Genomic DNA, 56331 nt, shown 5'->3' on the forward strand with positions numbered 1-56331 from the left:
GGACCTTCGACCGGGTCACCTCGACGCCGCAGCGCTCGCAGATGATGCCCTTGAAGCGCACGCGCTTGTACTTGCCGCAGTAGCACTCCCAGTCCCGGGTGGGACCGAAGATCTTCTCGCAGAAGAGTCCGTCACGCTCGGGCTTGAGCGTGCGGTAGTTGATCGTCTCCGGCTTCTTGACCTCGCCGTGGCTCCACGTGCGGATGTCGTCCGCGGTGGCCAGGCCGATCTGGAGCTGATCGAAGAAGTTCACGTCGAGCACGATGGCTGTTGTCCTTCGTTAGTTACTGAGTCTGAAGCTGGAGGACTGGGTGGCGGCGGCGGGCCAGAGGCCCGCCGCCGGTCACTCAGACTTCTTCGACGCTGCTGGGCTCGCGGCGAGACAGGTCGATGCCGAGCTCCTCGGCCGCCCGGAAGACGTCTTCCTCGGCGTCCTTCATCTCGATGGCCGTGCCGTCCTGCGACAGCACCTCCACGTTGAGGCAGAGCGACTGCATCTCCTTGACGAGCACCTTGAACGACTCGGGGATGCCGGAGTCGGGGATGTTCTCGCCCTTGACGATGGCCTCGTAGACCTTCACGCGACCAGGCACGTCGTCCGACTTGATCGTGAGCAGCTCCTGGAGGGCGTAGGCGGCGCCGTACGCCTCCATCGCCCAGACCTCCATCTCGCCGAACCGCTGGCCGCCGAACTGGGCCTTACCGCCCAGGGGCTGCTGCGTGATCATGGAGTAGGGGCCGGTCGAGCGTGCGTGGATCTTGTCGTCGACGAGGTGGTGCAGCTTGAGGATGTACATGTAGCCGACCGAGACCGGGTCCGGGAACGGCTCGCCGGAGCGACCGTCGAACAGGCTGGCCTTGCCGTTCTCGCCGACGACGCGGACGCCGTCGCGGTTGGGCAGGGTCGCCCCGAGGAGACCGGTGATCTCGTCCTCCTTGGCGCCGTCGAAGACCGGCGTGGCCACCTTGGTGTTGGGCTCGGCCTTCTGGGCGTGGATGTCGATCAGGCGCTGCTTCCAGCTGTCGTCGCCGGTCGGACCCTTGCCCTCGTGGAGGTCGAGGTCCCAGCCCTGCTTGGCCAGCCAGCCCAGGTGCAGCTCGAGGATCTGGCCGATGTTCATCCGTCGCGGGACACCCAGCGGGTTGAGGATCACGTCCACCGGGGTGCCGTCCTCCATGAACGGCATGTCCTCGATCGGCAGGATCTTCGCGATGACGCCCTTGTTGCCGTGACGGCCGGCCAGCTTGTCGCCGACCGAGATCTTCCGCTTCTGGGCGACGTAGACGCGCACCAGCTGGTTGACGCCCGGGGGCAGCTCGTCGCCGTCCTCACGGTCGAAGACGCGGACGCCGATGACCGTGCCGGACTCGCCGTGCGGCACCTTCATCGAGGTGTCGCGCACCTCGCGCGCCTTCTCGCCGAAGATCGCGCGCAGCAGCCGCTCCTCCGGGGTGAGCTCGGTCTCGCCCTTGGGCGTGACCTTGCCGACCAGGATGTCGCCCGTGGTGACCTCGGCGCCGATGCGGATGATGCCGCGCTCGTCGAGGTCGGCCAGCATCTCCTCGGAGACGTTGGGGATGTCGCGGGTGATCTCCTCGGGCCCGAGCTTGGTGTCGCGGGCGTCGACCTCGTGCTCCTCGATGTGTATCGAGGTGAGGATGTCCTCCTGCACCAGACGCTGGCTGAGGATGATCGCGTCCTCGTAGTTGTGGCCCTGCCACGGCATGAACGCCACCAGCAGGTTGGTGCCGAGCGCCATCTCCGCCTGGTCGGTGCACGGGCCGTCCGCGATCGGCGAGCCGACCTCGAGCTTGTCGCCCTCGCTCACCAGCGGCCGCTGGTTGATGCAGGTGCCCTGGTTGGAGCGGCGGAACTTGGCCAGCTTGTAGGTCGTGTAGGTGCCGTCGTCGTTCATCGTCTCGATGACCTCGGCCGACACCTCCTTGACCACACCGGCCTTCTCGGCGACCACGACGTCACCGGCGTCGACGGCGGCGCGGTACTCGATGCCGGTGCCGACCAGGGGCGAGTCGCTGACGATCAGCGGCACGGCCTGGCGCTGCATGTTGGCACCCATGAGCGCGCGGTTGGCGTCGTCGTGCTCGAGGAACGGGATCAGGGCCGTCGCGACCGACACCATCTGGCGCGGGGAGACGTCCATGAAGTCCACGTCCTCGGCCAGCACCTCGGAGACCTCACCGTGGCGCTGGCGGACCAGCACCCGCTCCTCGACGAACTTGTTGGCGCTGTCGAGGGGCGCGTTGGCCTGGGCGATGACGTAGCGGTCCTCGTCGTCGGCCGTGAGGTACTCGACCTTGTCGGTGACCTTGCCCTTGATCACCTTGCGGTAGGGCGTCTCGACGAAGCCGAACGGGTTGATCCGTCCGTAGCTCGCCAGCGAGCCGATCAGACCGATGTTGGGACCCTCGGGGGTCTCGATCGGGCACATGCGGCCGTAGTGCGAGTGGTGGACGTCGCGGACCTCCATGCCGGCGCGGTCGCGGGACAGACCACCGGGGCCCAGCGCCGAGAGGCGGCGCTTGTGGGTCAGGCCCGAGATCGGGTTGGTCTGGTCCATGAACTGCGAGAGCTGGGAGGTGCCGAAGAACTCCTTCAGCGCCGCCACGACGGGCCGGATGTTGATCAGGGACTGCGGCGTGATGGCCTCGACGTCCTGGGTCGTCATCCGCTCGCGCACGACACGCTCCATGCGGGCCAGGCCCGTGCGGAGCTGGTTCTGGATCAGCTCGCCGACGGTGCGCATCCGGCGGTTGCCGAAGTGGTCGATGTCGTCGGCGGTCGCCTCGATGGTCCCCTGCGCGGTGTCGATCGTCGTCTGCTCGGCGTGCAGGGCCACGATGTACTTGATCGCGGCGACGATGTCGTCGACGGTCAGCACCTGCTGGTCGAAGGCCTCGACGAGGCCGAGCTTCTTGTTGATCTTGTAGCGGCCGACCTTGGCGAGGTCGTAGCGCTTGGGGTTGAAGTAGTAGTTGTTCAGCAGCGTCTGCGCGGCCTCGCGGGTGGGCGGTTCGCCCGGGCGGAGCTTGCGGTAGATGTCGAGCAGCGCGTCGTCCTGGGCCTGGGTGTGGTCCTTCTCCAGGGTGAGCATCATCGACTCGTACTGGCCGAACTCCTCGCGGATCTGCTCGTTGGTCCAGCCGAGGGCCTTGAGCAGCACCGTGACGTTCTGCTTGCGCTTGCGGTCGAGGCGGACGCCGACCATGTCGCGCTTGTCGATCTCGAACTCCAGCCACGCGCCGCGGCTGGGGATCAGCTTGGCGGTGAAGATGTCCTTGTCCGAGGTCTTGTCGGCGGTGCGCTCGAAGTAGACGCCCGGCGAGCGGACCAGCTGGGAGACCACGACCCGCTCGGTGCCGTTGATGATGAACGTGCCCTTGGGCGTCATCAGCGGGAAGTCGCCCATGAAGACCGTCTGGCCCTTGATCTCACCGGTCTCGTTGTTGGTGAACTCGGCGGAGACGTAGAGCGGGGCGGAGTAGGTGAAGTCCTTCTCCTTGCACTCCTCCACGGTGTACTTCGGGTCGTAGAAGACGGGGTTCTCGAACGAGAGCGACATGGTCTCGGAGAAGTCCTCGATCGGGGAGATCTCCTCGAAGATCTCCTGCAGACCGGACTTCTCGGAGACGTCCTCGCCTGCGTCCTTCCGACGGGCAACGGTGGCGTCCCAGTCGGCGTTGCCGACCAGCCAGTCGAAGCTGTCGGTCTGGAGAGAGAGGAGCTTCGGGAGCTCGAGAGGCTCCGAGATCTTTGCGAACGAGATGCGGCGGTTGAACTTGTCAGCAGAGCTGCGCGCGGCCAAGAGGTGTCCTTCGACGTGTACGCGAGGGCGGGATCAACCCCCTACACCACCGATCGGCCACCGGGCAGGCCAAAGGGCATTTGAGAAAGAGGGCGAAAGCACAGGGTAACTCACATCTGCGCGCGCCACAACCCGGGCGTCAATCGACGTTCCCGAAACTATGAACGCATCGCCGCCCGGAGTCAAGCACCACGTTCACAGCGGTTGACCGGGGCGTCGGTTCAGCCCGCCGCGGGTGACGTCTTCAGGCCGTCGACGAGCCAGCTGTCGCCGACCCGCTCCATGGTCACGGTGACCTGGTCGCGGTAGACGACCGGCTCCTCCTGCTTCTTGTTCGTCGTCGGGCGGTTGACGAAGACCAGCACCTCGACGCGGTCCGGGTCGTCAGGACCCGCACGCACGACGCCCGAGGAGATCACCTCCGCGGACACCTTCGTGCCGACGCGGGGCGCGTTCTGCTTGATGACCTCGTACAGCTCGTCGTAGTCCTCGCGGTAGGAGGCGGTCAGGTACGCCGCGCCCGCTGCCTGGTCCTGGTCGAGGGTCGCGGCGTCGTACGACAGGACCGGGACGATCGCGCGCTCGGCGGCGGCCTGGGCCTCGCGGGTCGAGGCGGCCACCGACGCGTCCGAGGGCACCCCCCACCAGAGCCACGCGGACGCCGAGACCGCCGCGGCCGTCAGCAGGGCCAGGACGACGAGCACCCAACCGGCGACCGGAGGCCTCGCGACGTCGCTGGAGCTCCTCCTCGACCACCGGCGACGTTGCGCCGACTCCGTCGGTGGTCGAGGAGGTAGCGCGGCGACCGTCTCGAGACCCTGGGCCGAGTCAGGCTCGTCGACCGGCTCGCGGTCGGCCAGCTCGGCGTCGTACGCCTGCCGGCGCTCGTCGTCGAGCAGCGTCTCCGCCGCGGCGTTGAAGGCCCGGAACCGGCGGTCGCCCGGCTCGAGGCCGTCGATGGCCGCCCGCCAGGCGGCACGGATGTCGGCGGACGAGGCGTCCGGCTCGACGTCGAGGAGGTCGTAGAGGCTCGGCGCCTTCGTCGCGGTGCTCACGGGGCCACCCCTTCCTCCGGAGCGGCCGTGTCGGTGCCCGTGACCGGCGTGAAGTCGTCGACCAGCCACTCACCGTCGATCTTGACCAGCGACACCTCGATGCGGAACGGCACCGGCTCTCCCGTCGTCGGCCGGCCGTCCACCTCGTAGCTGTCGGTGAAGGTGCCGGCCACGAGGGCCGTGGCCGAGTCGGGATCGAGGTCGGAGACGCCGGTGGCGAACACCTCGGCCTCGCGCGACGCCCGACCCTGCGCCACCAGCCTCTCGGCGACGCCTGCCTCCTGGTCGAAGGAGGCCTTGAACTTCGGCGTGATCACCTCGCTGACGCGGGTGCGGTACTCCGGCATCGCGTCGTCCTGGTCGAGCAGGTCGGGCCCGTACGTGCCCATCCGCAGCAGGAACTGGCGCGACTGCGCCATCACCGTCTCCCGCTCGCGCTGGAGGTCGTCGGCCTCCCCGCGGCGACCCGCGGCGAGCCAGATGGCGACCCCGAGCGCCACGACCAGCACCAGCGCCAGCACGAGGGCCAGGCCCCACCGGAAGCTGGACGACGCACGCCCCTCACGTGAAGGCGTCGCTTCGTCCGGCCCCGAGTCCGGTGAGGCGTCAGGGCCACTCCGGGGGCTCTGCTGCTCAGGCTCTCGTACGTCGGTCGCGGTCATCTCTTCCTCCCACTCCTGCTGCGGCTCAGCCTGGCGATGCCTGCCCGCAGCGCGGTTCCCTCCCGAGGTTCCGAGTGGTCCAACGAGCGTCCGCCCAGGAGGTCACGCCCTCAGTGGAGCGGCTGGAGGAAGAGCCAGCGCCAGGAGTCGGCGCCGTAGGTCCGCGGGGCAGAGGTGGTGTCGGGTCCGGCAGCCCCCGGCGGCATGTCGTCGCCCCAGGTGAGCTCGCCGGTCTCGGGGTCGTACGCCGCCACGACGGGCGCGGTCGACTCGCCGTACCCGACCGGGGCGCGCGGCGGGGCGTGCTGGGCGCCGCGGGCATTGGACTGCGAGGCGGGCTCGGTGCAGCGGGCGTCCATGTTCATCGGCCGGTTGCTGCCGTCGTTGGGGGACCGGGTGTCGGTGCCCTCGTAGCCGGCCTTGCACACGTGCGGCTCGTTGGTGAGCACCATGCCGAAGTGGGCGTCGTACAGCCCAGTGGCGGGCGTCTTGGAGGCGACGGTGACACCGCCCTCGACCACGTAGGGGTAGATCGCGAGGATCTGCTCGACTCCGGCGAGGTTCTCCACCACCACCTCACCGGTGGTGACGAGGTTGTTGAGCAGCTCGGACAGCTCGACCTCGTTCTCCTCGAGGAAGGTGCGCAGCTCGGTGGCGGTGACGCTGCCGTTGTCGATGACGGTGCGCAGGTCCCGGTCGGCCAGCACGAGCGTCCCGCTGAACTTCTTGAACTCGCGGGCGAAGGTGCGCAGCGAGCTCCCTGAGGCGAGCTGGCCGCGCAGCACCGTGTTGCCGTCCTTGATCAGGTCGGTGGTCATCTCGAAGTTCGCGTCGGCGGTCTCGATGAACGCGTTGCTGGTGTCGATGATCCGGCCGAGGTCGCGGCCCGTCCCCTGGAAGGCGCTGCCGAACTCGGACACGACCGTGCGCAGGTCGTCCTCACCGACCGACTCGACGGTGTTGGACAGGTTGGTGAGCAGGGTCGTGGTGCTCAGCGGGATCCGGGTGTCGTCCTGGTCGACCTCCGCGCCGTCGCGCAAGAAGGGTCCCCCGTCTTCCTGGGGCTGGAGCTCGACGTACTGCTCACCCACCGCCGAGCGGTTGCCGACCACCGCGAGCGTGTCGGCCGGGATGTCGTCGTAGTCCTTGTCGACGGACAGGTGCAGGTCGACGCCGGCGTCGGTGAGCACGAGCTCCTCGACCTGCCCCACCCTGACCCCGCGGTACGACACCTCGGCGCCGGCGAAGGATCCGCCGGAGTCCGGGAAGTGCGCGACCACGGTGTAGGTGTCGTCCACGAAGAACCGGTCGAGACGGGCGTACTTCGCACCGACGTAGGAGACCCCGATGATCGTGATGAGCACGAAGGCGATCAGCTGGAGCTTGGTACGACGGGTGATCACCGGCCATCCCTCCCCTCGTCCGATCCCTCGTCCGATCCCTTGTCCGATCCCTCGTCCGATCCAGCGTCCGACCCCGCCGTCACCAGGCCGGGCACCATCAGTGACACCAGGTCCGGGTCGAAGCGGTCCATCAGGTCTCCCCAGGTCGGACCGCGCGGCCCGTAGGTGTCGAGGGAGCCGACCGGCGCCCGGCCCACGCCCGGGATGGTCGGCACCGAGATCGAGGGCAACGGCATCGTCGGCACGGTCAGGGTCGGATCGGTCGGGTCCGGGAGCTCGGGGACCTGGTTGAGCTGCTGGCAGACCGTGGCGTTCTGGTTCTCGGGCTTCTTGCAGGCCTCTTGGAGGGCGAGGATCCCTTGCAGGGTCGAGAGCAGCTTGAGGCAGGCCTCGCTGTTGAGGTCGCCGCTGGCCAGGCAGGCCAGCACGTCGTCGACGATCTTGGTCGGGTCGAGCTCGGTCGGGAGCAGGGTCGGCGTGGGCAGGGACGGCAGCGGAACCGTCGGCAGCGCGGTCGGCAGGGACGGCAGCGGTGGCAGGGTCGGCAGCGACGGGAGCGACGGCAGCAGGTCGCTGAGATCGAGCTCGAGCTGGATCGAGAGGTTGGTGTAGTCGCCCATGTGCAGGTTGCGGGCGACCTGCGGGTCCCGGCCGACGACCTCGTCGACGAACGGGTAGGTCAGGAACACGTGGAACGCGTTGGCGAAGTCGTCGCCCGCGGCTGCGAGCTGGGTCAGCACCGGGTCCAGCTGCTGGAGGCTGTCGATGGTCGCGGTCTTGGACGCGCGGATCACCCGCACGCCCACGCCGCTCAGGTCGTCGAGCGCCTTGAGCATCCGCACCAGGTCGCCCCGCTGCTTGTCGAGGGAGTCGAGGGCGCTGGGCAGCTCGTCGAGGGCGGCGTCGATGGTGTCGAGATGCTTGCCTGTCTCGATCGACAGCCGGTTCAGCGCCTCGATCGCGTCGACGATGTCGGCCTTGTTCTCGTCCAGCTGCTGCATCAGCACGCGCACCTGGGTGAGCACCGACTTCGCGGAGCCCTCGCGGCCCTCGAGTGCGTTGTTGATCTCGCTGGAGATGGTCTTGAGCTGGCCGACCCCGCCACCGTTGAGCAGCAGGCTCAGGGCCCCGAGGACCTCCTCGACCTCAGGGTTGCGGCCTGACCGCTCGAGGGGGATCACGTCGCCGTCCTCGAGCCGACCGGCACCCGCGCCGGGCTCCGGCGGCCCCAGTGACACGAACTTCTCGCCGAGCAGGCTGGTCTGGCGCAGCTCGGCGAGCGTGTTGTCCGGCAGGCCCACGTCGTTGCGCAGCTCCAAGGTGACCTCGGCGACAGCACCGTCCAGGCGCACGTCGGTCACCTTGCCGACGCTCACGTCGTTGACCTTCACCGTCGACTGCGGCACCAGGTCGAGCACGTCCCGGAACTTCACGGTCACGGTGATCGGCTGGTCACCGGTGTCGGTGCCGCCGGGAAGCGGCAGCTGGTAGACGTCGAAGTCGCACGCCGTCAGCAACGGCAGCAGCAGCACCGACGCGAGCGAGACCAGGAGCAGTCGCAACCGACTCATCGCGTCCCCTCCCCTGCGGGGGACGCGACGAGCCCACCCAGCGTCGGGTCGTAGCGATCTCCGCTGCGCTCACCGCCGCCGAAACCCGGCGTGAACGGCACGCCGCGCGGCGCGCCCGGCAGCGGCAGCTTGCCCGGGAGCAGCTTCTTGATCAGGTCGCAGGCGTTGCCCGGGTCGTCGGCCTGCTCGACGATGCTGCAGAGCAGCAGCGCCGGGTCGTTCTCGATCTGCCCGACCAGCTCGCCGAGGTTCGCGCGGGTGTCGAGCGTGCCGGCCTGGGGGTTGTAGGTCAGCGCCAGGTTGTTCAGCGCGAGCGGACCGACCCGGAGGATCTCGTCGAGCGAGTCGCGCTGCTTGACGAGCACCTTGGACACCCTGTTCAGGCCCTTGATGTTGCGGCCCAGGATGTCGCGGTTCTCCTTGACGAAACCGGACACCTGCGACAACGCCGTGCCGAGGTTGTCCAGCGCGGCCGCCAGCTCCTGACGCTCACCGCTCAGCACCCCCGAGATGTCCGCGAGCGAGCGGTTGAACTGACGGACCGTCGTGTCGTTGTCGGCCAGCGTCTCGAGGAAGGACTGCAGCTTGGCCGCCGTGCCGAAGAGCTCCTCGCGGTTGTTCGACAGCGTCTGGCTGAACCGGCCGAAGTCCGCGATGGTCTGGTGGAACGCGGCACCCTGGCCATCGAAGTTGTCCGCGGTCACCTCGAGCAGGTCGGAGAGCGCGCCCTGCTTGTTGGCGCCGGTCGGGCCGAGCGCGACGTTGAGGTCGTTGAGGCTCGAGTAGACCTGGTCGAGCTCCAGCGGCACGGACGTCCGGTCGACGCCGAGCTCGGCGCCGTCGGCGAGCACCGCCCCCTTCGTCGACGGGTCGTACGCCGGGGTGAGCTGGACGAACCGGTCGCCGACGATCGACGGCGCGATGATCACGGCCGAGGCGTCCTCGGGGATGCGCACGTCGGCGTCGTACGACATGGTCACCTCGACGTCGGTGCCCGACGGCACGACCTGGTCCACGGTCCCGACCGCGACGCCCAGCACGCGCACGTCGCTGCCCTCGAAGATCGAGATGGCGCGCGGGAAGTGCGCCACGACCGTCTTGCGCTCGCCGTCGCCGAAGAAGGGCTTGAAGGTCACCAGGGCGGCGACCAGCAGCCCGACCAGGAGGGCGGGGACGAAGATCTTCCGGAGGTCCATCAGCCCACCAGCTCCGGGACCGGCGGCATGTTCTGGATGTACGTGTCGAACCACGGGCCGGTGCCGAGGGTGTTGGCGAAGACGCGGTAGAACGGCGCCATCAGGCGCAGGCTGTTGTCGAGGTTGTCCTCGTTCTTGTTGAGGACGGCCACGACGTTCTCGAGGTGGGTGAGCGCGGGCTTGAGGTCGTCCCGGCTCTGCTTGACCAGCCGGGTGAGCTCCTTGGAGAGCTGGGAGGTCGACACTAGGAGCTGGTGCACCTGCTCGCGCCGGGCGACGACGGCACGGAAGACCACGTCGGAGTCCTCCATCAGCTTGATGATGTCCTCGTCCCGCTCGTCGAGGACCGAGCTGACCTTGCCGAGGTTGCGCAGCAGCGAGTTGATCTGGTCGTCACGGGCGGCGACGTTGGCGGACAGCCGGGACACCCCGTCGAGGGCCTCGCGGAACTCCTCGGGCGTGTTGCGGGTCAGGTCGGCGAGCACCGTCAGCGACTCGGCGAGCTGGTCGGTGTCGATGCGGTCGGAGGTCTCGGCGAGGCCCTGGAAGGCCTCCACGACGTCGTACGGCGAGCTGGTGCGGTCGACGGGGATCTCGCTCTTCTCAGAGAGCTGACCACTGCCGGCGGGCTCGAGAGCGAGGAACATGGCGCCCAGGAGTGTCTTCACCTTGATGGCCGCGCGCGTCTCGGTGCCGAAGTGCGACTCGGTGTCGACCCGGAACCCCACGCGTACCTGGTTGCCGGCGAGCTCGATCGACTCGACCTTGCCGACGCGCACGCCGGCGATGCGCACCTCGTCGTTGACCTTGAGGCCGCCGGCCTCGCTGAACGCGGCGTAGTAGGTGTCGCCGCCGCCGATCAACGGCAGGTCCTGGGCTCGGAACGCCATCAGCACGATGGCGGCGATCGCGGTCAGGCTGATCGCGCCGATGATGACGGGGTTGCGTTCGCGGAAGGGAATCATGACAGCGAACACCTCTCCGAGCCGGTCTCGTAGGTGACCGGGAGGGTGAGGCCCTTGGGCAGGATGACGCGGCCCTGGAACTCGCAGAGGTAGAAGTTGAACCACGAGCCGTAGATCGCGGTGCGGCCCACCTTCTCGAGCTTGATGGGCAGCACCTGGAGGGCGCGGTCGAGCTCGGCCTTGTTGCGGTCGAGGTTGCCCGCCACGTCGCGCAGTCCCTTGATGTCGCGCACGAAGGGCTTGCGGATCCCCGACACGAGCTGAGCGGTCTCGACCGAGAGCGCGGAGACCTCGTCGAGCGACGACAAGATGGCACGGCGGTCCTTCTTCAGCCCGCCCATGAGGTCGCGGAAGCTGATGATCAGCCGGCCCAGCTGCTCGTCTCGGTCACCGACGTGGACGAGCACCTCGTTGAGGTTGTCGATCAGGTCGCCGATCACCTGGTCCCGCGCGGCGAGGGTCTGGGTCACCGACGCCGTGTGGCCGAGCAGGCCCTCGAGAGTTCCGCCCTCCCCCTGGAAGACCTGGACGATCTCGAAGGACAGCTTGTTGACGTCGTCGGGCGACAGGGCCTGGAAGAGCGGCTTGAAGCCGTTGAACAGGACCGTCAGGTCGAGGGCGCCCTGGGTCTGGTCGAGCGGGATGGTGGCGCCGTCGGGGAGACGACGACCGTCGCCGATCCCCTCGCTCAGCGAGATGTAGCGCTGTCCGACGAGGTTGCGATAGCGGATCAGGGCGTTGGTGGCGCCGCTGATCGACGCCGTGTCGTCGACGGAGAAGGAGACCAGTGCCCGGGTGCGCTCGGTGATCTCTACGCCGGTGACCGTGCCGACCTTGACCCCGGCGATGCGCACGTCGTCGCCCTTCACGACACCGGTCGCGTCGGCGAAGACGGCCTTGTAGTCGCGGCTGCTCGAGAAGGTGATGTTGCCGATCGTCACGACCAGCACACCCGTGGCCAGCGTCGTCACGATCATGAAGATCAGGAGGCGTACGCCGTCACCAGCGGTCTTCTTGTCGAGGACCTTCATCGCAGCGACACCTCCGCTCCCCTGGCCATGGGCGCCACGAGCAGCACGCCGAGGTCGTCGACCTGGTCGGGGGTGACACCCAGCGCCGGGCCGAGGAGCGTGCGGAGCATCCCGGCCTCGTCCGGCCCGCCGGCGTACCCAGCGCCGCTGGACCACCCGTCGCCGGCCCGGCCGAAGCCGGGCGCGGTCCGGCTGGTGCCCTTGCCGGTCGGCTCGTCGACACCGTCGTCGAAGTCGGGCTGCGAGCTGACGGGGTTCTCCTGGTCGAACGGCGGGGAGGGCAGGTGCAGGCAGTTGGGCCCGCTGTCCTCGCCGAAGCGTGGGGCATCGGCGGGCGTGTAGCCGCGCGGCTGGTTGGGCAGCAGCTCCAGCACGATGTGCAGCGTGAAGCCGCGGAACGCCTCGGCCTGAGCCTTGCCCGCGTTGACGATCCCGCCAAGCAGGCACGGGTACTCCGGCGCGTACTTCGCGAAGAGCCGCAGCTGCGCGGCGCTGAGGTCGCCCAGGCGGATCAGGTTGTCCTCGTTGTCGTCGAGGAAGGCGCGCGCAGTGTCGGAGAAGGAGGCGACGTCGCGGAAGAGGGCGCGGAGCTTGGCCTCCCGCCCCTCGAGCGTGCCGGTGGTCTTGATGGTGTCGCGCAGGATCTCGGCGACGTCCGGCAGCACGTCGACGTACAGGTCGGAGACACGTGCGGTGAGGCGCAGGTCCTCGACGATGTCGGGGATCTGCGGGTTGATCCGCTTGAGGTAGGCATCGAGCGTCTCGAGGTTCTCGCCGATCTGCTCACCACGCCCCTCCAGCGCGGTCGCCAGCGCGTTGAGCGTGTAGTTGAGGTCGGCGGGACGGACCGCGCGCAGCAGCGGATAGAGGTCCGAGAGCACCTTCTCGACCTCGATGGACACCTCGGTCCGGTCTATGGTCGCCCCGGCCTCGATCGTGCCCTCGGGGCCGCTCTCGGGGATCTCGAGGGAGACGTACTTCTCGCCGAAGAGCGTCTTGGGCACGATCGACCCGGTCACGTTGGCCGGGATCGTGCCGAGCTTGTCGGGATAGATGCCGAGGGTCAGCACCGCACCCTCGGAGTCGGCGTCGAACTCGAGCACCTCACCGACGATCACGCCGCGGGTCTTCACGTCCGCGCGGGCCGGGAGCTGCAGGCCGATCTTGGACGTGCGCAGCGTGAGCTCGTCGTAGTCGGTGAACTTCTTGGTGAAGATCCCGTAGGTGAGGTAGACGCCCAGCAGCAGCATCGCGAGGAACACGATGCCGAGCGTCTTGTGGCTCTTCCCTAGGCGCATGGTCTACCCCGCGAGCCTCACGGTCGTGGTGGTGCCCCAGATGGCCATCGACAGGAAGAGGTCGATGACGTTGATGGCGACGATCGACGTGCGCACCGCGCGACCGACGGCGACACCCACGCCCGCAGGACCGCCGGAGGCGTTGTAGCCGTGGTAGCAGTGGATGAGGATCACGACGACCGCGAAGACCAGCACCTTGCCGAAGCTCCACAGCACGTCGCCCGGTGGCAGGAACTGGCTGAAGTAGTGGTCGTAGGTGCCTGTCGACTGACCGAAGAACTGCGTGACGGTGAGCCGGGTCGCGAAGTACGACGACAGCAGGCCGATCACGTAGAGCGGGACGATCGCGATGAGGCCGGCGATGATGCGCGTGGTGACGAGGAAGGGCAGCGACGGGATCGCCATCACCTCGAGGGCGTCGACCTCTTCGGAGATCCGCATCGCGCCGAGCTGGGCGGTGAACCCGCAGCCCACGGTCGCGGCAAGGGCGATGCCCGCGACCAGCGGGGCAATCTCGCGGGTGTTGAAGTACGCCGACACGAAGCCGGAGAACGCCGCGGTGCCGAGCTGGTTGAGCGCGGCGTACCCCTGGAGGCCGACGTTGGTGCCGGTGAAGAAGGTGAGCGCGGTGATGACGCCGACGGTGCCGCCGATGACGGCCAGAGCTCCGGAGCCGAGGGTCACCTCGGCCAGCAGCCGCAGGATCTCCTTCTTGTAGCGGGTCACCGTGCGCGGGATCCACGCGAGGGCGCGGAGGTAGAACGACAGCTGCTCGCCGAGCTGGTCGAGGGCGCGCAGCGGGCGCTGGTAGACGTCTCTCATGTCAGCCACGACGATCACCCGGTCTTCGGTGGCACGAGCTGGAAGTAGATCGCGCTCATGACGACGTTGACGACGAAGAGGAGCAGGAACGTGATGACGACGGACTCGTTGACGGCATCGCCGACGCCCTTCGGTCCGCCCTTGGCGTTCATGCCCTTGTAGCAGGCGACGATGGCGGCGATCATGCCGAAGACGAGCGCCTTCACCATGCCCTGCCAGAGGTCCGGAAGCTGGGCCAGGGCCGTGAAGCTCGCGAGATAGGCACCTGGTGTGCCGTCCTGGAGCATCACGTTGAAGACGTAGCCGCCGGCCACGCCGACGACGCTGACCAGGCCGTTGAGGAAGACCGCGACCAGCATGCAGGCCAGCACGCGGGGGACGACGAGCCGCTGGATCGGGTCGATGCCGAGCACCATCATCGCGTCGAGCTCCTCGCGGATCTTGCGCGAACCGAGGTCGGCGGCGATCGCCGAGCCGCCGGCGCCGGCGATGAGCAGCGCGGTCGCGATCGGGCCGGCCTCACGGACGATCGCGAGCACGGCGGCGGACCCGGTGAACGACTGGGCGCCGAACTGCTTGATCAGCCCACCGACCTGGAGCGCGATCACCGCACCGAACGGGATGGCCACGAGAGCGGTCGGCACGATCGTGACCGACGCGATGAACCAGGCCTGCTGGATGAACTCACGCAGCTGGAACGGCCGCCGGAACAGCTGGCGGGCGACGTCGAGGCCGAAGGCGAACAGGTTGCCGGCGGTGCCGATCGGCTGCAGCACCCGAGGAGTCGTGGATGCCACCTCAGCTGCCCCCCGTGGCCATCGACATCTGCGGCTCGAACGACCCGGGCGGCGGCGTCACACCGTTCTCCCGGCACCACGCGCCGGGCTCGCGCTGGCTGCGCCGGGGGATGCCGTTGGAAGGGTCGAGCTGGAGCGGGATCGGCGGCAGCGGCGGCAGGTCTTGGTCCTTCTCCGCCGCGAGCTCGTCGGCGTCCTTCTCCTCCGACATCCCGATCGGGCCGACGCGCTGGGCGTTGAGGAACTGTCGTACGACGGGCTCCTCCGAGCTCAGCAGCATCTCGCGCGGCCCGAACATCGCCAGGTGCCGGTGATAGAGCAGCCCGATGTTGTCGGGGACCGTCCGGGCCGTGTTGATGTCGTGCGTGACGATGAGGAAGGTCGCGTCGATCTGCGCGTTGAGGTCGACGATGAGCTGGTTGAGGAACGCGGTGCGCACGGGGTCGAGGCCGGAGTCCGGCTCGTCGAAGAGCACGATCTCCGGGTCCAGCACGAGTGCCCGTGCCAGCCCTGCCCGCTTGCGCATGCCGCCGGAGATCTCGCCCGGGAGCTTGTCCTCGGCGCCGAGCAGACCGACGAGGTCCATCTTCTCCATGACGATCTCGCGGACCTCGGACTCGGACTTCTTCGTGTGCTCGCGCAGCGGGAACGCCACGTTGTCGTAGAGGTTCATCGAGCCGAACATCGCGCCGTCCTGGAAGAGGACACCGAAGAGCTTGCGGATCTCGTAGAGGTCGCGCTCCGAGCAGCTGGCGATGTCGGTGCCCTCGATGATGATCGAGCCGCTGTCGGGCTTGAGCAGGCCGATCAGGGTCTTGAGGAAGACCGACTTGCCGGTTCCCGACGGACCCAGCATCACGCAGATCTCGCCGGCGGGGACGGTCAACGTCACGTCGCCCCAGATGAGCTGCTTTCCGAAGGACTTGGTCAGTCCGTTGACCTGGATCTCCACGCCCACGGCGCGCCACTCCCTCCCTCGACCTACGCAGCCCGCTTCCTGGCCGCGCGCGGTCGGCCCTCCCTGCTCCCCGCGCGCACGGGCACACTCAGGGGTAACAACGGGTCGGCGGCCGGGAGGTTACGCACCAACCGGTGGTTGAGGAGGGAGCCCAACCCCGCTGGTCGAGGAGGAGCCGATGGCCGACGTCACGAAGCAGTGAGGTTGCTCGACCTGGCCGGCTGTCCGACCCGATTTCGTTCCTCAGTCGGCTGGGGCCGTCACATCAGCCCTGGTCTGCTGTGTCCAAGGCGGCGTCGATGATCTCCAGGCCGCGACGGGCGTCGTCGTCGGAGATGGTGAGCGGCGGCACGACGTGGATCCGGTTGTAGTTGGCGAAGGGGATCAGCCCGGCGGCCTTGCACGCGGCCAGGGTCGCGTTCATGGCCGGGCTCGAGCCGCCGTACGCCGCCAGCGGCTCACGGGTCGCCTGGTCCTTGACCAGCTCGATCGCCCAGAAGACGCCGGTGCCCCGGACCTCGCCGACGCTGGAGTGGCCGGCGGCGATCTTCTCCAGCCCGGGGCCGAGGACCTCGCGGCCGAGTCGGGCGGCGTTCTCGACGATGCCCTCCTCCTCCATCGTCTTGATCGTCGCGACGGCCGCGGCGCACGCGAGCGGGTGTCCGGAGTAGGTCAGCCCGCCGGGGTAGACGCGCTCGTCGAAGGTGGCCGCGGTCGGCTCGTTGATGATCACGCCGCCGAGCGGCACGTAGCCGGAGTTGACGCCCTTGGCGAAGGTGATGAGGTCGGGTGTCACGTCGCCGTGCTCGAAGCCGAACCAGCGGCCCGAGCGGCCGAAGCCCGCCATCACCTCGTCGGCGATGTAGACGATGCCGTGCCGGTCGCACAGCTCACGGACTCCCTGGAGGTAGCCCGGGGGCGGGACCATGATGCCGGCGGTGCCGGGGATCGACTCGAGGATGATCGCCGCGATCGACTGCGCGCCCTCGAGGGCGATGACCTGCTCGAGGTGCGCGAGCGCACGCTCGCACTCCTCGGCCTCGGTCGTCGCGTGGAACTGCGAGCGGTAGAGGAACGGGCCGAAGAAGTGCACGGTGCCGGCGCTGCCGTAGTCGTTGGGCCAGCGCCGCGGGTCACCGGTGACGTTGACGGCGAGCGCCGTACCACCGTGGTAGGAGCGGTACGTCGACAGCACCTTGATCCGCCCCGTGTGCAGGCGGGCCATCCGGATCGCGTGCTCGACGGCGTCGGCGCCGCCGTTGGTGAAGAACACCTTCTCCAGGCCGTCGGGCGCGTGGCTGGTGATCAGCCGGGCCGCCTCGGACCGCGCCGCGTTGGCCGTGCCGGGCGCGATCGTGCAGAGCGTGGCCGCCTGATCCTGGATCGCCTTGACGACCTTGGGGTGCTGGTGACCGATGTTGGTGAAGACCAGCTGCGAGGAGAAGTCGAGATAGCTGTTGCCCTCGTCGTCCCACAGGGTCGAGCCCTCGGCCTTGGTGACCACCATCGGCTTCAGCGCTCCCTGGGCCGACCAGGAGTGGAAGACGTGGGCGCGGTCGAGCTCGTAGGTGCGGCTGTCGTCGATCATGCTGCTCAGCTCCGGGTGCTAGTGGTGGTGTCAGTCGTTCTGGGGGAAGCCCAGGTCGATGCCCTGGCTACGGCGTGCGGCGGGGTCGCCCCACCGGGAGGTGACCACCTTCCCACGGGTGAAGAAGTGGACGCCCTCCGTTCCGTGCGCGTGGGTGTCGCCGAAGAGCGAGCGCTTCCAGCCGCCGAAGGAGTAGTAGGCCATCGGCACGGGGATCGGCACGTTGATGCCGACCATCCCGACCTGGACCTCGTTCTCGAACAGCCGCGCGGCGGCACCGTCACCGGTGAAGATCGCGGTGCCGTTGCCGTACTGGTTGGCGTTGATCAGGTCGAGGCCCTCGCGATAGCTGCCGACCCGGACCACCGACAGCACGGGGCCGAAGATCTCCTCGGTGTAGATCGACATGTCGGGCGAGACGTGGTCGAAGAGCGTGGGCCCGACCCAGTAGCCGGCCTCCGCGCCGTTGACCTGCGGGGCGCGGCCGTCCACGACGACCTTGGCGCCGGCTTGCTCGCCCTGGCGGATGTAGTCGAGCACCTTGTCGGCGTGCTCTCGGGTGACGAGGGGGCCCATGTCGGCCTCGGGGCCGTCGCTGCCCCTGGCGCCGTCGCCGACCTTGATGCCTCCGGTGCGGTCGGCGATCCGGGCGACCAGCTCGTCGCCGATCGGGTCCACGGCGACCACCACGCTGATCGCCATGCAGCGCTCGCCGGCGGAGCCGTACCCCGCCGACACCGCGGCGTTCGCCACGGCGTCGAGGTCGGCGTCGGGCAGCACGAGCATGTGGTTCTTGGCGCCACCGAGGGCCTGGACGCGCTTGCCGGCCGCGGTGCCCTGGTCGTAGACGTACTGCGCGATGGGGGTCGAGCCGACGAAGCTGATCGCCGCCACGTCAGGGCTCTGCAGAAGGGCGTCGACGGCGACCTTGTCACCCTGCAGGACGTTGAAGACGCCGTCGGGGAGGCCGGCCTCCTGCCAAAGGCGGGCGATCCAGATGGAGGCGGACGGATCCTTCTCGCTGGGCTTGAGCACGACGGTGTTGCCGCAGGCGATGGCGACGGGGAAGAACCACATCGGCACCATCGCCGGGAAGTTGAACGGGCTGATCACACCGACGACGCCGAGCGGCTGGCGGATCGAGTGCACGTCGACGCCCGTCGACACGCTCTCGGAGTAGCCGCCCTTGAGCAGGTGCGGGATCCCGCAGGCGAACTCCACGACCTCGAGTCCGCGGGCGATCTCGCCGAGCGCGTCGGAGTGCACCTTGCCGTGCTCGCGGGTGATGATCGCGGCGAGCTCGTCCTTCTTGGCCTCGAGCAGCTCGCGGAACCGGAACATGACCTTGGCCCGCGTGGTGATCGAGGAGCGGCCCCACGTCTGCGAGGCTTCCTTGGCCGCCGCGATGACCGCGGCGGCGTCCGCCTGGTCAGCGACCACCATGGTGCCGGTGACCTCTCCAGTGGCAGGATTGGTCACCTCGAGGGTCTTCCCCGACGTTCCTGCCTGCTCTGATCCACCGAACCAGTGGTGGATAACGCTGTTTTTTGCGGATTCCGTCGCCATGGCGCGATTGTGCCAGGCAGATGCCTCGAAATGCCAACGGTCCGATCGGTGGTCGAGCAGGCGACCTCCGGTGGTCGAGCAGCGAGCTCGCGAGCGGATGGTCGAGACCACCCCTACACCCAAATGCCGACAGCGACCACCCCTTGTGGGAGTGGTCGCTGTCGGTGGTTGCTGTTGCTTCGTACGTCACCGGGTCTCGACGCCGGGCCCCTTCGCCCTGCTCGACCTGGTCGAGCTACGCCGGAAGCGGCTTCGCCGCGCCCGGCTGCTCGATCACTTCAGGGTGACGGTGGCGCCGGCGGCCTCGAGGGCCTCCTTGGCCTTCTCCGCAGCCTCCTTGGGCGCGTTCTCGAGCACCGTCTTGGGGGCGGCCTCGACCAGGTCCTTGGCCTCCTTCAGACCGAGGGACGTGAGCGCGCGCACCTCCTTGATGACGTTGATCTTCTTGTCGCCAGCGGCCTCGAGGACGACCTCGAACTCGTCCTGCTCGGCGGCAGCCTCGGCAGCGTCGCCGCCGCCAGCGGCGGGGGCAGCGGCGGCAACGGCGACCGGAGCGGCCGCGGTGACGCCGAAGGTCTCCTCGAACTGCTTCACGAACTCGCTGAGCTCGATCAGCGTCATCTCCTTGAACGCGTCGAGGAGCTCGTCAGTGCTGAGCTTCGCCATGGTGGCGTTTCCTTCCGTCTGTGGCCACGCGGTACGCCGCGGTGCCGATTTGTTCTACAGGTGGTGGTCTGCCCGGTCCGAGTGGACGGATCAGGCGTCGGTGCTCTCGGTCGTCTCGTCGGCAGCAGCCTCGTCGGTGGTCTCCGCGGCGGGGGCGGCGTCCTCGGACGCCTCCTCGGCGGGAGCCTCGTCAGCGGCAGCGGCCTCGACGGCCGGGGGCTCCTCGGCAGCGGCGGGCACACCGGCACCACCTGCGAGGATCGTGGGGTCCTGCTCGGCCTTGGCCTGGAGGGCGCCCGCGAGACGGGCGGCCTGGGCCAGCGGCGCGTTGAGCAGGTAGACGGCCTGGGAGAGCGAGGCGAGCATCGCGCCCGCCAGCTTGCCCAGGAGCACCTCGCGCGACTCGAGGTCGGCCAGCTTGGCGACCTCCTTCGCGTCGAGGACGGCGCCGTCCAGGAACCCGCCCTTGATGACCAGGGTCGGGTTGGCCTTGGCAAAGTCACGCAGACCCTTCGCCGCCTCGACCACGTCGCCATTGATGAAGGCGATGGCGGTCGGGCCGGTGAGCAGGTCGTCGACACCAGAGATCCCGGCCTCGTTGGCCGCGAGCTTGGCGAGCGTGTTCTTGACCACGGCGTAGTTGGCGTTCTCACCGAGGGAGCGCCGCAGGTCCTGCAGCTGCTTCACGGTGAGGCCGCGGTACTCGGTGAGCACGGCACCGGCGGACGCGTTGAACGAGTCAACGATCTCCGCGACGGCGGTGGTCTTCTCAGCCCGCGCCATGGGTCTCCTTCACATTGGTCGAGGAGACCGACGGAGGTGACCCTGGAGAACGACGAACGCCCCGGGCACAGGAGCCCAGGGCGTGGAACCGCAGTGCCGACCCGCTCGCGCGAGTCCTCCTGCAAGTCTTGCTCTGACACCTGCGCGGGCCGTCCGCCTCTCGGCGGGCCTTCGGTCACGACACCCTGCAGACTTCACAAGAGCCATGACGACCGGCGGTCTCTGGTACAGCGTTCAAGATACGGGGATTCACTCGACCGTCCAAATCGAGTAGCGGTGCGGATGCCGATCGTCCCTGCGGCACCATCCGATCGAGTCATTTTTGGACCATTCGCGTCATGGACCCCGCGCAGCCACGTTTCAATCCCATCATGGACCCGAAGTTCACCCCCCTCATGGAGGTCCTCGAGCGGACCGACCAACGTCTCCGCTCCGACTCCCCCGACGCCACCTTCTGGCCGACCGGATTCGGCGTGCTCGACGACGCCATCGGCGGCGGCCTGCGCGCAGGCTCTCTGAGCCTGATCGCCGGGCCCCAGGGGCTCGGCAAGTCCACCTTCGCGCTCCAGGTCGCCCGCAACGCCGTCGTCAGCGGCCGGCCCGCCATCTACTTCTCCTACGAGCTCGAGGCCGAGAACCTCCTCATGAAGCTCGTGGGTCTCGAGGCCGCGGAGATGGACCCTATGGAGTGCCCCTCGATCCAGCAGATCCGCAGTGTCTTCGAGGCCACGGACGGCACCGAGGGCGGACTCGTCGACCGCATGCAGGCGCTGCCGAACGGTGTCCAGGCCCTCCTGCAGGTGCACTCGTACGCCGAGCGCTTCGTCGCCTACCGGTCCACGTCGATGCACACGACCCTCGACGTCATCGCCGACGCGATCAAGGAGCTCATCTCCCGCACCGGCGAGTCCCCTCTCGTGGTGGTCGACTACCTCCAGAAGGTCTGCGAGCCCGAGGGCGCCGACGACAACGAGAAGATCACCCGCATCACCGAGCGCCTCAAGGACCTCTCGATCGAGTTCGCGTGCCCGGTGCTGGCAGTCGCCGCCGCGGACCGCGAGGGCCTCGAGCCCGGTTCGCGGATGCGTGCGCGGCACATGCGCGGCTCCACCGCCCTCGCCTACGAGCCGGACCTCGTCATGATCCTCAACACCAAGACCGACATCGTCGCCAAGCACCACCTGGTGTACGACGGCGAGGCCGCGGCGCGGTTCCGCAACTACGCGGTCCTCACCATCGAGAAGAACCGCTCCGGGTTCGACGGCGGAGAGTTCGAGTTCCGCAAGCGCTTCGAGCAAGGACGCTTCGAGACCAACGGCAAGGTCGTCACCGAGAAGCTGGTGGACGAGCGCGTCTTCACCGAGTAGCCACCGCCGCCGGGTCTTCGCAATCTGTGCCCGCATGTGGCAAATCGGTGTTTGAATCTGCACGTGGACCGCAAGTCGACCCCGCTCATGGAGGTGCTCGAGCGCACTGACAGCCGCCTGCGCTCGGAGGGCAACGACACGCGCCTCTGGCCCACGGGCTTCAAGCTGCTCGACGACACCATCGGCGGCGGCCTCCGCGCCGGCATGCTGGCCCTGCTGGCGGGGCCGCAGGGCCAGGGCAAGACGACCTTCGCGCTGCAGATCGCCCGCAACGCCGTGGTCGCGGGCCGCACCGCCATCTTCTTCTCCTACGAGCTGGAGGCCGAGTCGCTGCTGCAGAAGCTGGTGGCGCTCGAGGCCGGCGAGATCGACCCGCACGAGGCGCCCAACCTGAACGCCATCCGCTCGGTCTTCGAAGGCACCGACGGTGGCCACGGTGGGCTGCTCGACCGGCTCGAGGCCCTTCCCGGAGGCGTCAACGCGCTGCTGCAGGTGCACCGGTACGCCGAGCGGCTGATCACCCACCGGTCCACCACCAGCCACACCGGCATCGCCTCGATGATCGAGCAGATCGAAGACTCCGTGCGAACGCACAAAGAGCCTCCTCTCGTCGTCGTCGACTACCTCCAGAAGGTGCACGACCCGAAGGACGTCTCGGAGGACGAGCAGACCACCCGCATCGCGGAGCAGCTCAAGGACCTCGCCATCGAGTTCGACTGCCCGGTGCTCGCCATCGCTGCCGCCGACCACGAGGGACTGCAGCCGGGCACCCGGCTCCGCGCCCGGCACCTGCGCGGCTCGACCGCCCTGGCCTACGAGCCCGACCTGGTGCTCGTCATCAACACCAAGTCCGACATCGTCGCCCGCCACCACCTGATGTTCGACGGCAACAGCCACGAGCGCTTCCGCAACTACTCGGTGCTCACCGTCGAGAAGAACCGCTCCGGTCATGACGGCGCCGAGCTGGAGTTCCGCAAGCGCTTCGACCAGGGGCGCTTCGAGAGCGAGGGCGCTGCCGTCGCCGAGCGCCTCGTGGACGAGCGCGTCTACGTCGACTGAGACTCCTGACCGGTCTCCTCAGCCGGCCAGCACCCGCACAGGTGCACCGGCGAGCCACGCCTCGACGTCCTCGACCGCCTCGGTGAAGAACGTCGTGTAGTTGCCGTGCGTGACGTAGCCGGTGTGCGGCGTCGCGAGCACGCGCGGGTGCGAGCGCAACGGGTGGCCGGCCGGGAGCGGCTCCTCGTCGAAGACGTCGAGCCCCGCGCCCGCGATCGCGCGCGTGTCGAGGGCCCGCCGCAGCGCCGACGTGTCGACGAGCCCGGCGCGGGAGGTGTTGACGAGGTACGCCGCCGGCTTCATCGCCGCGAGCTCAGCGGCGCCGACGATCGCGCGGGTGGTCTCCGACAGCACCAGGTGGAGGGACACGAAGTCCGCCTCTGAGAAGAGCTCCTGCTTGCCGACCAGCCGTGTACCTCCGGCGGAGGCACGCTCCACGGTCAGGTGCGGGCTCCACGCGACGACGTCCATGCCGAACGCCGTCCCGACCTCGGCGACGGCCGTGCCGATCCTGCCGAGGCCGACCAGCCCGAGCGTCGCGCCGCGGAGGTCGGTCCCGACAGTGCTCTGCCAGGGGCCGCCCGCGCGCAGCTCGGTGGCCTCGGTGACCAAGTGCCGGGCCAGCCCGAGGATCAGCGCCCACGTGTGCTCCGCCGGCGGCCGGAACGAGCTGCCGGTGCCGCACACGGTGATCCCGTGCTCGGCACACGCCTGGAGATCGATGGACGCGTTGCGCATCCCGGTGGTGACGAGCAGGCGCAGGTCGGGCAGCCGCGCCAGCCGGGCCGCGGTGAACGGCGTGCGCTCCCGCATCGCCACCACGACCTCGGCTCCGGCGAGCGCGGCGACGACGTCGTCGTCAGTGGCCAGATGACGGCCGATCGTCTCGACGGTCACGCCTCGCAGCGAGCCCCAGTCGGCGTACGCCAACGCCACGTCCTGGTAGTCGTCGAGCACCACGCACCGCATGCTTCATTGTCCAGGGTGGATGGTTCATCAAGGGATGCAGGTCAACCGACCGGGGCACCCGTTGGTTCATCAACAGCGGCGCCCGGCAAGGCCGGGCGCCGCTGTGATCGGGCAGGAAGGGCGTGGCCTCAGGCCTCGTCCTCCGCCGTGACGTTCTTGATCCGGTTGGGGTCGACCTGGATGCCGGGGCCCATCGTCGTGGAGACGGTGATCTTCTTGACGTAGCGACCCTTGGAGCTCGCCGGCTTGAGCCGCAGCACCTCCTCGAGGGCAGCGGCGTAGTTCTCCGCCAGCTGGGCCTCGTCGAAGGACGCCTTGCCGATGATGAAGTGCAGGTTGGCGTGGCGGTCGACGCGGAACTCGATCTTGCCGCCCTTGATGTCGGTCACGGCCTTGGCCACGTCAGGTGTCACGGTGCCGGTCTTGGGGTTCGGCATCAGGCCGCGGGGGCCGAGCACGCGTCCGAGCCGGCCGACCTTGCCCATCATGTCGGGGGTCGCGACGACGGCGTCGAACTCGAGCCAGCCACCGTTGACCTTGTCGATCAGCTCGTCGCCACCGACGATGTCGGCGCCGGCCTCACGCGCGGCGTCGGCCTTCTCGGCGTTCGCGAAGACGAGGACGCGGGAGGTCTTGCCGGTGCCGTGGGGCAGGTTGACCGTGCCGCGGACCATCTGGTCGGCCTTGCGCGGGTCGACACCCAGGCGCATGACCACGTCGAGGGTCTCGTCGAACTTCTTCTTGCTGGTGGACTTGGCGATCTTGATCGCCGCGAGCGGGGCGTAGAGCTCGTTCTTGTCGAACGCCTCTTCGGCTGCTCGGTAGGTCTTGCTGCGCTGCATGGTGTTCTCGCTTCTCAAGAGTGTGGTCTGCGGACCAGCGCGGTCCTGCCACGGGATGTTGGCGGTGACGCCGGGCGTGCGGCCCGGGTCGTCGACGCGGGATCAGTCGGTGCGGACGCCCATCGAGCGGGCGGTGCCCTCGACGATCTTCATCGCGGCCTCGATGTCGTTGGCGTTGAGGTCGGGGAGCTTCGTCGTCGCGATCTCGCGCACCTGGTCCTTGGTCAGCTTGCCGACCTTCTCCTTGTGCGGGACGCCCGACCCCTTCGACAGCCCGGCGGCCTTCTTGATGAGCTCCGCGGCCGGCGGGGTCTTGGTGATGAAGGTGAACGAGCGGTCCTCGTAGATCGTGATCTCGACGGGGATCACGTTGCCGCGCATGGACTCGGTCTGGGCGTTGTAGGCCTTGCAGAAGTCCATGATGTTGACGCCGTGGGGACCGAGAGCGGTACCGACCGGCGGCGCGGGAGTCGCGGCGCCCGCTTGGAGCTGGACCTTGACCAGCGCGGCGATCTTCTTCTTGGGAGGCATGCTTCTTCTCTTTCTTCTATGTGGTCATGACGGGGGCTACCCCTGCCACTGGTGTTGCGTGAACCATTGTGCGGCGCGCCACCGGCACGCCGCCAATCCTCAGACGCGCTGGATCTGCGAGAACGACAGCTCGACCGGGGTCTCGCGGCCGAAGATCTCGACGAGGGCCTTGACGCGCTGCGACTCGGCGTTGATCTCGGTGATCGTGGCGTGCAGCGTGGCGAAGGGACCGTCCACAACCATGACGGAGTCGGAGACGTCGAAGTCGGCGACCTCCACCGGCTTCTTGGCCGCGGTGCCCGACTGGGAGGTGCCGCCACCGGCGGCGACGGCGGCGGCCTCGGCGGCCGCGACGACCGCGGGGGCCAGCATCTTCTCGACCTCGTCGAGGCTCAGCGGCACCGGCTGGTGGCTGTGCCCGACGAAACCGGTGACCGACGGCGTGTGGCGCACGGCGGACCACGACTCGTCGGTGAGGTCCATGCGGACGAGGACGTAGCCGGGCAGGACGGTCCGCTTGACCATCTTGCGCTGGCCGTTCTTGATCTCCGCGACCTCCTCGGTGGGGACCCGGATCTCGTGGATGTAGTCCTCCATGTTGAGGGAGTGGATCCGGTTCTCGAGGTTGGCCTTCACCCTGTTCTCCATGCCGGAGTAGGTGTGCACCACGAACCAGTCGCCGAACTGGTCGCGCAGCTCGGCGCGGAACGCCTCCAGCGGGTCGACGGCCCCGTCGTCAGCCTCGTCATCGGCCTCGTCGCTGGACTCGGGGGCCTCGAAGGCGACCGTGGTCTCGTCGGTCTCGTCGGTCTCGTCGGTCTCGTCGGCCTCGACCGGCTCGACCTCGTCACTCTCGACCTGGTCGCTCTCGTCCTCGACGGGCTCGATCGCCTCGTCGGTGGGCTCGTCGGTGGGCTCGTCGGTGGGCTCGTCGGTGGGCTCGTCCGACTCCTCCTCGAGGATCGCCTCGGTGGGCTCGTCGGACGCGTGGTCCTCGTGGTCGGTGTTCAGGTGCTGCTCAGTCACTCTGGTCTGCTCCGTAGCTCTGCGGTCTGGGTGGGCCGCGGTCTGGGTGGCCGGTGGATGGCCCGAGGGCGCGGTGCGGCTAGCTGTCCCCGCCGGTGAAGATGGCGAAGACGAGGCGGCCGAACGCGAGGTCGAGCACCGAGACGATCGCCATCATCACGAGCACGAACACCATGACCACGAAGAAGTAGGTGACCAGCTGCTCCTGCGTCGGCCAGACGACCTTGCGGAGCTCGGCGATCACCTGGCGGTAGAACGTCGCCGGACTGGTGCGCTTGGGCTCCCGGTCCTTGGACCCGTCGCGTCGCACCGTGCTGCTCTCCGACACGGTCTCGCCACCTTTCTCTCCTCGAGTCCGACCCCGCTCGTCACGCGGCCGGTCGTGCAGGGCACGAGGGACTTGAACCCCCAACCTTCGGTTTTGGAGACCGATGCTCTGCCAGTTGAGCTAGTGCCCTCCGGGGCCTCCCGCGGGGCCACGCACCGGGTGGAGGGCGCGCGGCAGCCTGTGGAAGAACCACCAAAGGTGGAGTCTAGGCGCTCGCCCCTCAGCCGGGAAATCCGGTCCGGGACGCCGGTCCTACGATGGCTCCCATGTCGTCCTCTCCTCGCGCCCGTCGTGTCTCCCAGCGCATCGGCGCCATCGCCGAGTCCGCGACGCTCAAGGTCGACGCGAAGGCCAAGGCGCTCAAGGCCGAGGGTCGCCCGGTGATCGGCTTCGGCGCCGGCGAGCCCGACTTCCCGACGCCCGACTACGTCGTCGAGGCCGCGGTCGAGGCCTGCCGCGACCCCAAGAACCACCGCTACACCCCGGCCGGTGGCCTGCCCGAGCTCAAGAAGGCCATCGCCGAGAAGACCGCCCGCGACTCCGGCCTGCAGGTCGAGCCGAACCAGGTGCTGGTGACCAACGGCGGCAAGCAGGCGATCTACGCCGCGTTCGCCGCGATGCTCGACCCGGGCGACGAGGTGATCGTCCCGGCGCCGTACTGGACGACCTATCCCGAGGCGATCGCCCTGGCCGGCGGCAGCACCGTGGAGGTGCTCGCCGACGAGACCCAGGACTACAAGGTCACCGTCGAGCAGCTGGAGGCCGCGCGCACGGAGCGCACCAAGGTCCTGCTGTTCGTCTCGCCGTCCAACCCGACGGGTGCGGTCTACACCGCCGACGAGATCCGTGCGATCGGCCGGTGGGTCGAGGACCACGACCTGTGGGTGCTGACCGACGAGATCTACGAGCACCTGGTGTACGACGGGGTGGAGACCGGATCGATGCCGGTGCTCTGTCCCTACCTCGTCGACAACTGCGTCGTCGTCAACGGCGTCGCCAAGACCTACGCGATGACGGGCTGGCGGGTGGGCTGGATGATCGGTCCGGCCGACCTGGTCAAGGCGGCCACCAACCTGCAGTCGCACGCCACGTCCAACGTGTCCAACGTGTCGCAGCGCGCCGCGCTCGCAGCGGTGACCGGTGACCTGTCGGCGGTCGAGGAGATGAAGACCGCGTTCGACCGACGCCGCAAGACGATCGTGTCGATGCTCAACGAGATCGAGGGCGTCGTCTGCCCGATGCCGCATGGCGCGTTCTACGCCTACCCGTCGGTCAAGGGTCTCCTGGGCAAGGAGTACGGCGGCCGCACCATCGAGACCTCCGCCGAGCTCTCGGAGTACATCCTCGACGAGGCCGAGGTCGCGGTGGTCCCCGGAGAGGCCTTCGGGTCTCCCGGCTACCTGCGGCTGTCCTACGCGCTCGGCGACGACGACCTGGTCGAGGGGATCTCGCGGCTGCAGAAGCTGTTTGGGTGAGCGTTCCTCCGCAACCCTACGAGCGCGAAGCGCGAGAGGTGGAGGTGACCCTTGGGCCGAGGTCGCTCGCGACCTTGCCCAAGGCTCACCTCCACCTGCACTTCACCGGGTCCATGCGGCACGGGACCCTCCTCGAGCTCGCCGAGCGGGACGGGATCGCGCTGCCCGACTCACTGGTCGACGAGTGGCCGCCGCAGCTGTCGGCAGCCGACGAGAAGGGCTGGTTTCGTTTCCAGCGCCTGTACGACGTGGCGCGGTCGGTGCTGCGCACCCCCGACGACGTGCGCCGCCTGGTCCGCGAGACCGCCGAGGACGACGTCCGCGACGGCGGCCGCTGGCTGGAGATCCAGGTCGACCCGAGCGGGTACGCCGCCCGCTTCGGCGGCATCACCGAGTTCACCGACCTGGTGCTCGACTGCGTGCGCGACGCCACCGAGCGCACCGGTCTCCAGATCGCGGTGGTGATCGCGGCCAACCGGACCCGCCACCCGCTCGACGCGAGGACGCTGGCCCGCCTCGCCGTCCAGTACGCCGACCGCGGCGTGGTCGGCTTCGGCCTCTCCAACGACGAGCGGCGCGGGCGCACCGAGGACTTCGCGGCGGCGTTCGCGATCGCCGAGCGCGCGGGCCTGCTCCTCGCGCCGCACGGCGGTGAGCTGCGCGGGCCCGAGCACGTCCGGACCTGCCTGGACCATCTCCATGCAGACCGGCTTGGCCACGGCGTCCGCGCGGCGGAGGACCCCGAGCTCCTCGACCGGATCGTCCAGGCCGGCGTCGCCCTCGAGGTGTGCCCGGTGTCCAACGTCGCGCTGGGGGTCTACTCCGACCTCACCTCGGTCCCTCTGCCCCAGCTGCTGTCGGCCGGCGCGACGGTCGCCCTGGGCGCCGACGACCCGTTGCTGTTCGGGTCGCAGCTCGCCTCGCAGTACGCCACGATGCGCGCCGCGCACGAGCTCGGCGACGCGACGCTGGCCGAGCTCGCCCGGATGTCGTTCCGCGCGTCCCGGGCACCCGCCGACCAAGCGGCCGTGTGGCTGGCCGAGATCGACGCCTGGCTGGCGTCGCGAGACGGCCTCGAACCTGTCACGAATTGACCCGATTCCCTGCCTGGGCAACGTGCTCCTGACACGATCCGCCCATGCGTGCACTCGGGGGACGGGTCGGCGGCGTCGCCCTGCTCATGGCCTTGACGTTCATGGCCTTGACGGCCTGCGGGACCAAGACCGGACCGGAGGTGTCCGAGGACCCCGTGCCCTCATCGGCGGCTGTCGAGCCGGCGTTCGAGGACGTCAGCTGGGAGGACTGGACGGCGACCTATCGCGACGTCCGGCCCGCTGCCGACCCCGCTCTCGAGGAGCTCGCCGATCGGGTCAGGGCGCTCAACGAGACCTCGTGGACGGCCGAGCTCGGACCCCGGCCGATCACGCTCGTGTACACGCCCGAGCTGGTGCGGGCGGAGATGGTGAGCAGCGACGTCTACATGGACCCGCGGAGCATCACCGACAGGGAGTCGCCGCTGACGGTGTGCACCGAGACCTGCGTCGAGACGTCCCTGGCCGTCGAGAACCCCGGCGCCGAGGGCGGCTCGATCCCGGAGGAGTTCTCGGCTGTCCTCTACGCGCTCTCGGCCCAGGTCACGGTCGACCAGCTCGTCGACCAGGTCCGTGACTACGGCAAGGCCTTCCTGGCCACCGTCGACTCGCCCATCGGCGCGCTCGACTGCTTCCTCGTGGGGCCCGAGGGAACCACACCGGAGGACATCGAGGGCGAAGACCTGGTGCTCGACCCCGCCTCGGACGGGTTCACCCCGGCGGTGTGTGCCGACGAGCGCGGGCTGCTCTTCAGCCCTCCGGGCGGCAACCTGGCGCCTCGGTACGAGACCTGGACCGCCGGTGTCGAGGGCGTTCTCGAGCCGTCACCGGCCGTAGAGCCGGAAGCCAGCGAGGAGCCCAACGACGAGCCCAGCGACGAGCCCAGCGACGAACCCAGCGACGAACCCAGCGACGAGCCCAGCGACGAGCCCAGCGAGCCGCAGGACATCCCGGAGAACGTGTCGTGGGAGGGCTGGGAGCCGGCGTACCACGACACGCGGATGGCCACTCAGGCCGACGTGACGGAGCTGAGCGCCCGGATCGATGCCCTGAACGCCTCCGAGTGGACCGCGACCCTGCCGGACGGCGCCGAGGTCGCCGTCGGGCCCGGACATGTGCGGGCCACCCTCCTCGAGGGGGCGCACCTGCATCTCGACCCGAGGTCGCTCGGGTCGTTCGTCCTCTGCGTCGGCGACGACGGCTGCGTCGAGGAGCAGCTCGGCGGCCAGGAGCAGCAGGACGACATCCTCACGCCGATGGCGACGTACTTCGCCGAGGCGGTCCGTGCTCAGCGCACGTCGACGCTCAGGGTCACCGACGACACGGCGTACGCCGTCCTGGACTCTCCCGTCGGCGAGCTGGACTGCCTCGTCGGACTGGGCGGCCGGAACTTCCACAACCTGGAAGGCGTCCGCCCCGCGCTGTCCGAGGAAGAACCCACACCAGGCACGCTCACCGAGGACCGGGTCTGCGTCGACGAGCACGGGCTCGTCCTGCTCGGCAGGCTCCCGCAGGCTCCGGTCCTCGACGTGCTCGACTGGCGACCCGGCGTACCTGCCGGTTTCGACGAGCACCCGGCGGCGGAGCAGCCGTGAGGGAAGGCCGGCGACCCGCATCCTGGGAACGCTGGTGATGACGCCGGTTGCGGCGTACCGTGCTGACACCAGAACGCGGCTCGGGCGCGACCGACTCGGTTGATCGTGGAGTGCTGCGATGCAGTGGGACGAGACGCACGACGCGCACGAGGCCGGCGGGCCCTGCGCCGACGCGGCCCGCCGCGCCCGCTCGGTGGCGTGGACCGCCCTCGATCTGCTGCTGCTCGAGGACGACGACCTCTACTCGCTCGAGCGGACCGTCGTCGTCGACGCGGTGCAGCTGGCGACGATCCGCGGCCGGCTCGGCGCGCTCGGCGCGACGTACACCGCTGGCGAGGACAGGCTCGTCTTCACCGACCCGGTCGGCACCACGGTCACCGTGGTCACCCGCGAGGCCGCGTCGCCGGCACGGCTCACCTAGAGCTCGACACCGACCAGGACCGGCTCGTTCACGAGGCGTACGCCCGTGCGCGCCTCGACCCCGTCGCGCACCTCGCGCGCCAGATCCAGCAGGTCTGAGGTCGTCGCGGAGCCCCGGTTGGTCAGCGCGAGCGTGTGCTTGGTCGACAGGCTGACCCGGTCGTTGCCGTAGCCCTTGTGGAAGCCGCTGTGCTCGATCAGCCAGGCGGCACTCGTCTTGACGCGCCCCTGCGCACCCGGCTGCTCCCACCGGGGCGCGCCGTCGGGGAGCGGCTGGTCGGCAGGCAGCACCGGGTTGGTGAAGAACGAGCCGGCGCTCCAGGTGTCGTGGTCCGCCGCGTCCAGGACCATGCCCTTGCCCCGCCGCAGCCCGAGCACGGCCTCACGCACCTCCGCGAGCGGGGCCCGGGTCCCCGGCTCGACGCCGAGGGTGCGGGCCAGCTCGGCGTACGCGACCGGCTCCCCCAGCGAGCCGGGCCGCAGCTGGAAGGTCACGTCGAGGACGACGTGCCGACCGGGGTCCTTCTTGAAGCGGCTGGTGCGGTAGCCGAAGACGCAGTCGACCCCGGCGAAGGTGCGCACCCCCTTGAGGACACGGTCCCAGACGCGCACCCGCGCGATCGTCTGGGCGACCTCCTGACCGTAGGCGCCGACGTTCTGGATCGGGGTCGCCCCCACAGAACCGGGGATGCCCGAGAGAGCCTCGACCCCCACCCAGCCGCTCGCGACGGCTCGCTCCACGAAGGCGTCCCAGTCCTCCCCCGCCGAGACGGTGACGAGCGCGCCGCCGCACATCGGCCCGGCGTCCTCCTCGACGTCCGCGACCACGCCGGAGGTGGCGATCTCCACGACCTTCCCGTCGAAGCCCTCATCGGCGACCACGAGGTTGCTCCCGCCCGCGACCAGCAGCACCGGGTCCTGTTGCTCGTCGGCCTCGCGCACGGCAGCGACGAGCTCGTCCTCGGTTCGCCCGCGCACCCACGAGCGGGCGGGGCCGCCCAGCCGGAGGGTGGTGTGGCTCGCGAGGAGCTCAGGCACGCACGACTGCCTTGGGCATGCCGAGCACCTTCTCGCCTGCGCAGGTGACGGTGAGCTTGACCGTCGTGGTGCCGTCGTCGCCCTGGCTCGCCTCGCCCGCGACCTCCACCTCGACCGGCCAGTCGGCGGGCACGACCACGGGGTTGGTGAACTTGGTGCCGAGGCTGACGACCTCGGCGCCGGGGAACCACGTCGCCACGGCGCGGGCCGCCAGGGCCATCGTGTACATCCCGTGGGCGATCACGCCCGGGAGGCCGACGCTCTTCGCGACGTCCTCGTCCTGGTGGATCGGGTTGTGGTCGCCGCTGGCCTCGGCGTAGCGGACCAGGTCGGCGCGGGTCACCTGGTAGGTCTGCGGCTCGAGCTCGCTCACCGCTCCGCCCCCCGGTGGACGAGAGTGGCGTTGGTCGTGCAGACCAGCGCGCCGTCGGCGTCGGTGACCTCGCTGGTCGTGCCGATGATGTCGGCGCCGCCGATCTGACGCAGCGACGAGACCGTCAGCGACGCGGTGAGCACGTCACCGGGGCGCACCGGGCGCTCGTAGGCGAACCGCTGCTCGCCGTGCACGATCCGGAACAGGTCGATGGCCTCGGCCTCGAGGAAGGCGTTCATCGCGTCGAAGGCGAGCACGATGGGGTACGTCGCCGGGGCGGGATCGCCCGCGGCGTACGTGCCGCCCGTGGCCTCCGCGAAGGCGCGGACGTGCTCCTCGGAGACGGTGAGGCTGGCGGTGGGCGGGAAGCTCCGCCCCACCAGGGACTGGTCGACCGGCATGGCTCCGACCCTAGTGCCGTGCGGGGTGACGCATCGAGGGCGGCCACCCGGATGGGGTGGCCGCCCTCGAAGGCGTCAGATGGACCGGCGTCAGCGGGTCTCGCGGTGCGGCGTGTGGGTGCGGCAGCGCGGGCAGAACTTCTTGAGCTCCATGCGGTCGGGGTCGTTGCGCCGGTTCTTCTTGGTGATGTAGTTGCGCTCCTTGCACTCTGTGCACGCCAGAGTGATCTTGGGGCGAACTTCGCTGCTCTTGCCTGCCACGGGAGTGTCCTTCTGCCTGGTGATGTACGTCGTGTGAAGTACGTCGGTCGAGTAGCGGGGGCGGGACTCGAACCCGCGACACCACGATTATGAGCCGTGTGCTCTAACCACCTGAGCTACCCCGCCAAGGGACGGGGATCCCCACGCCACGCCCTACGAGCGTACGCGGAGGCCCAACCCAGAGCCCCTTTACGGAATCGAACCGTAGACCTTCTCCTTACCATGGAGACGCTCTGCCGACTGAGCTAAAGGGGCCTGTGCGCCCGCCTGGACGGGCACCGACGAAGAACGATACACAGACCTCAGGGACGGGACGAAATCCGCTCAGGCGGCGCCGGAGCAGCCGCGGCGGTGACACCCGACGAGGTGGTCGTCGACCAGTCCGACGGCCTCCATCAGCGCATACATCGTGGTCGGTCCGACGTGCGCGAAACCGCGCTTCTTGAGCGCCTTGGACAGGGCCACCGACTCCGGTGAGACGGTGAGCATCTCGCCGGTGTCACCCGGCGCGGGCTGCTCCGCTGGGACGAAGCCGAGCACGAAGGCCTCCAGGCCTCCCTCCTCCCGCAGCCCCACCGTCGCCCTGGCGTTGGCGATCGTGGCGTCGATCTTGCGGCGGTTGCGCACGATGCGGGCGTCGTCCATCAGTCGCAGCACGTCGCCCTCGTCGTAGGCCGCGACCGTGTCGGCGTCGAAACCCGCGAAGACCTCGCGGAACGCCTCTCGCTTGTTGAGGATCGTCGACCACGACAGCCCGGACTGGAACGCCTCGAGGGTCAGCCGCTCGAGGTAGGCCGCCTCGCCCGAGACTCGCAGCCCCCACTCGGTGTCGTGGTAGCTCCTCATCGCCTCGCCCGCACCCCAAGGGCAGCGCGCCACCCCGTCGTCGCCGATCACCACGCCCGCCATGCCGGTGATCGTGGCAGACGGCTCCGACATGAGGCCCGATGGTCGAGCAGGTCGCGCAGCGACCGTCTCGAAGGGCACGAGACCCCGCACCCGACACCGATCGCCTTGCCGGGTCTCGTGACGACGCTGGCGTGCCTCCTCGACGACCGCCTCGTCAGCCGCGGGAGCGGAGCCGCACGCCGACCGGCATCTCGGGCGCGGGGATCGGCGGCAGGTGGTCGCCGACGACGACGCCGAAACGGCCGGGGGCGACCTGTTGCGAGTCCTTCACGAGCTCACCGCCGCGGACCAGCTGGTCCTGCCACTCCTGGCGGTAGGCGACGACCTCCTCGTGGGTACGGCCGACGAAGTTCCACCACATCACGATCTGCTCGCCGAACGGCGGGCCGCCCAGCAGCACGGCGCGGACGCCGTCCGGGCCGGCGGTGAGGTCGAGGGACGCGCGCCCGGGCGCGGTGTACCCCAGCGCCGCCCACCCGACGTCGACGCCGTCGAGGACCGCGGAGCCACGGTCCACGAGGAGCCCGTGCTCGTACGCCGGGTCGACGTCGAGCCGCACCGACGCCCCCGGCTCGAGCAGGAGCTCGGCACCGAGCAGCGGGGACGCAGTGGCCACCGGTGATGCGGAGCCGAGGAGCGAGCCGAGGAACACCCTGGCTTCCCACCCCCGGCCGCGAACCTCGGACGGCGCGTAGTGCTCGAAGGCGGGATCGTCGTGCCGCGCGCCGTCGGGCAGCGCCACCCACAGCTGCACGCCGTGCAGCTCGGTCGTGGCGGCGGTGGAGACCTCGGAGTGGCTGATGCCTCTCCCCGCGGTCATCAGGTTGAGCTCGCCGGGCCGGACCATCGCGTGGTGGCCGCCGCTGTCGCGGTGCTCGATCTCGCCGGTGAAGAGCCAGCTCACGGTCTGCAGACCGGTGTGCGGGTGCGGGGCGACCGACATGCCTCCGGTGGCTTCGACGAGGTCGGGTCCGTAGTGGTCCGCGAAGCACCACGCGCCGACCAGCGACCGCTCCTTCGACGGCAGGGTGCGGCGCACGGTCATCGCCCTCAGCCCGCCCAGCGGGACCTCCCGGTGCGCGATCACCTGCACCGGCGGATCGGCGGCAGCGGTCTCGTGGCCTGCCTCGCAGACGACCTCCTGCGGGTCCCGTTCGGGGTTCGTCACGGCACCAGTGTGGCTCAGGACAGGTGACGCGGGTGCGTCGCGCGCTTGCCCTCGTCACCCCGCGTCCCGTCGTCGGCCACCCCGCCCGCGTCGGAGGCGTGGAGCACGCCGTTGCGGTGGCTCTCGGCTCGCTCGAGCCGGACGACGATCGCCTTGGAGACCGGCTGGTTGCTGCCCTCGGCGGTGTGCCCGAGCGGGACGAGCGGGTTGGTCTCGGGGTAGTACGCCGCGGCGCACCCGCGCGGGACGTCGTACGCGACCAGCCGGAACATCGGCGCCAGGCGCTCCGACCCGTCCTCCCAGACGCTCACCAGGTCGACCAGGTCCCCGGCCGGGAAGCCCAGGTCGCGCAGGTCGTCCGCATGGGCGAACACCACGCGGCGGCCACCCTCGATGCCGCGATAGCGGTCGCTGAGCCCGTAGATCGTGGTGTTGAACTGGTCGTGGGAGCGCAGCGACTGGAGCAGCAGGTGGCCGGGTGGGACCTCCAGCACCTGGAGCGGGCTCACCGTGATGACCGCCTTGCCCTCGTCGGTGGGGAACTCCCGGTCGTCGCGCGGCGGGTGCGGCAGCACGAAGCCGCCGGGACGGTCGACCTTCTCGTCGTACGCCGCGCAGCCGGGCACCACCCGCGCGATCGACCGGCGGATCGCGGCGTAGTCCGCGCGGAAGTCCGCCCAGGGGACGGGCCCCTCGTTCGGGTGCCCGGCCAGGACGGCCTCGGCGAGGGTGCAGACGATGTCGACCTCCGACCTCAGCTGGGAGGAGGCCGGCTTCAGCGGGCCGTGCGAGGCGTGCACAGCTGACATGGAGTCCTCGACCGTCACGCGCTGGAGCCGGCCGCCCGTCAGGTCGCGCTCGCTGCGGCCGAGCGCCGGCAGGATCAGCGCCTCCCGGCCGTGCACCACGTGGGAGCGGTTCAGCTTGGTCGAGACGTGCACGGTCAGGTCGGCCGACCGCATCGCGTCCTCGGTCACCGACGTGTCCGGCGCCGCCGACACGAAGTTGCCGCCGAGGCCCACGAACACCTTGGCCCTGCGGTCGCGCAGTGCCTTGATCGACGCGACCGTGTCGAAGCCGTGCTCGCGCGGCGGCTCGAAGCCGAACTCGTCGCGCAGGGCGTCCAGGAAGTGCGGGGGGACCCGCTCCCAGATCCCCATCGTGCGGTCCCCCTGGACGTTCGAGTGCCCACGGACCGGGCACAAGCCCGCGCCCGGCTTGCCGATGTTGCCCTGCAGGAAAGCGAGGTTGGCGATCTCCTTGACGGTCGCGACCGCGTGCCGGTGCTGGGTGATCCCCATCGCCCAGCAGAAGACCGTCCTCGAGGACGCCGCCAGCATCCGGGCGGCCTCCTCGACCTCGGCCCGGGACAGTCCGGTGGCCGCGTCGACGGCCGAACGGTCGAGGTCGGCCAGCGACGCGGCGTACGCATCGAACCCGGTGGTGTGCTGCTCGAGGAAGTCGTGGTCGAGGGCGTCCCACTCGACGAGGTGGGCGGCCAGGGACTGCAGCAGCGCCAGGTCGCCACCCCCACGGATCTGCAGGTAGAGGTCGGCCAGACCGGTTCCGGGACCGACCAGCCCGCGCGCCGTCTGCGGGTTGCGGAACCGCATCAGCCCGGCCTCCTTCAGCGGGTTGACCGCGATGATGCGGGCGCCGTTCTGCTTGGCCTTCTCCAGCGCGCTCAGCATCCGGGGATGGTTGGTGCCCGGGTTCTGGCCGAGGATCACGATGAGCTCGGCCTCGTGGACGTCGTCCAGGCTCACCGAGCCCTTGCCGATGCCGATGACCTCTTGGAGCGCGACCGAGGTCGACTCGTGGCACATGTTGGAGCAGTCCGGCAGGTTGTTCGTGCCGTAGGTGCGGGCGAAGAGCTGATAGAGGTACGCCGCCTCGTTCGACACCTTCCCCGACGTGTAGAAGACCGCCTCATCCGGATCGACTGCCTGCAGGTGACGGGCCATCAGCGCGAACGCGTCGTCCCACGAGACGGGCTCGTAGTGCGTGCCGCCGTCGCGGAGGACGTACGGCTCGGTGATGCGGCCCTGCTGGTTGAGCCAGTAGTCGGTGTGCTCCTCGAGCTCGGCGACAGGATGCCGCGCGAGGAATCCGCGGTCCAGGAGGTTCTTGGTGGCCTCGTCGACGACGGCCTTGGCGCCGTTCTCGCAGAACTCCGCGGTGTGCCGGTGGCCCGGCTCGGGATCCGGCCACGCGCAGCCCTGGCAGTCGAAGCCGTCCACCTGGTTGAGCTTGAGCAGCGCGCGACCCGACCGGACCGGGCCAAGCTGCTCGACGGCACGGCGGAGGCTGACCGCGACCGCCTCGGCACCGGCGGCGGACCGCTTCGGCTCACCGACCCGGACGTCCGCCTCGTCGATCTCGTCCAGCCGCGCGCGTCTTCCCATACGACCGGGGTACCCGCACAGCCCCTGTCGTGCCCACGCCCGTCCGTCGGGCCGGTCGAAGCCGCGGTCGACGGTCGTAGCACGACCATCTCGCTGGCCCAACTGGAGCTCCCGACGGCCTCGACCGCCTGCTACCCGCGGGTGTTGTGGGTGATCCCGCAGCCGGCGAAGCCGTAGGCGCCTGGGTCCGGCTCAGGAGTTGGAGAACACCGCGGGGTCGCCACCGTCGTCCTGACCCGTCCCATCGGCAGGCGGGGAGACGGGGCCCCGGCCCGCCCAGCTCCAGGCGTACGCCGGGTCCTCCGCGGCGAGCCCGCCCTCGCCCAGCTCGAGCGGGGCGAAGGTGTCGACCATGACGGCCGACTCCTCGAAGTAGTCGACGCCCAGGGACGCCTCGATCGCGGCCGGCTGCGGACCGTGTGCGTGGCCTCCAGGGTGCAGCGAGATCGAGCCGAGGTTGATGCCCGAGCCCTTGCGCGCCTCGTAGTCGCCGCCGACGTAGAACATGACCTCGTCGCTGTCGACGTTGGAGTGGTAGTAGGGCACCGGGATCGCCAGCGGGTGGTAGTCGACCTTGCGGGGCAGGAAGTTGCACACCACGAAGTTCCAGCCCTCGAAGACCTGGTGGACCGGCGGTGGCTGGTGCACCTTGCCGGTGATCGGCATGTAGTCCTCGACGTTGAAGGTGAAGGGATAGAGGCAGCCGTCCCAGCCGACGACGTCGAAGGGGTGCGTGGCGTACGTGAGACGGCTGCCGACGACGCCCTTGCTGGTGCGGTGCTTGACCAGCACGTCGACGTCGACGCCCTCCACGAGGAGCGGCTCCGTCGGGGAGTAGAGGTCACGCTCGCAGTAGGGCGCGTGCTCGAGGAACTGGCCGAAGCGGCTGAGGTAACGCTTGGGCGGGTGGATGTGGCTGTTGGCCTCGATGGGGTAGAGGCGGCTCGGCTCCGCCGGCACCCAGCGGTGATCGGTGGCGCGAGGGATCACGACGTAGTCGCCGGTGCGGTAGGAGACCGCGCCGAAGACCGACTCGACGGTGCCGGAACCCGACTCGACGTACACGCACTCGTCGCCGATCGCGTTGCGGTAGAGCGCGCTGGGCTCGGTGCCGGTGACGACGTAGGTGATGCGCACGTCGTTGTTGCCGAGGATCAGGCGACGTCCGGTGACCGCGTCCGCTCCCTGGCCGTCGCCCGCTTCCGGGAACAGCGAGTGCAGCTTGAGGTGCCGCGGTTTCAGCGGGTGGTTGGGGGTGCGGGTCTGGTCGTAGACCTCCCACACCTGGGAGTCGACGATCGCCGACGGGACACCGCGGTGGTAGAGCAGCGAGGAGTCGGAGGAGAAGCCCTCCTCCCCCATGAGCTCCTCGCGGTAGAGGTGGCCGTCGGCGTCACGGTGCTGGGTGTGCCGCTTCGGCGGCACGTCGCCGACCCTCTGGTAGTGCGCCATGCTTGCTCCTGACGTCCTGGTGTCCTATAGTCGGACGAAGTGGTCCGATAAGTGCGTCACCGCTACAGTAGCCGCGTGTTGACGTACGCACCACAGGTCTTGGTGCCCACGTGGCTCGGTCTGGTCGACGACGCAGCCATCTTCCCCCCGGGCAACGCTCCCCTGCACGACGCCGCCGCCGCGCACGTCGCGCGCCGCGAGGAGTGGTGGGAGGCGTTCGTCGGGCCCCTGGTCGTCAAGGACACCGACGTCCCCCTGCTCCGCGGCACCCCCGCCCGGCTCACTGTCGTCGTGACGGGCGGCGCCGGCCAGCTGGCCGGGCCCGCCGGCCTGTGCCGCAAGCTCGGGATCGACCTGGCAGGCCTGGAGATCGCGTTGCGCGACCCGGACGACCTGCCCGGCAACGCGCGACGCGTAGTCGCCGCCGTCGACGCGGCTCGGACCGACGGCGCCCTCGACGACGACGTCCCCGTCTTCGTTGAGCTCCCGCAGGGCGACACCACCACGGGCTGGCTCTCCGCCGCCGACGAGGTGGCGGCGGCCGAGCTGCGGCTGAAGTTCCGCACCGGAGGCTTGGAGGCACACCTCTTCCCGACCGCGCGACAGCTCGCAGGCTGGATCGACGCCGCGCTCGATCGCGAGACCTCGTTCAAGTGCACGGCCGGCCTGCACCAGGCGCTCCGGCACCGCGACCCGGAGACCGGCTTCGAGCACCACGGCTTCCTCAACGTCCTGAGTGCGACGGCACACGCCTTCGAGGGCGGCACGACCGAGGAGGTCGTGGCCCTGCTCGACGAGAAGGACGACGGGCGCGTGATCACCACCGCCATCAACACCGACATCGACGCGGCGCGGCGGTGGTTCACGTCCTTCGGCTCCTGCTCGGTCGAGGAGCCGCTCGAGTCGCTGGCCGCCACCGGAATCCTGGAGGACCTGTGACCACACCGTCGAGCCCCCCGTCCAGCTGGGTCGAGGGGGCAGCGGGCTCGGGGTACGACGCCGACCACCTGCCGTACGGCGTCTTCGCCGGGCCCGGTGAGAGCCCGCGAGTCGGCGTCCGCATCGGCAACCACGTGCTCGACCTGACCCCGGTCGCCGCCGCCGACATGCTCGACACCCATCACCTCTTCGACGAGCCGTCGCTCAACGAGCTCCTCGGTGCAGGACGAGCGGTGTGGCAGTCGACGCGGACGTGGATCACCGGGCTGGTCACCGACGAGACCGAGCGCGACCTCGTCGAGCCACACCTCCTGCCGCTGGCCGAGGTGACGATGCTGATGCCCTTCGAGGTGGGCGACTACGTCGACTTCTACGCCTCGCTCGACCACGCCACCAACGTCGGCCGGCTCTTCCGGCCGGACGCGGAGGCATTGCTCCCCAACTGGCGCTGGCTGCCGGTGGGCTACCACGGGCGCGGCGGCACGGTCGTGCCATCGGGCACCGACGTCGTACGCCCGTGCGGGCAGCGGAAGGCGCCGACCGAGGACGCGCCCACCTACGGCCCGTCGCGACGGCTCGACATCGAGGCCGAGCTGGGCTTCGTGGTCGGGGCCGGGTCGCACCTGGGCGAGCCGGTGTCGACGAGTGCCTTCGCCGACCACGTCTTCGGCGTGGTCGGCCTCAACGACTGGTCCGCGCGCGACATCCAGGCCTGGGAGTACGTCCCCCTCGGCCCGTTCCTCGGCAAGTCCTTCGCGACGTCCATCTCGGTCTGGGTCACGCCGCTCGACGCGCTGGCCGCCACCTGGACCGATCTTCCGGGGCAGGAGCCGGCACCCCTCGACTACCTGTCCGTGGCCGAGCCCGCCGGGCTGGCGATCGACCTCGAGGTGGAGCTGGCGGGAGAGGTGGTCTCGCGGCCGCCGTACGCCTCGATGTACTGGTCCCCGCACCAGATGCTCGCCCACCTCACCGCCAACGGCGCCAGCATCCGGCCGGGCGACCTCTTCGCGTCGGGCACGATCAGCGGTCCGGAGCGCGAGCAGCGCGGGTCGTTCCTCGAGCTCTCCTGGGGCGGCAAGGAGCCGTTCACCGTCGCCGGGGTCGAGCGCACGTTCCTCGACGACGGCGACACCGTGGTGCTGCGCTACTCAGCGCCCGGCACGGGCGGCGGCCGGATCGCGATCGGCGAGGTCAGTGGCACCATCCTGCCCGCCCAGGGTCTCGACTGAGCGCGTCCTGGCGATCGACCTCCGCCCTCTCGACCGATCCCGCCGACCGGCCGTCGATCCAGGACGTGCACGCGCGCCTGGGTGCGCTCGCGGGCTAGAGCGGGTGGCCGGCCTCGTCGCAGGGGAGGTCGGGATCGGCGGTGTCGGCCTCGAGCTGGGTCAGCACCGCGTCGGACGCGGCCTCGACCCGGAACGGGGCGATCTGCACCCCTCGGTCGTTGAAGGGTCTGTCGAGCACCCAGACGAGCACCACCGCCGAGACGAGCGTGGCCGTGGTCGCCATCATCGCCGCGAGCTGACCGACGACGGGGGCTCGCGGGTCGACGAACATCAGCTGGAATCCCAGGACGGACAAGGTGAGGATCCAGAGCACCGCCCACACCAGGCCGGGGATGAACGGCCGGCCTTCCGTCAGCCGCCCGCGACGGGCGTCCTGGCGTTCCTCACCCATGGCGAGCCAGTGCTCCAGGGCGGCCCCGTCGCGGTTGGTCTCGTTGGGCATCTGCTGGGCCGTGAGGTCGACGTCGCGGATCCAGTACTCCACGTCCGCGCTCTCGCGTTCGTCCGCCATCAGGGCCCACTCCTGCTCGCTCACGGCGCGGCCGTAGCAGACGATGGAGCGGCGCAGCTCGTCGCGATCCGCGGCGTGGAAGAAGCCGGCGGTCGAGGCCAGCTGCCGCATCGCGACGGCCTCCTCACCGGCGTAGTCGCGGGCGGCCTGATAGCTGCCGAAGGACGCGAAGATCACGAAGCCGAGCAGGACGGCGAAGCCGGTGCCGACGACGCCGAAGATCCCGTCGGCGGACTCGATGCCTGAGAACACCCCGCCGGGCGGTGCGAGGCGCCGGCGGTAGAAGTAGGCCACGACGCCGACCAACAGCGTGGACCCCACGATGACGCCGAGCGAGACGAACAACAAGCGGCCTCCGGTGAAGGGGTTGTCGGACCGTAGTGTCCACCATCCGGCGACCCGGCGGGAGGACCCGCGCGGAGCGAGCCGTGACTCGGCTCACGTTGCCGCCGGGGCATGTGTGCTCGGCGTCGCGCGTTGGGCCGGATGACGCCGACGACGCCGTCATCTGTCAGACGACCCAGTCGACCCTCTTGGAGGAAGCATGCTTCCCGTTCCCGCCATCCGTTCCACCGGCGGCCTGACCGCCCGCCTGCGCGGCGCCGTACGCCGTGTCGACAGCTACACGCTCTGGGCGTTCAACGCGCCCCGGCACCGCTGACGGCCCGCTCCACGACGAGCTCGCCGAGCAGGGTCAGCCCGCCTGCGATGCGGGTGACCATGTGCCGTCGATCCCGGGCGACCCAGTCGTCCGCCTCGACGCCGTCGGCCAACGCGGAGACGGTGCAAGCGCCGCCCATCGACGCGCCCACCAGCACGACGCGCTCGGCACCGAGCCCGTCGCGTGCGTAGTCAACGGGCCCGACGTGAAGAGGAGCAGCTTCACGACCAGGGAGGCGGCGCGCAGGGCGTGCAGGCCGTGAGGCCACGCCCCGCGCGCCGGTCCCTCCGGAGTCCTGAGTGTCAGGAAACGCGGTCGGACGAGTCGCCCGTGACGACGATGTAGAACCGCTTGCGCTGCCCGTCGATGGTGAAGCTGCCGTCGCTGTTGCGCGGGCTGACGACGAGGTGGTTGACGTTGCCGGTGCCCGGGGGCGCGCACGCCGTACCGGGAAGGCCGCACTGGCTCACGGTGATCTCACCGGAGAACTCGGCGTTCTGGTCGGCACCCGGCGCGCGACCGTTGGTGTTGGTGTTGGGGGGCTCCTCCAGGAGGGCCGTCGTGTTCTGGAGGGCGATCGTCGCGATGATCCCGTTGTTGCCCAGCGGCTCACCGGTGTTGACGTAGACGTTGCCGTTGGCGCGGAGGCCGGTCGCGTCGGTGCCCGTCGGGGCGAGGACCGGGTACGCCGCGGTGACGCTGAACCCGCCCGACTGCGCCTCGATCTGCCCGGCGGAGTTGATCAGCGCCCACCGACCCACACCGGCAGGACCCTGCGGGCCCTTCGGGACCTGGCCCACGCGGAAGTCCTTCGTCTGGAGGCTGCCGTCCTTGACCTGCTTGCTGCCGACGGTGCCGGGCTTCAGGTCGGCCCCCTTGACCGTCTTGTTCTTGATCTGCTTGGTGGTGACGGTGCCCTTCTGGATGTCGCCGCCGTCGATCTTGATCGCGGCGTACGACGTGCCGCCGAGGGCGACCACCAGCGCTGCGGTCGACATGAGCAGCGAGGCGCTGGGCCTGGGGAATCGCCTGAGTGGGTTGGGCATGGGCCGGCCTTCCGGTCGTGGCGGCCTCGAGTCGGCCACCCGTGAAGGTCGTTCGGAGCAGTCCGCAATGCGGATCGGGGAGCTCGGTGGTCGAGCAGCATGCGGAGGGACTACCCCGGTGGTCGAGCAGCATGCGGAGGGACTACCCCGGTGGTCGAGCAGCGAGCCTGCGAGCGCCAGTCGAGACCACGCGCGACGGCGAAAGGCCCCCGATCAGCGTGCTGATCGGGGGCCTTCGGTCCCGTGGCAGGTGAAGGATTCGAACCTTCGAAGGCAAAGCCGACGGATTTACAGTCCGCTCCCATTGGCCGCTCGGGCAACCTGCCGGGGTGCTGCGCCACCTCCGCGCGGAGCGGAGGCGACGAGGCGCAAGAATAGCCGTACCAGCACCGCAGCAGAAAACGGAGGCACCCATGGCCGACTCGTCGTTCGACATCGTCAGCAAGTTCGACCGTCAAGAGGTCGACAACGCCCTCGGGCAGACCGCACGCGAGATCGCGACCCGCTTCGACTTCAAGGGCACCGGCGCCACCATCGAGTGGCAGGGCGAGAACGGCATCGAGATCACCGCCTCTGCCGACGACCGCGCCACCGCCGTCCTCGACGTGTTCAAGGGCAAGCTCATCAAGCGCGACCAGTCGCTGAAGATCCTCGACGCAAGCGAGCCGCGGCAGAGCGGGCAGCAGTCCAAGATCGGCATCGCCCTCAAGGAGGGCATCACCTCCGAGAACGCCAAGAAGATCTCCAAGCTGATCCGCGACGAAGGCCCCAAGGGCGTCAAGGCCCAGATCCAGGGCGACGAGCTGCGCGTCTCCTCCAAGAAGCGCGACGACCTTCAAGCCGTGCAGGCGCTGGTGCGCGCCCAGGACTACGACTTCGCGGTGCAGTTCACCAACTACCGCTGATGACCAACCGATGACCGGCCGCAAGATCAGCCTCGCCGCGCTAGCGGCGGCGGCGCTGGTCGCCGTCATGCTCGTGGTCTACGTGCGGATCATGGACGGGCAGGACGACAGCCCTGCGTGGTGGGTCGTCGCGGTCCTGGTGGTCGGCGGCGGCGCCGCGGCGTACGGCGGCGTCTCATCGACCCGGCCGGCGCGGATCGCTCTCCTCGTGGCCACGATCCTGCTCGGCTGCGTCGGGCTGCTCGCCATCTTGTCGATCGGGCTGCCGATCCTCGTGGCCTCGGGCCTCTGCTTCATCGCGTTCCTGCGAGGCATTCCCTCCGGCGTCCCAGCCGATCCGGCCGCGCATCCCTAGACCGCCATGAGCTTGCGCGTCGACCTCGCGACGAGCGGTGGTCACCCCGGTCGGACCAACGAGGACTTCCTCGGCGCGACCCCCGGCGCGGTGGTCATGCTCGACGGCGCCGGCATCCCCGGCACCGAGAGCATCTGCCGGCACGGCGTCGCGTGGTACGCGCACAACCTCGGCGGCTGGCTCCTCAGCCGCTTGGGCCAGCGGCAAGGCGAGCCGCTGGCCGACGTCCTCGCTGCCGGCATCGAGGCGGTCACCGCGATGCACCCGACCTGCGACGTCGCGGACCCGAGCAGCCCGCAGGCGACGGTGGCGATGCTGCGCGCAGCGGGTGACCGAGTCGACACACTGACCCTTGCGGACGCCTACGTCGTGCTGGACCGGCAGGCCGGAGCCGAGGTCCTGACCGACCCGTCGGAGCTCGAGGTCAGGGCGGTCTGCCTCGCACCCCTGGCAGGCCTCGAGGCCGGTTCGGCGGCGTACGACGCTGCGCTCCCCGCCGTCATCGACGACCTGCGCTCCCGTCGCAACCAGCCAGAGGGCTACTGGATCGCGAAGGACGACCCGAGGGCGGCGGCGCACGCGGTCGTCAGCACGCACGACCTCCCAGAGGCGGCGCTGGTGCTGAGCAACGGCGTGAGCCGGTTGGTCGATCCTTACGCCGAGACCACCTGGCAGGGCCTCGTCGACGACGCGCGGGCGCGCGGCGCCGAGGCGGTCCTCGCCCGGTTGCGCGAGGTCGAGAGGGCCAGAACCCCACCCGCGCCCGACGACGCCAGCCTGGCGGTGTGCGAGTGGCCCGAGGTCAGTTGAGCTTGTCCTCCCAGTCGTCCGGGACCCGCTCGCTCGGCGCGGGAGGTTCCTGGTCGTCAGGCCGGCTGGTCGGCGGCGTGAGCTCGGGACCCAGAAGAGCGGCCTCGCGGCGGAAGTCCCAGAACCAGTTCTCGCCGGGCTCGAAGCTCCGCATGACAGAGTGGCCGGTCTCCTCGAAGTGACGGGTGGCGTGCTGCCCCGGAGAGGTGTCGCAGCAGCCGATGTGTCCGCACTGCGCGCAGCGGCGCAGGTGGAACCACCAGCCGTCGTCGACGGCGAGGCACTCGGCACAGCCGGTCCCGCTCGGGGGGACCGTGGGGTCGATGGCCCCCGGAGAGGTCGAGGTCACGCACCGAGCGTAGTTCCGTGCTCCAGCAGTCGGCGAGCAGTCGAGACTAGACGCCCTCGCGGTCCCCGATCCCCGGATGCACGAACGGCTGGCCGGCTCGCATCGACTCGATCGCGCCCGGGTGCACGCGACGCAGGTGGGCGAGGGCCTTGCGCCGGTAGCGCAGGATCTGGGTCACCCCGAGCACCCAGAAGAGCGCCTGCACGCTGAGGGCGACGCGGAAGTCGTCGAGGTCGTACGCCGCCATCCCGCCGGGCTCACGCAGGTCGAGGACGACACCGACGAGCGCCATCGTGAGCAGCGAGGCAAGGAAGCCGCCGACGTTGACGACGCCGTTGGCGCGGCCGACCGCCTCGACCGGGGTGAACGACCGCGCCAGGTCGAAGCCGACCATCGAGGCCGGACCGCCGGTCGCGGTCGTGAACGCCAGCACGACGATCATCCAGGTCGGCGCCGGGGTGCTGCGCGCCAGCACCGCGGCCCACGCCACGGCCATGCAGGCGACCACGCCGATGACGAGGATTGAGCGGTAGTAGGGCAGCCGCCCGACGAGCCAGCCCAGCACCAGCCCGCTCACCACCACCCACGCGGTCATCGCCATCAGCAGCGTGCTGGCCTGGTCAGGGGTCCACCCCTGGCCACGGACGAGGAACGGGAACCCCCACAGCATCGTGAACACGGTCATCGAGAACGGCGCGGTGAAGTGCGACCACATGCTCAGCCGGGTGCCCGGGTTGCCCCACACCGTGCGCAACGAGCCCGCCAGCGCGCGCAGCTTGAGGCGCTCGGCGCCGGAGTCGGCGTACGGCGAGTCCTTGACCAGCAGGGCGACGCCCACGAGCAGCAGGACGCCGCAGCTCGACGCGATCGCGAAGGTCCGCGTCCAGCCCAGCTGGTGCAGGGCGATCGACAGCGGCGCGGCCGCCACGATCGCGCCGAGCTGCCCGACCTGACCGGTCAGCTGCGTGATGAAGGGCACCTGCCGGACCAAGAACCACACACCGATCAACCGGATGACCGACACGAAGACCATCGCGTCGCCGGCGCCGAGCACCCCCCGCGCCAGCACCGCGAGGGGGAAGTTCCCGGCGAACGCGAACGCCAGCTGGCCGGCCGTCATCAGACCGAGGCCGGTCAGCAACAACCTCTTGGTGCCGTAGCGGTCGAGCAGCACGCCGACCGGGATCTGCATGCCGGCGTACACGAGCAGCTGCAGCACCGTGAAGAACGCCAGCCGCGTCGCGTCGATGTGGAAGCGCTCGGCCGCCAGCAGGCCGGCCACCCCGAGCGAGCTGCGGTGGAAGACCGCCAGCACGTAGACCGACAGCGCCGTGAGCCAGATGACCCACGCCCGCCGCCGGCCGATGTCGTGGAGCTGGCGGGAGGGCACGCGGCCATTGTGTGCCTGTGGAGGGAGGGCCGTCGGCGCGGGTCGGCGTCCGTACAGTGGGCGCCATGACTCGGGTCATGCACTGCGGCGTGCGCCGCGCCGTCGGCGCCGTCCTCGGGCCCCTCGTCTGCCCCCTCGTCTGCGTCCTCGCCGTCATGTCGTTGGCTGCGTGCGGTGGCGACGATCCCGAGCCGTCGGCCGACAAGGACCAGACGTCCCAGAGCCCCACCGACACCGCTCCCGCAAGCCCGGAGCCGACCGGGACGACCAGCTTGTCGGCCACCGCGAGCGACGCGGCACCACCGGACGACGAGCCCTTCGGCCCCGACTGCAAGAAGTTCAAGACCGACGATGGCACCGGGCCTGCCGAGTTCCGCAACGAGATGGACATCGGGATCTTCTCGGTCGTCTTCCGCGACCTGATCGGCGACTCGTTCGCGCTCGTCAACGAGGCGGACCTCCTCGCGACCGCCGACACGACGTACTTCCTGCCGACCAACGAGGCCATCGACGTCCTCAACCAGCAGCAGATGGGCGACCTGCTCTTCGACGAGCAGAAGCGCGCCAGCACCATGGGCCGCCACGTCGTCCCCGAGACGCTGGCCCCCTCGGCACTCGCCGGCGAGCACGAGACGGCCGCCGCCAGCACGCTCCAGGTGACGGTCGACGGCGACGACGTGACCGTCGGGCTGCAAGGCGCCGACGTCGTCTGCGGCAACATCGAGCTCGAGCAAGGCGTCCGCGTCTACGTGATCGACCAGCTGCTGATCACCTGACCGGTGTCTCTCTTCTCGTGAGTCCCCTGCGGGGGACTCAGACCCTCAGACAACAGCAGGCAAGTCCTCGGACTCGAGTGCAGCGACGGGGTTGATGACCCCGTCGACGGTGTTCGCGCCGGCCGCGGGGCTGAGCCACACCGTGACGCCCTCCTCGATGCCGAGGGCGCGAGCGTGGGTCCGCGTCAGCGTGACGGTGACGTCCTGGCCGTCGATGGTGAGCACCGAGAGCCGCACCTCGAAGCCGACCCGCAGCATCCGCGAGACGACGCCCTCGACGCCGCCCGCGAGCGACGGCGTGAGCGAGACTTCGATGTCGTGCGGGCGCAGGCTGATCTTGCCGAGCGCGGTGACCTCGCCGAGGAACGACATCACGAAGTCGTTGGCGGGACGGTCGTAGAGCTCGTCGGGCGTGCCGACCTGCTCGACCCGGCCCTCGTTGATCACCACGATCTCGTCGGCGACCTCCATGGCCTCCTCCTGGTCATGGGTGACGAACACGGTGGTCACGTGCACCTCGTCGTGCAGCCGGCGCAGCCACTCACGCAGCTCCTTGCGCACCTTCGCGTCGAGCGCCCCGAAGGGCTCGTCGAGCAGCAGCACCTTGGGCTCCACCGCGAGCGCCCGCGCGAGGGCCATGCGCTGGCGCTGGCCACCTGAGAGCTGGGAGGGCAGGCGGTGGGAGAACTGCTGGAGGTGGACCAGGCGCAGCAGCTCGTCCACGCGCTGCTCGATCTCCGGCTTCGGCTTCTTGCGGATCTCGAGGCCGAAGGCGACGTTCTTCGCGACGCTCATGTGCTTGAAGACCGCGTAGTGCTGGAAGACGAAGCCGACGTTGCGCTTCTGGGGAGGCAGCTTGGTGGCTTCGGTTCCCTCGATGCTCACCGTGCCGCTGTCGGCCTTGTCGAGTCCCGCGATGATCCGCAGCAGGGTGGACTTGCCGCCGCCGGAGGGACCCAGCAGGGCGGTCAGCTGGCCGGTCGGGAGGGACACGGACACGTCGTCGAGGGCGACGAAGTCCCCGAACCTCTTGGTCAGCCCGTTCACGTCGATGCTCATGGGTGGTGCTCCTTGGGAAGTTTGTGTTCCTGGGTGTGGGGATCGGTCCTGCGTGCTGTCTGGACGCGTCCCGGATCGTTGGGGCAGCTCAGTCGGCTTGCTGCTTGGGACGCAGGAAGGCGACGACGATCAGACAGGCGATGCTGACGAAGATCAGCAGGAAGGACGTGGCGTACGCCGTGTCCTGCTGGAAGTTCTGGTACTTCGCCTCGACGACGAGCGTCGCTGTCTGGGTGCGGCCGGTGATGTTGCCCGAGACGATCTTGACGGCCCCGAACTCGCCGAGGGACCGGGCTAGGGAGAGAACGACGCCGTAGACGACCGCCCACTTGATGCTCGGCAGGGTGATCCGCCAGAAGGTCTGGGGCGGTCCGGCGCCGAGGCTGCGGGCAGCCTGCTCCTGGTCGTCGCCGATCTCGTGCAGGACCGGCACGACCTCACGGATGACCAGCGGCAGCGCCACGAAGCAGGTCGCCATGATCATGCCGGGCGAGTCGAAGATGATCCGCCGTCCGGTCTCCTCGATCGCTGGTCCGAACCAGCCGTCGCGGCCGTTGTAGACCAGCAGCAGCGCCAGACCCACCACAACGGGCGAGACCGACAGCGGCACGTCGATCAGCGCCGAGAGCACCCGCTTGCCGGGGAACTCGTAGCGCACCAGCAGCAGCGAGATGCCGACGCCGAAGATCGTGTTGATGACGACGGCCCAGCCGGCGACCATCAGCGTCAGCTGGAGGGCGCCGACGACCTGGGAGTCGGTGAGGGCGTCGCTGAGGATGCCGAGCCCGTTGGAGAAGGTGTGCTTCACGACGAGCGACACCGGCCAGGCGACGAGCAGGAACACGTAGCCCAGCGCCAGAAGGCGCAGGGTCCACCGGAGGGGGGTCGAGACCTCAACCACGGCGGGCCACCCCCCTCTGGACGAGGTCGAGCGCGACGATCACGACGAGCGCCACGAACAGCATCACGGAGGCCAGCGCCGCCGCCGAGGCGGTGTTGCCGTTCTCGATGAAGCTCAGCACCCGCACCGAGACCACCTCGGTCTCGAACGGCCGGTTGCCGGAAAGGAGCACCAGCGACCCGTACTCCGAGATCGCCCGGGCGAACGACAGCGCCGCGCCCGCGGCGATGGCGGGGGCGAGGCTGGGCAGCAGGATGCGTCGGAAGATGGTCAGCCGGGTCGCGCCCAGGGAGGCGGCGGCTTCCTCGACGTCGGCCTCCAGCTCCTCGAGCACCGGCTGGACCGTGCGCACGACGAACGGCAGCGTGACGAAGGCCAGCGCGAGGAACACGGCGTACCTCGTGAAAGCCCAGTGCACCCCGAGCGGGCTGTTGGGGCCGTACAGCGAGAGCAGGACCAGGCCCGCGACGATCGTCGGCAGCGCGAACGGCACGTCGATCACCAGGTTGAGGATGGACCTGCCCGGGAAGCGGTCGCGGACCAGGACCCACGCGATCACGGTGCCCATCACGATGTTGACGGCGGTCACGAGCAGGGACTGGGTCACGGTGAGGCTCACCGCGGCCCAGGTCTGCGGGTTGCTCAGCACCGAGAAGTAGCGGTCCCAGCCGCCCTCGGCGGCCGCCGCGACGACGGCGGCCAGGGGGATCAGGACCAGCAGGCTGAACCAGGTCATCGCGATGCCGAGGCCAAGACCCGAGCCGCGGGTCAGGGTGTTGCGTGGTGCGGACCGACGAACGCGCCGGGACCGGCGCCCCTCTTGGGGCACCGGTCCGGCCTGCCCATCGAGCCCGGTCGGCCCTTCAAGGAGGGCTCCACCAGACGATGGCGTCATGGGCTCTACTCCTCGCCGACCTTGCCGGTGTCCTGCTGGATCTCGGTGATGATGCCGAGGGGATTGCCCTCTTCACCGTCACCGAAGTAGAGGTCGGCCGCTTCGCCCCACCCGTTGAAGTCGCCGTCGATCGTCCACAGCTTCTCGGGCGCGGGGAACGGGTCGGCCGGGTCGTTGGCACCTTCGACCTCGCCGATGTCGACACCGTCGACGACCGGGCGGAAGCCGGATTGCGCGTAGTCGGCCTGGGCCTCGGGACCGGTCATGAACTCCAGGAACGCCTTGCCGGCGTCGCTCGCGTCGACGGTCACCGCAGCCGGGTTCTCGATCAGCAGCGTGTCGGGCGGGAGGACGTAGTCGACGTCGGCGCCGCTCTGCTTGGCCAGGATGGCCTCGTTCTCGTAGGAGAGGAGCACGTCGCCGCTCCCGTCGGTGAACGCGGTCGTGGCCTCGCGGCCGCTGCCCGGGAGCGCGATCGTGTTGTCGAGGAGGGAGGTGATGAACTCCTTCGCCTCGTCCTCGCTCCCGTTGTTGCCGGTGACGTGCGCCCAGCCGGCGAGGATGTTCCACCGCGCCGAGCCGGACGAGCCGGGGTTCGGCGTGATGATCTCGACACCGGGCTCGATCAGGTCGTCCCAGGTCTCGATGCCCTTGGGGTTGCCGGGCCGGACCACGAAAACGACCACCGACGAGGTCGCGATGCCCTTGGTCTCGTTGTCCTTCCAGTCCTCCGCGACGAGGCCCTCGCCCACCAGACGGGTCACGTCGGTCTCGAGGGAGTAGTGCACGACGTCGGCGTCCGCGCCGGCCACGACGGCCCGGCTCTGGTCGCCCGAGGCGCCGTACGACGTCTCGAAGGTGACGCCCTCGCCCGCGTCAGTGCCCTCGAAGTCGGCGAAGACGGGCTCGTTGGCGGCCTCCATGACGGAGAAGGCGTTCAGGCTGACGGTCTCGCCCCCGTCCTCGCCCGTGTCGCCGTCTGCCGTGGAGCAGGCTGACAGCGCCAGGAGGCCGCTCATGGCGGCGGCCACGAGGGCAGTAGTACGTCCGCGGGCACCGAGCCGGCGCGTGGCGTTGAGTCTCATGTCGATCCTTACGTGTCTCGACCCCGCCCGAGAAGGGGTGATAACTGGCTATGTCGCGCAGTCTAGGCGACTTAATCAGAAAGATGCGAATTCATCCACGTACAGGACCCGCGTGTCTCTGCTCACACCTGCCGCTCCCCGAGCGTCCCCGAGCCGCCGTGTGTGTCCACGTCGGCGAGACGGCTGGGACGCGGCAGACCGGCGGACTAATGTGGGAGGCCATGCCACCTGCGGCGACACGCCGCACGCGAGGCGCCCACACGCCAGACGCCGTCGAAGGAAGAAGCAGGTCCACTCGTTGAGCAAGCAGGTGCAGCAGCTCGACCGCGTCATCATCCGATTCGCCGGTGACTCCGGTGACGGGATGCAGCTGACGGGTGACCGGTTCACCCACGAGTCCGCGGCCTTCGGCAACGACCTGGTGACGCTGCCCAACTTCCCGGCCGAGATCCGCGCTCCTCAGGGGACGCTGCCAGGGGTGTCGTCGTTCCAGGTGCACTTCGCCGATCACGACATCCTCACCGCGGGCGACACCCCCGACGTGCTGGTGGCCATGAACCCTGCGGCGCTGCTGGCCAACATCGGCGACCTGCACCGCGGAGCGTCGATCATCGTGGACACCCACGACTTCTCCGCGCGCAACCTCACCAAGGCCGGCTACACCGCGAACCCTCTCGAGGACGGCTCCCTCGGCGAGTACCAGGTGCACCCCGTCGACCTGACGGGCATGACCATCGCCGCGGTCAAGGAGTTCGGCCTGTCGCGCAAGGACGCGGCGCGGGCGAAGAACATGTTCGCCCTCGGCCTGCTCTCGTGGATGTACGGGCGACCCACCGAGACGACGGTGTCGTTCCTCACCCAGCGCTTCGCGAAGGTCCCCGACATCAGGGACGCCAACATCACCGCGTTCAAGGCGGGGTGGAACTTCGGTGAGACCACCGAGACGTTCGTGGTCCGCTACGAGGTCAAGCCGGCGCCGATGCCGCCCGGGACGTACCGCAACATCACCGGCAACCTCGCGCTGTCCTACGGCGTGGTCGCGGCCGGCGTCCGGTCCGGGCTGCCGGTGTTCCTGGGCTCCTACCCGATCACACCGGCCTCGGACATCCTCCACGAGCTGTCGAAGCACAAGGCGTTCGGCGTGACGACCTTCCAGGCCGAGGACGAGATCTCCGGGATCGGCGCCGCGCTCGGCGCGGCGTTCGCCGGGTCGCTCGGGGTCACCACGACCTCCGGCCCCGGCATCTCGCTGAAGTCCGAGACGATCGGGCTCGCCGTGATGACCGAGCTGCCGTTGCTGGTCATCGACGTCCAGCGCGGCGGCCCGTCCACCGGGCTGCCGACCAAGACCGAGCAGGCCGACCTTCTGCAGGCGATGTTCGGGCGCAACGGCGAAGCGCCCGTCCCGATCGTCGCGCCGCGCTCGCCCGGCGACTGCTTCGACGCCGCCCTCGAGGCCGCACGGATCGCGATCACCTACCGCACACCGGTGCTGCTGCTCTCCGATGGCTACCTCGCCAACGGCTCCGAGCCCTGGCGGATCCCCGACCTGCACGAGCTGCCGGCGATCGACCCGGCCTTCGCCACCCAGCCCAACCATGTGGTCAGGGGGCAGGGCGACGACGACAACACAGCCAAGGAGGAGTTCTGGCCCTACCTCCGCGACGAGGCCACCCTCGCGCGGCCGTGGGCCATCCCAGGCACGCCCGGTCTCGAGCACCGCATCGGCGGGCTCGAGAAGGGCGACGGGCACGGCAACATCTCCTACGACCCCGCCAACCACGACTTCATGGTGCGCACCCGCCAGGCCAAGGTCGACCGGATCGCCGACTCCATCCCGCCGACCGAGGTCGACGACCCTTCCGGTGACGCCAAGGTCCTGGTGTTGGGCTGGGGGTCGACGTACGGACCGATCGGCGCCGCCGTACGTCGCGTGCGCAAGGCCGGCTACGAGGTCGCGCAGGCCCACCTGCGCCACCTCAACCCGTTCCCCGCCGACCTCGGCGAGATCCTGGCGCGCTACGACAAGGTGCTGGTCCCCGAGATGAACCTCGGTCAGCTCTCCTTGCTCCTGCGCGCGGAGTACCTCGTCGACGCCATCGGCTACAACCACGTCAGGGGCCTGCCGCTCAAGGCCGCCGAGCTCGCCCGCGCGATCGGCGAGCTGGTCTCGCAGGCCGAGGGCATCGAGGTCGACCTCGGCATCCACGGGGAGGCCGTCTCCCACGCCACAGCGGGCCCGTCCCGACGGAGGGAAGCAGAGTGACGACTCACCCAGCGCACCCCACCCACCAGGCCCAACCGGCCCCGCTGGGACTGCCCGGTCTCCGGTCCGGGATCGAGTCCGTGCCCAGGGTCGAGGACAGTGTCGTCCAGACCGCCAAGGAGTTCACGTCAGACCAAGAGGTGCGCTGGTGCCCCGGCTGCGGCGACTACGCCGTCCTCAAGGCCGTGCAGGGGTTCCTCCCCGACCTGGGCCTGCGCCGGGAGAACATCGTCTTCATCTCCGGGATCGGCTGCTCTTCGCGCTTCCCCTACTACCTCGACACCTACGGGATGCACTCGATCCACGGCCGCGCACCCGCGATCGCCACCGGACTCGCCACCGCGCGGGCCGACCTCTCCGTCTGGGTGGTCACCGGTGACGGCGACGCCCTCTCGATCGGCGGCAACCACCTCATCCACGCGCTACGACGCAACGTCAACATGACGATCCTGCTCTTCAACAATCGCATCTACGGTCTCACCAAGGGCCAGTACTCCCCCACCTCCGAGCCCGGCAAGGTCACCAAGTCCACGCCGATGGGCTCGGTCGACCACCCCTTCAACCCCGTCAGCCTCGCGCTCGGCGCCGAGGCGTCATTCGTGGCGCGGACCATCGACTCCGACCGCAAGCACCTCACCGCCGTGCTCTCGGCCGCGGCCGCCCACCGCGGCACGTCGTTCGTCGAGATCTACCAGAACTGCCCGATCTTCAACGACGGCGCCTTCGACGCCATCAAGTCCCCCGACACCAAGGCCGACGCGATCATCCCGCTCGTGCACGGGCAGCCCATCACCTTCGGCGCCCCCGACGCCTCGGGCGCCGGGTCGAAGGGACTCATCCGCGACAGCGCCACGGGCGGGGTCAAGGTCGCCGAGGTCGCCGAGGTCGGACTGGACGCGATCCTCGTGCACGACGCCCACAACCCCGACCCCACGCTCGCGTTCGCGATCTCGCGGCTCACCGACCCTGGCTACCTCAACACCGCCCCGATCGGCATCTTCCGCCAGGTCGAGCGGGCGACGTACGACGACCAGGCCCGTGACCAAGTGACCGCAGCCGGCCAGAAGGCGCCCGGCGAGACCGAGGACCGTCTCCACGCGCTCATCAACGGCGGCGACACCTGGACCGTCGTCTGACGCCTCCGGCCGAGGCGACCGCCGACCGCCGGCTGCTCAGCCCCCGGTCGGTTGGATGGGGGCGACGCAGTGGCGCTCGGAGAGCGCCCGCTCGACCTCGGTCGAACGCGGCACCTTGACGCGGTAGCAGACCTTCTTCTCGTCTGGCGCGAGGTCGGGCACGTGCAGCTTGAAACGGCTGTCACGATCGGTCTCGAAGCGCTCGAAGGCGAACCACTTGCAGCTGCCGCAGTTGCGCCGCTGCAGGATCGCCCTGCTCCTGGCGTACGCCCCTGACCGACTCGGTTGACCATCGGCCGCGAGCACCTGGCCCTTGAGGACGAACACGTCCGGGTGCGGCTCCTTGGGCGTCACCAGGATGCTCAGCTCGAGCCGGTCCGACGCACCGGCGGCCGGCCCTGCCAGCGCGAGGAGGACGGCGACGACGACGCCGATCATCAGCAGGCGGGCTGGCACCGGGTCAGTATGGCAAGCCTCGTACGCTGGCACGGTGCCGGAGTCACCAGATCCCCGACGCGGGCTGGCCTTCGGTGTCGCGGCATACGTGATGTGGGGTCTCTTCCCGCTCTACTTCCCGCTGATGAAGCCTGCGGGCGCCGTCGAGATCCTCGGTCACCGCGTGTTCTGGTCGTGCCTGACCATGGGCCTGCTGGTGGTGTTGGTGCAGCGTACCCGACAGCTGCGCGAGGTGGTGCGCGACCCTCGCGCGCGGACGTTGCTGACCATCGCCGCCCTCCTGGTGGCCACCAACTGGGCCGTCTACATCTGGGCGGTCAACAACGGCCGCGTCGTCGAGGCCGCCCTCGGCTACTTCATCAACCCCCTCGTCACCGTGCTCATGGGCATCGTCGTGCTGGGCGAACGACTGCGCCGGCTCCAGTGGCTCGCCGTGCTCGTCGCCACGCTGGCAGTGGTCGTGCTGACGATCGACTACGGCCACCCTCCGTGGGTCGCCCTCGTCCTGGCCCTCACGTTCGGGAGCTATGGACTGACCAAGAAGATCGCCGGCGTCGAGGCGATCGAGTCGCTAACGTTCGAGACGGCGGTGCTCGCGCCGGTC

The 56331-nt window shown here is 69.6% G+C and carries 55 protein-coding genes and 4 tRNA genes (2 of these 59 only partly in view); 15 read left to right on the forward strand and 44 right to left on the reverse strand.

What is annotated here, in order from left to right; all coding sequences use genetic code 11:
- From ABD295_RS16945 to rplJ, 17 genes are all read right to left on the reverse strand, one after another.
- Nucleotides 1-262: the start of a DNA-directed RNA polymerase subunit beta' gene (locus tag ABD295_RS16945; protein WP_344304985.1), read on the reverse strand. Its footprint begins 3638 nt before the window's first position; only the first 262 of its 3900 coding nucleotides appear in the window; the start codon lies at nt 260-262; its stop codon lies beyond the left edge, outside the window.
- Between the two features lie 85 nt (nt 263-347).
- Nucleotides 348-3824, reverse strand: coding sequence for a DNA-directed RNA polymerase subunit beta (rpoB, locus tag ABD295_RS16950; RefSeq protein WP_344304986.1), 3477 nt, complete (start codon nt 3822-3824; stop codon nt 348-350).
- Between the two features lie 221 nt (nt 3825-4045).
- The gene (locus tag ABD295_RS16955) at nt 4046-4879 is read right to left on the reverse strand and encodes a J domain-containing protein (RefSeq protein ID WP_344304987.1); all 834 of its coding nucleotides are present in this window, start codon (nt 4877-4879) and stop codon (nt 4046-4048) included.
- Nucleotides 4876-5541: a hypothetical protein gene (locus tag ABD295_RS16960; RefSeq protein ID WP_344304988.1), complete on the reverse strand. Its 666-nt coding sequence runs from the start codon at nt 5539-5541 to the stop codon at nt 4876-4878. Before ABD295_RS16960 ends, ABD295_RS16955 begins: the two co-directional genes overlap by 4 nt.
- A gap of 110 nt (nt 5542-5651) precedes the next feature.
- Nucleotides 5652-6944: an MlaD family protein gene (locus ABD295_RS16965; protein WP_344304989.1), complete on the reverse strand. Its 1293-nt coding sequence runs from the start codon at nt 6942-6944 to the stop codon at nt 5652-5654.
- The gene (locus ABD295_RS16970) at nt 6941-8515 is read right to left on the reverse strand and encodes an MCE family protein (RefSeq protein WP_344304990.1); all 1575 of its coding nucleotides are present in this window, start codon (nt 8513-8515) and stop codon (nt 6941-6943) included. Before ABD295_RS16970 ends, ABD295_RS16965 begins: the two co-directional genes overlap by 4 nt.
- Nucleotides 8512-9711 carry an MCE family protein gene (locus ABD295_RS16975; protein ID WP_344304992.1) on the reverse strand — a complete coding sequence of 400 codons (1200 nt, stop codon included), beginning with the start codon at nt 9709-9711 and terminating at the stop codon, nt 8512-8514. Before ABD295_RS16975 ends, ABD295_RS16970 begins: the two co-directional genes overlap by 4 nt.
- Nucleotides 9711-10676, reverse strand: a complete 966-nt coding sequence (locus ABD295_RS16980; RefSeq protein ID WP_344304993.1) for an MCE family protein — start codon at nt 10674-10676, stop codon at nt 9711-9713. Before ABD295_RS16980 ends, ABD295_RS16975 begins: the two co-directional genes overlap by 1 nt.
- On the reverse strand, nt 10673-11707 hold the full coding sequence (locus ABD295_RS16985; protein WP_344304994.1) for an MCE family protein: 1035 nt from the start codon (nt 11705-11707) through the stop codon (nt 10673-10675). Before ABD295_RS16985 ends, ABD295_RS16980 begins: the two co-directional genes overlap by 4 nt.
- Nucleotides 11704-13005 (reverse strand): MCE family protein, encoded by a 1302-nt coding sequence (locus ABD295_RS16990; RefSeq protein ID WP_344304995.1) that lies wholly within the window; start codon nt 13003-13005, stop codon nt 11704-11706. Before ABD295_RS16990 ends, ABD295_RS16985 begins: the two co-directional genes overlap by 4 nt.
- Before the next feature lie 3 nt (nt 13006-13008).
- On the reverse strand, nt 13009-13827 hold the full coding sequence (locus ABD295_RS16995) for an MlaE family ABC transporter permease (protein WP_344305463.1): 819 nt from the start codon (nt 13825-13827) through the stop codon (nt 13009-13011).
- Between the two features lie 14 nt (nt 13828-13841).
- A complete protein-coding gene (locus ABD295_RS17000) occupies nt 13842-14603 on the reverse strand; it encodes an MlaE family ABC transporter permease (protein WP_344304996.1) in 762 nt (253 codons plus the stop codon).
- A 22-nt stretch (nt 14604-14625) separates the two neighbouring features.
- Nucleotides 14626-15582 (reverse strand): ABC transporter ATP-binding protein, encoded by a 957-nt coding sequence (locus ABD295_RS17005; RefSeq protein ID WP_344304997.1) that lies wholly within the window; start codon nt 15580-15582, stop codon nt 14626-14628.
- Between the two features lie 265 nt (nt 15583-15847).
- A complete protein-coding gene (locus ABD295_RS17010; RefSeq protein WP_344304999.1) occupies nt 15848-17170 on the reverse strand; it encodes an aspartate aminotransferase family protein in 1323 nt (440 codons plus the stop codon).
- Between the two features lie 30 nt (nt 17171-17200).
- Nucleotides 17201-18736 carry a CoA-acylating methylmalonate-semialdehyde dehydrogenase gene (locus ABD295_RS17015; protein ID WP_344305000.1) on the reverse strand — a complete coding sequence of 512 codons (1536 nt, stop codon included), beginning with the start codon at nt 18734-18736 and terminating at the stop codon, nt 17201-17203.
- Between the two features lie 273 nt (nt 18737-19009).
- A complete protein-coding gene (gene rplL, locus ABD295_RS17020) occupies nt 19010-19402 on the reverse strand; it encodes a 50S ribosomal protein L7/L12 (protein ID WP_344305001.1) in 393 nt (130 codons plus the stop codon).
- Nucleotides 19403-19492: 90 nt separating this feature from the next.
- On the reverse strand, nt 19493-20185 hold the full coding sequence (gene rplJ, locus ABD295_RS17025) for a 50S ribosomal protein L10 (protein WP_344305002.1): 693 nt from the start codon (nt 20183-20185) through the stop codon (nt 19493-19495).
- Nucleotides 20186-20556: 371 nt separating this feature from the next.
- Here rplJ and ABD295_RS17030 point away from each other — a divergent pair, with 371 nt between their 5' ends.
- Nucleotides 20557-21552, forward strand: coding sequence for a DnaB-like helicase C-terminal domain-containing protein (locus tag ABD295_RS17030; protein WP_344305003.1), 996 nt, complete (start codon nt 20557-20559; stop codon nt 21550-21552).
- A gap of 63 nt (nt 21553-21615) precedes the next feature.
- Nucleotides 21616-22611 (forward strand): DnaB-like helicase C-terminal domain-containing protein, encoded by a 996-nt coding sequence (locus ABD295_RS17035; RefSeq protein WP_344305004.1) that lies wholly within the window; start codon nt 21616-21618, stop codon nt 22609-22611.
- Between the two features lie 18 nt (nt 22612-22629).
- On the opposite strand, the gene ABD295_RS17040 is transcribed toward ABD295_RS17035, so the two are convergent.
- The 6 genes from ABD295_RS17040 to ABD295_RS17065 form a co-directional block, all read right to left on the reverse strand.
- Complete coding sequence (locus ABD295_RS17040; RefSeq protein WP_344305005.1) at nt 22630-23580, reverse strand: D-2-hydroxyacid dehydrogenase family protein; 951 nt, start codon at nt 23578-23580, stop codon at nt 22630-22632.
- A gap of 128 nt (nt 23581-23708) precedes the next feature.
- Nucleotides 23709-24422, reverse strand: coding sequence for a 50S ribosomal protein L1 (gene rplA, locus ABD295_RS17045; RefSeq protein ID WP_344305006.1), 714 nt, complete (start codon nt 24420-24422; stop codon nt 23709-23711).
- A 102-nt stretch (nt 24423-24524) separates the two neighbouring features.
- The gene (gene rplK / locus ABD295_RS17050; RefSeq protein WP_344305007.1) at nt 24525-24953 is read right to left on the reverse strand and encodes a 50S ribosomal protein L11; all 429 of its coding nucleotides are present in this window, start codon (nt 24951-24953) and stop codon (nt 24525-24527) included.
- A 99-nt stretch (nt 24954-25052) separates the two neighbouring features.
- Nucleotides 25053-25979, reverse strand: a complete 927-nt coding sequence (nusG, locus tag ABD295_RS17055) for a transcription termination/antitermination protein NusG (protein WP_344305008.1) — start codon at nt 25977-25979, stop codon at nt 25053-25055.
- Nucleotides 25980-26058: 79 nt separating this feature from the next.
- Nucleotides 26059-26289 (reverse strand): preprotein translocase subunit SecE, encoded by a 231-nt coding sequence (gene secE, locus ABD295_RS17060; protein WP_344305464.1) that lies wholly within the window; start codon nt 26287-26289, stop codon nt 26059-26061.
- A gap of 75 nt (nt 26290-26364) precedes the next feature.
- Nucleotides 26365-26437 (reverse strand) — tRNA-Trp (locus ABD295_RS17065).
- Between the two features lie 136 nt (nt 26438-26573).
- Between ABD295_RS17065 and ABD295_RS17070 the strand changes: the two genes are divergently transcribed.
- The 4 genes from ABD295_RS17070 (at nt 26574) to ABD295_RS17085 (ending at nt 30889) form a co-directional block, all read left to right on the forward strand.
- Nucleotides 26574-27782, forward strand: coding sequence for a pyridoxal phosphate-dependent aminotransferase (locus ABD295_RS17070; RefSeq protein WP_344305009.1), 1209 nt, complete (start codon nt 26574-26576; stop codon nt 27780-27782).
- 38 nt (nt 27783-27820) lie between these two features.
- On the forward strand, nt 27821-28876 hold the full coding sequence (locus tag ABD295_RS17075; RefSeq protein ID WP_344305010.1) for an adenosine deaminase: 1056 nt from the start codon (nt 27821-27823) through the stop codon (nt 28874-28876).
- 44 nt (nt 28877-28920) lie between these two features.
- Nucleotides 28921-30468, forward strand: a complete 1548-nt coding sequence (locus tag ABD295_RS17080) for a hypothetical protein (protein WP_344305011.1) — start codon at nt 28921-28923, stop codon at nt 30466-30468.
- Between the two features lie 118 nt (nt 30469-30586).
- A complete protein-coding gene (locus ABD295_RS17085) occupies nt 30587-30889 on the forward strand; it encodes a hypothetical protein (RefSeq protein ID WP_344305012.1) in 303 nt (100 codons plus the stop codon).
- Here ABD295_RS17085 and ABD295_RS17090 read toward each other — a convergent pair.
- The 10 genes from ABD295_RS17090 to ABD295_RS17135 all read right to left on the reverse strand — a co-directional run bounded on the left by ABD295_RS17090 (nt 30886) and on the right by ABD295_RS17135 (nt 38895).
- Nucleotides 30886-31926, reverse strand: a complete 1041-nt coding sequence (locus ABD295_RS17090; RefSeq protein ID WP_344305013.1) for a UDP-N-acetylmuramate dehydrogenase — start codon at nt 31924-31926, stop codon at nt 30886-30888. The genes ABD295_RS17085 and ABD295_RS17090 overlap by 4 nt on opposite strands.
- The gene (locus tag ABD295_RS17095; RefSeq protein WP_344305014.1) at nt 31919-32299 is read right to left on the reverse strand and encodes a MaoC/PaaZ C-terminal domain-containing protein; all 381 of its coding nucleotides are present in this window, start codon (nt 32297-32299) and stop codon (nt 31919-31921) included. Before ABD295_RS17095 ends, ABD295_RS17090 begins: the two co-directional genes overlap by 8 nt.
- Complete coding sequence (locus ABD295_RS17100) at nt 32296-32700, reverse strand: FAS1-like dehydratase domain-containing protein (protein WP_344305016.1); 405 nt, start codon at nt 32698-32700, stop codon at nt 32296-32298. Before ABD295_RS17100 ends, ABD295_RS17095 begins: the two co-directional genes overlap by 4 nt.
- Nucleotides 32701-32790: 90 nt before the next feature.
- The gene (gene rpmG, locus ABD295_RS17105; protein WP_344305017.1) at nt 32791-32961 is read right to left on the reverse strand and encodes a 50S ribosomal protein L33; all 171 of its coding nucleotides are present in this window, start codon (nt 32959-32961) and stop codon (nt 32791-32793) included.
- Between the two features lie 52 nt (nt 32962-33013).
- A tRNA-Met gene (locus ABD295_RS17110) sits at nt 33014-33087 on the reverse strand.
- 56 nt (nt 33088-33143) lie between these two features.
- A tRNA-Thr gene (locus ABD295_RS17115) sits at nt 33144-33216 on the reverse strand.
- 69 nt (nt 33217-33285) lie between these two features.
- The gene (locus tag ABD295_RS17120; protein WP_344305018.1) at nt 33286-33900 is read right to left on the reverse strand and encodes a DNA-3-methyladenine glycosylase I; all 615 of its coding nucleotides are present in this window, start codon (nt 33898-33900) and stop codon (nt 33286-33288) included.
- A 124-nt stretch (nt 33901-34024) separates the two neighbouring features.
- A complete protein-coding gene (locus ABD295_RS17125; protein WP_344305019.1) occupies nt 34025-35038 on the reverse strand; it encodes a pirin family protein in 1014 nt (337 codons plus the stop codon).
- A gap of 14 nt (nt 35039-35052) precedes the next feature.
- Nucleotides 35053-37443, reverse strand: coding sequence for an FdhF/YdeP family oxidoreductase (locus ABD295_RS17130; protein WP_344305020.1), 2391 nt, complete (start codon nt 37441-37443; stop codon nt 35053-35055).
- Between the two features lie 192 nt (nt 37444-37635).
- On the reverse strand, nt 37636-38895 hold the full coding sequence (locus tag ABD295_RS17135; protein WP_344305021.1) for a homogentisate 1,2-dioxygenase: 1260 nt from the start codon (nt 38893-38895) through the stop codon (nt 37636-37638).
- A gap of 75 nt (nt 38896-38970) precedes the next feature.
- Here ABD295_RS17135 and ABD295_RS17140 point away from each other — a divergent pair, with 75 nt between their 5' ends.
- Both ABD295_RS17140 and fahA read left to right on the forward strand, forming a co-directional pair.
- Entirely contained in the window at nt 38971-39834 is an 864-nt protein-coding gene (locus ABD295_RS17140) for a hypothetical protein (protein ID WP_344305022.1), read from the forward strand.
- Entirely contained in the window at nt 39831-41066 is a 1236-nt protein-coding gene (fahA, locus tag ABD295_RS17145) for a fumarylacetoacetase (protein ID WP_344305023.1), read from the forward strand. The genes ABD295_RS17140 and fahA overlap by 4 nt, the downstream gene beginning before the upstream one ends.
- Before the next feature lie 94 nt (nt 41067-41160).
- Here fahA and ABD295_RS17150 read toward each other — a convergent pair whose 3' ends face one another.
- The 4 genes from ABD295_RS17150 to ABD295_RS17165 all read right to left on the reverse strand — a co-directional run bounded on the left by ABD295_RS17150 (nt 41161) and on the right by ABD295_RS17165 (nt 43670).
- Entirely contained in the window at nt 41161-41985 is an 825-nt protein-coding gene (locus ABD295_RS17150; protein WP_344305024.1) for a bestrophin-like domain, read from the reverse strand.
- 290 nt (nt 41986-42275) lie between these two features.
- Nucleotides 42276-42455, reverse strand: a complete 180-nt coding sequence (locus ABD295_RS17155) for a hypothetical protein (RefSeq protein ID WP_344305025.1) — start codon at nt 42453-42455, stop codon at nt 42276-42278.
- A gap of 145 nt (nt 42456-42600) precedes the next feature.
- Complete coding sequence (locus ABD295_RS17160) at nt 42601-43344, reverse strand: hypothetical protein (RefSeq protein WP_344305026.1); 744 nt, start codon at nt 43342-43344, stop codon at nt 42601-42603.
- A gap of 244 nt (nt 43345-43588) precedes the next feature.
- Nucleotides 43589-43670, reverse strand: a tRNA-Tyr gene (locus ABD295_RS17165).
- A gap of 87 nt (nt 43671-43757) precedes the next feature.
- Here ABD295_RS17165 and ABD295_RS17170 point away from each other — a divergent pair.
- From ABD295_RS17170 to ABD295_RS17180, 3 genes are read left to right on the forward strand one after another with little or no spacing between them, the layout of a single operon-like run.
- A complete protein-coding gene (locus ABD295_RS17170; RefSeq protein ID WP_344305027.1) occupies nt 43758-44249 on the forward strand; it encodes a YajQ family cyclic di-GMP-binding protein in 492 nt (163 codons plus the stop codon).
- A 10-nt stretch (nt 44250-44259) separates the two neighbouring features.
- Entirely contained in the window at nt 44260-44604 is a 345-nt protein-coding gene (locus tag ABD295_RS17175) for a hypothetical protein (protein WP_344305028.1), read from the forward strand.
- A 6-nt stretch (nt 44605-44610) separates the two neighbouring features.
- Nucleotides 44611-45414 carry a hypothetical protein gene (locus ABD295_RS17180; protein ID WP_344305029.1) on the forward strand — a complete coding sequence of 268 codons (804 nt, stop codon included), beginning with the start codon at nt 44611-44613 and terminating at the stop codon, nt 45412-45414.
- Here ABD295_RS17180 and ABD295_RS17185 read toward each other — a convergent pair.
- The gene (locus ABD295_RS17185; RefSeq protein ID WP_344305030.1) at nt 45407-45763 is read right to left on the reverse strand and encodes a UBP-type zinc finger domain-containing protein; all 357 of its coding nucleotides are present in this window, start codon (nt 45761-45763) and stop codon (nt 45407-45409) included. The genes ABD295_RS17180 and ABD295_RS17185 overlap by 8 nt on opposite strands.
- 46 nt (nt 45764-45809) lie before the next feature.
- Entirely contained in the window at nt 45810-47153 is a 1344-nt protein-coding gene (locus ABD295_RS17190; protein ID WP_344305031.1) for an MFS transporter, read from the reverse strand.
- Between the two features lie 65 nt (nt 47154-47218).
- On the opposite strand from ABD295_RS17190, the gene ABD295_RS17195 reads away from it, so the two are divergent.
- Nucleotides 47219-47929, forward strand: a complete 711-nt coding sequence (locus ABD295_RS17195; RefSeq protein ID WP_344305032.1) for a fasciclin domain-containing protein — start codon at nt 47219-47221, stop codon at nt 47927-47929.
- Nucleotides 47930-47974: 45 nt separating this feature from the next.
- On the opposite strand, the gene ABD295_RS17200 is transcribed toward ABD295_RS17195, so the two are convergent.
- The 4 genes from ABD295_RS17200 to ABD295_RS17215 all read right to left on the reverse strand — a co-directional run bounded on the left by ABD295_RS17200 (nt 47975) and on the right by ABD295_RS17215 (nt 51869).
- The gene (locus tag ABD295_RS17200; RefSeq protein WP_344305033.1) at nt 47975-48988 is read right to left on the reverse strand and encodes a sulfate/molybdate ABC transporter ATP-binding protein; all 1014 of its coding nucleotides are present in this window, start codon (nt 48986-48988) and stop codon (nt 47975-47977) included.
- Between the two features lie 88 nt (nt 48989-49076).
- A complete protein-coding gene (locus tag ABD295_RS17205) occupies nt 49077-49889 on the reverse strand; it encodes a sulfate ABC transporter permease subunit (RefSeq protein WP_344305035.1) in 813 nt (270 codons plus the stop codon).
- Nucleotides 49882-50784 (reverse strand): sulfate ABC transporter permease subunit CysT, encoded by a 903-nt coding sequence (gene cysT / locus ABD295_RS17210; RefSeq protein ID WP_344305036.1) that lies wholly within the window; start codon nt 50782-50784, stop codon nt 49882-49884. The genes ABD295_RS17205 and cysT overlap by 8 nt, the downstream gene beginning before the upstream one ends.
- Nucleotides 50785-50789: 5 nt before the next feature.
- Nucleotides 50790-51869 (reverse strand): sulfate ABC transporter substrate-binding protein, encoded by a 1080-nt coding sequence (locus tag ABD295_RS17215; protein WP_344305037.1) that lies wholly within the window; start codon nt 51867-51869, stop codon nt 50790-50792.
- 298 nt (nt 51870-52167) lie between these two features.
- On the opposite strand from ABD295_RS17215, the gene ABD295_RS17220 reads away from it, so the two are divergent.
- Nucleotides 52168-54135 carry a 2-oxoacid:acceptor oxidoreductase subunit alpha gene (locus ABD295_RS17220; RefSeq protein WP_344305038.1) on the forward strand — a complete coding sequence of 656 codons (1968 nt, stop codon included), beginning with the start codon at nt 52168-52170 and terminating at the stop codon, nt 54133-54135.
- Entirely contained in the window at nt 54132-55271 is a 1140-nt protein-coding gene (locus tag ABD295_RS17225; RefSeq protein ID WP_425574106.1) for a 2-oxoacid:ferredoxin oxidoreductase subunit beta, read from the forward strand. The genes ABD295_RS17220 and ABD295_RS17225 overlap by 4 nt, the downstream gene beginning before the upstream one ends.
- A gap of 36 nt (nt 55272-55307) precedes the next feature.
- Here the strand turns inward: ABD295_RS17225 and ABD295_RS17230 are convergent, their stop codons facing one another.
- A complete protein-coding gene (locus tag ABD295_RS17230; protein ID WP_344305039.1) occupies nt 55308-55727 on the reverse strand; it encodes a hypothetical protein in 420 nt (139 codons plus the stop codon).
- Nucleotides 55728-55761: 34 nt separating this feature from the next.
- Here ABD295_RS17230 and rarD point away from each other — a divergent pair, with 34 nt between their 5' ends.
- Nucleotides 55762-56331, forward strand: the 5' portion of a protein-coding gene (rarD, locus tag ABD295_RS17235) for an EamA family transporter RarD (protein WP_344305040.1). 348 nt of this gene lie beyond the right edge of the window; 570 of the gene's 918 nt are visible here — the first part of the coding sequence; its start codon is at nt 55762-55764; the stop codon falls past the right edge of the window.

It is taken from the genome of Nocardioides bigeumensis, assembly GCF_039531755.1.
Classification (GTDB): Bacteria; Actinomycetota; Actinomycetes; order Propionibacteriales; family Nocardioidaceae; genus Nocardioides; species Nocardioides bigeumensis.

Coding starts and splice junctions, on each gene's coding strand:
- ABD295_RS16960 (WP_344304988.1), bottom strand. CDS start 5,541: ATGACCGCGACCGACGTACGAGAGCCTGAGCAGCAGAGCCCCCGGAGT.
- ABD295_RS16970 (WP_344304990.1), bottom strand. CDS start 8,515: ATGAGTCGGTTGCGACTGCTCCTGGTCTCGCTCGCGTCGGTGCTGCTG.
- ABD295_RS16975 (WP_344304992.1), bottom strand. CDS start 9,711: ATGGACCTCCGGAAGATCTTCGTCCCCGCCCTCCTGGTCGGGCTGCTG.
- ABD295_RS16980 (WP_344304993.1), bottom strand. CDS start 10,676: ATGATTCCCTTCCGCGAACGCAACCCCGTCATCATCGGCGCGATCAGC.
- ABD295_RS16985 (WP_344304994.1), bottom strand. CDS start 11,707: ATGAAGGTCCTCGACAAGAAGACCGCTGGTGACGGCGTACGCCTCCTG.
- ABD295_RS16990 (WP_344304995.1), bottom strand. CDS start 13,005: ATGCGCCTAGGGAAGAGCCACAAGACGCTCGGCATCGTGTTCCTCGCG.
- ABD295_RS16995 (WP_344305463.1), bottom strand. CDS start 13,827: ATGAGAGACGTCTACCAGCGCCCGCTGCGCGCCCTCGACCAGCTCGGC.
- ABD295_RS17010 (WP_344304999.1), bottom strand. CDS start 17,170: ATGATCGACGACAGCCGCACCTACGAGCTCGACCGCGCCCACGTCTTC.
- ABD295_RS17015 (WP_344305000.1), bottom strand. CDS start 18,736: ATGGCGACGGAATCCGCAAAAAACAGCGTTATCCACCACTGGTTCGGT.
- rplL (WP_344305001.1), bottom strand. CDS start 19,402: ATGGCGAAGCTCAGCACTGACGAGCTCCTCGACGCGTTCAAGGAGATG.
- rplJ (WP_344305002.1), bottom strand. CDS start 20,185: ATGGCGCGGGCTGAGAAGACCACCGCCGTCGCGGAGATCGTTGACTCG.
- ABD295_RS17030 (WP_344305003.1), top strand. CDS start 20,557: ATGGACCCGAAGTTCACCCCCCTCATGGAGGTCCTCGAGCGGACCGAC.
- ABD295_RS17040 (WP_344305005.1), bottom strand. CDS start 23,580: ATGCGGTGCGTGGTGCTCGACGACTACCAGGACGTGGCGTTGGCGTAC.
- rplA (WP_344305006.1), bottom strand. CDS start 24,422: ATGCAGCGCAGCAAGACCTACCGAGCAGCCGAAGAGGCGTTCGACAAG.
- rplK (WP_344305007.1), bottom strand. CDS start 24,953: ATGCCTCCCAAGAAGAAGATCGCCGCGCTGGTCAAGGTCCAGCTCCAA.
- ABD295_RS17070 (WP_344305009.1), top strand. CDS start 26,574: ATGTCGTCCTCTCCTCGCGCCCGTCGTGTCTCCCAGCGCATCGGCGCC.
- ABD295_RS17080 (WP_344305011.1), top strand. CDS start 28,921: ATGCGTGCACTCGGGGGACGGGTCGGCGGCGTCGCCCTGCTCATGGCC.
- ABD295_RS17085 (WP_344305012.1), top strand. CDS start 30,587: ATGCAGTGGGACGAGACGCACGACGCGCACGAGGCCGGCGGGCCCTGC.
- ABD295_RS17100 (WP_344305016.1), bottom strand. CDS start 32,700: ATGCCGGTCGACCAGTCCCTGGTGGGGCGGAGCTTCCCGCCCACCGCC.
- ABD295_RS17120 (WP_344305018.1), bottom strand. CDS start 33,900: ATGTCGGAGCCGTCTGCCACGATCACCGGCATGGCGGGCGTGGTGATC.
- ABD295_RS17130 (WP_344305020.1), bottom strand. CDS start 37,443: ATGGGAAGACGCGCGCGGCTGGACGAGATCGACGAGGCGGACGTCCGG.
- ABD295_RS17135 (WP_344305021.1), bottom strand. CDS start 38,895: ATGGCGCACTACCAGAGGGTCGGCGACGTGCCGCCGAAGCGGCACACC.
- ABD295_RS17160 (WP_344305026.1), bottom strand. CDS start 43,344: ATGCCCAACCCACTCAGGCGATTCCCCAGGCCCAGCGCCTCGCTGCTC.
- ABD295_RS17170 (WP_344305027.1), top strand. CDS start 43,758: ATGGCCGACTCGTCGTTCGACATCGTCAGCAAGTTCGACCGTCAAGAG.
- ABD295_RS17175 (WP_344305028.1), top strand. CDS start 44,260: ATGACCGGCCGCAAGATCAGCCTCGCCGCGCTAGCGGCGGCGGCGCTG.
- ABD295_RS17180 (WP_344305029.1), top strand. CDS start 44,611: ATGAGCTTGCGCGTCGACCTCGCGACGAGCGGTGGTCACCCCGGTCGG.
- ABD295_RS17195 (WP_344305032.1), top strand. CDS start 47,219: ATGACTCGGGTCATGCACTGCGGCGTGCGCCGCGCCGTCGGCGCCGTC.
- ABD295_RS17200 (WP_344305033.1), bottom strand. CDS start 48,988: ATGAGCATCGACGTGAACGGGCTGACCAAGAGGTTCGGGGACTTCGTC.
- cysT (WP_344305036.1), bottom strand. CDS start 50,784: ATGACGCCATCGTCTGGTGGAGCCCTCCTTGAAGGGCCGACCGGGCTC.
- ABD295_RS17215 (WP_344305037.1), bottom strand. CDS start 51,869: ATGAGACTCAACGCCACGCGCCGGCTCGGTGCCCGCGGACGTACTACT.